The sequence below is a fragment of the Nitrospira defluvii genome, assembly GCF_905220995.1.
Taxonomy (GTDB): Bacteria; Nitrospirota; Nitrospiria; order Nitrospirales; family Nitrospiraceae; genus Nitrospira_A; species Nitrospira_A defluvii_C.
Genome location: NZ_CAJNBJ010000007.1, coordinates 1 through 57,671, shown reverse-complemented (window position 1 = coordinate 57,671; position 57,671 = coordinate 1). Strand labels below are relative to the sequence as shown.

The 57,671-nt window shown below is 59.5% G+C and carries 35 protein-coding genes; 22 read left to right on the top strand and 13 right to left on the bottom strand.

What is annotated here, in order from left to right:
* Window positions 1-563: 563 nt before the first annotated feature.
* From gnd to KJA79_RS23320, 8 genes are all read right to left on the bottom strand, one after another.
* Entirely contained in the window at window positions 564-1,544 is a 981-nt protein-coding gene (gene gnd, locus KJA79_RS10850) for a phosphogluconate dehydrogenase (NAD(+)-dependent, decarboxylating) (RefSeq protein WP_213042067.1), read from the bottom strand.
* 13 nt (window positions 1,545-1,557) lie between these two features.
* A complete protein-coding gene (gene zwf / locus KJA79_RS10845; RefSeq protein ID WP_213042066.1) occupies window positions 1,558-2,943 on the bottom strand; it encodes a glucose-6-phosphate dehydrogenase in 1,386 nt (461 codons plus the stop codon).
* Between the two features lie 100 nt (window positions 2,944-3,043).
* A complete protein-coding gene (locus KJA79_RS10840) occupies window positions 3,044-5,926 on the bottom strand; it encodes a bifunctional transaldolase/phosoglucose isomerase (RefSeq protein ID WP_213042065.1) in 2,883 nt (960 codons plus the stop codon).
* A gap of 56 nt (window positions 5,927-5,982) precedes the next feature.
* On the bottom strand, window positions 5,983-8,046 hold the full coding sequence (gene tkt / locus KJA79_RS10835) for a transketolase (RefSeq protein WP_213042064.1): 2,064 nt from the start codon (window positions 8,044-8,046) through the stop codon (window positions 5,983-5,985).
* A 589-nt stretch (window positions 8,047-8,635) separates the two neighbouring features.
* Window positions 8,636-10,057 (bottom strand): Si-specific NAD(P)(+) transhydrogenase, encoded by a 1,422-nt coding sequence (gene sthA / locus KJA79_RS10830; RefSeq protein WP_213042063.1) that lies wholly within the window; start codon window positions 10,055-10,057, stop codon window positions 8,636-8,638.
* A gap of 185 nt (window positions 10,058-10,242) precedes the next feature.
* Complete coding sequence (locus KJA79_RS10825) at window positions 10,243-10,728, bottom strand: hypothetical protein (RefSeq protein ID WP_213042062.1); 486 nt, start codon at window positions 10,726-10,728, stop codon at window positions 10,243-10,245.
* A 353-nt stretch (window positions 10,729-11,081) separates the two neighbouring features.
* Entirely contained in the window at window positions 11,082-12,566 is a 1,485-nt protein-coding gene (locus tag KJA79_RS10820) for a sigma 54-interacting transcriptional regulator (RefSeq protein ID WP_246507584.1), read from the bottom strand.
* A 1,145-nt stretch (window positions 12,567-13,711) separates the two neighbouring features.
* Window positions 13,712-14,248 (bottom strand): integrase core domain-containing protein, encoded by a 537-nt coding sequence (locus KJA79_RS23320; RefSeq protein ID WP_213042060.1) that lies wholly within the window; start codon window positions 14,246-14,248, stop codon window positions 13,712-13,714.
* Window positions 14,249-14,494: 246 nt separating this feature from the next.
* Here KJA79_RS23320 and KJA79_RS10810 point away from each other — a divergent pair, with 246 nt between their 5' ends.
* The 10 genes from KJA79_RS10810 (at window position 14,495) to KJA79_RS10765 (ending at window position 27,386) form a co-directional block, all read left to right on the top strand.
* Entirely contained in the window at window positions 14,495-14,695 is a 201-nt protein-coding gene (locus KJA79_RS10810; protein WP_213042059.1) for a hypothetical protein, read from the top strand.
* 588 nt (window positions 14,696-15,283) lie between these two features.
* A complete protein-coding gene (locus tag KJA79_RS10805; RefSeq protein ID WP_213042058.1) occupies window positions 15,284-15,658 on the top strand; it encodes a helix-turn-helix transcriptional regulator in 375 nt (124 codons plus the stop codon).
* 542 nt (window positions 15,659-16,200) lie between these two features.
* On the top strand, window positions 16,201-16,575 hold the full coding sequence (locus KJA79_RS10800) for an energy transducer TonB (RefSeq protein WP_213042057.1): 375 nt from the start codon (window positions 16,201-16,203) through the stop codon (window positions 16,573-16,575).
* A gap of 10 nt (window positions 16,576-16,585) precedes the next feature.
* Window positions 16,586-17,113: an RNA polymerase sigma factor gene (locus KJA79_RS10795; protein WP_213042056.1), complete on the top strand. Its 528-nt coding sequence runs from the start codon at window positions 16,586-16,588 to the stop codon at window positions 17,111-17,113.
* Window positions 17,114-17,207: 94 nt separating this feature from the next.
* Window positions 17,208-18,194 (top strand): FecR family protein, encoded by a 987-nt coding sequence (locus tag KJA79_RS10790; RefSeq protein ID WP_213042055.1) that lies wholly within the window; start codon window positions 17,208-17,210, stop codon window positions 18,192-18,194.
* Between the two features lie 185 nt (window positions 18,195-18,379).
* Window positions 18,380-20,956, top strand: a complete 2,577-nt coding sequence (locus tag KJA79_RS10785; RefSeq protein WP_213042054.1) for a TonB-dependent siderophore receptor — start codon at window positions 18,380-18,382, stop codon at window positions 20,954-20,956.
* A 517-nt stretch (window positions 20,957-21,473) separates the two neighbouring features.
* A complete protein-coding gene (locus KJA79_RS10780; protein ID WP_213042053.1) occupies window positions 21,474-22,079 on the top strand; it encodes an RNA polymerase sigma factor in 606 nt (201 codons plus the stop codon).
* Window positions 22,080-22,162: 83 nt separating this feature from the next.
* Complete coding sequence (locus KJA79_RS10775) at window positions 22,163-23,179, top strand: FecR family protein (protein WP_213042052.1); 1,017 nt, start codon at window positions 22,163-22,165, stop codon at window positions 23,177-23,179.
* A gap of 174 nt (window positions 23,180-23,353) precedes the next feature.
* Window positions 23,354-25,933: a TonB-dependent receptor domain-containing protein gene (locus KJA79_RS10770; RefSeq protein ID WP_213042051.1), complete on the top strand. Its 2,580-nt coding sequence runs from the start codon at window positions 23,354-23,356 to the stop codon at window positions 25,931-25,933.
* A 310-nt stretch (window positions 25,934-26,243) separates the two neighbouring features.
* On the top strand, window positions 26,244-27,386 hold the full coding sequence (locus tag KJA79_RS10765; RefSeq protein ID WP_213042050.1) for a PepSY-associated TM helix domain-containing protein: 1,143 nt from the start codon (window positions 26,244-26,246) through the stop codon (window positions 27,384-27,386).
* Here the strand turns inward: KJA79_RS10765 and KJA79_RS10760 are convergent.
* A complete protein-coding gene (locus KJA79_RS10760; RefSeq protein ID WP_213042049.1) occupies window positions 27,383-27,877 on the bottom strand; it encodes a Fur family transcriptional regulator in 495 nt (164 codons plus the stop codon). The genes KJA79_RS10765 and KJA79_RS10760 overlap by 4 nt on opposite strands.
* Before the next feature lie 169 nt (window positions 27,878-28,046).
* Between KJA79_RS10760 and KJA79_RS10755 the strand changes: the two genes are divergently transcribed.
* From KJA79_RS10755 to KJA79_RS10735, 5 genes are all read left to right on the top strand, one after another.
* The gene (locus KJA79_RS10755) at window positions 28,047-28,559 is read left to right on the top strand and encodes an RNA polymerase sigma factor (RefSeq protein WP_213042048.1); all 513 of its coding nucleotides are present in this window, start codon (window positions 28,047-28,049) and stop codon (window positions 28,557-28,559) included.
* 119 nt (window positions 28,560-28,678) lie between these two features.
* Window positions 28,679-29,668 (top strand): FecR family protein, encoded by a 990-nt coding sequence (locus tag KJA79_RS10750; RefSeq protein ID WP_213042047.1) that lies wholly within the window; start codon window positions 28,679-28,681, stop codon window positions 29,666-29,668.
* Window positions 29,669-29,771: 103 nt separating this feature from the next.
* Window positions 29,772-32,270: a TonB-dependent siderophore receptor gene (locus KJA79_RS10745; protein ID WP_213042046.1), complete on the top strand. Its 2,499-nt coding sequence runs from the start codon at window positions 29,772-29,774 to the stop codon at window positions 32,268-32,270.
* A gap of 3 nt (window positions 32,271-32,273) precedes the next feature.
* A complete protein-coding gene (locus KJA79_RS10740) occupies window positions 32,274-32,543 on the top strand; it encodes a hypothetical protein (RefSeq protein ID WP_213042045.1) in 270 nt (89 codons plus the stop codon).
* Between the two features lie 46 nt (window positions 32,544-32,589).
* The gene (locus tag KJA79_RS10735; protein ID WP_213042044.1) at window positions 32,590-32,877 is read left to right on the top strand and encodes a cupin domain-containing protein; all 288 of its coding nucleotides are present in this window, start codon (window positions 32,590-32,592) and stop codon (window positions 32,875-32,877) included.
* Here KJA79_RS10735 and KJA79_RS10730 read toward each other — a convergent pair.
* Window positions 32,847-34,931, bottom strand: a complete 2,085-nt coding sequence (locus tag KJA79_RS10730; RefSeq protein ID WP_213042043.1) for an alpha/beta hydrolase family protein — start codon at window positions 34,929-34,931, stop codon at window positions 32,847-32,849. The two genes, KJA79_RS10735 and KJA79_RS10730, sit on opposite strands and share 31 nt — an antisense overlap.
* 482 nt (window positions 34,932-35,413) lie before the next feature.
* On the opposite strand from KJA79_RS10730, the gene KJA79_RS10725 reads away from it, so the two are divergent.
* The 7 genes from KJA79_RS10725 (at window position 35,414) to KJA79_RS10695 (ending at window position 42,618) form a co-directional block, all read left to right on the top strand.
* Window positions 35,414-35,578 carry a hypothetical protein gene (locus KJA79_RS10725; RefSeq protein WP_213042042.1) on the top strand — a complete coding sequence of 55 codons (165 nt, stop codon included), beginning with the start codon at window positions 35,414-35,416 and terminating at the stop codon, window positions 35,576-35,578.
* 417 nt (window positions 35,579-35,995) lie between these two features.
* Window positions 35,996-36,421 carry a TonB-system energizer ExbB gene (exbB, locus tag KJA79_RS10720; RefSeq protein WP_213042041.1) on the top strand — a complete coding sequence of 142 codons (426 nt, stop codon included), beginning with the start codon at window positions 35,996-35,998 and terminating at the stop codon, window positions 36,419-36,421.
* Complete coding sequence (locus tag KJA79_RS10715) at window positions 36,411-36,785, top strand: ExbD/TolR family protein (protein WP_213042040.1); 375 nt, start codon at window positions 36,411-36,413, stop codon at window positions 36,783-36,785. The genes exbB and KJA79_RS10715 overlap by 11 nt, the downstream gene beginning before the upstream one ends.
* Entirely contained in the window at window positions 36,782-37,840 is a 1,059-nt protein-coding gene (locus tag KJA79_RS10710; protein WP_213042039.1) for an energy transducer TonB, read from the top strand. Before KJA79_RS10715 ends, KJA79_RS10710 begins: the two co-directional genes overlap by 4 nt.
* Before the next feature lie 31 nt (window positions 37,841-37,871).
* A complete protein-coding gene (locus KJA79_RS10705) occupies window positions 37,872-38,330 on the top strand; it encodes a hypothetical protein (RefSeq protein ID WP_213042038.1) in 459 nt (152 codons plus the stop codon).
* A 72-nt stretch (window positions 38,331-38,402) separates the two neighbouring features.
* Window positions 38,403-39,482 carry an efflux RND transporter periplasmic adaptor subunit gene (locus KJA79_RS10700; protein WP_213042037.1) on the top strand — a complete coding sequence of 360 codons (1,080 nt, stop codon included), beginning with the start codon at window positions 38,403-38,405 and terminating at the stop codon, window positions 39,480-39,482.
* A 19-nt stretch (window positions 39,483-39,501) separates the two neighbouring features.
* The gene (locus tag KJA79_RS10695) at window positions 39,502-42,618 is read left to right on the top strand and encodes an efflux RND transporter permease subunit (RefSeq protein WP_213042036.1); all 3,117 of its coding nucleotides are present in this window, start codon (window positions 39,502-39,504) and stop codon (window positions 42,616-42,618) included.
* A gap of 421 nt (window positions 42,619-43,039) precedes the next feature.
* Here KJA79_RS10695 and KJA79_RS10690 read toward each other — a convergent pair whose 3' ends face one another.
* The 3 genes from KJA79_RS10690 to KJA79_RS10680 all read right to left on the bottom strand — a co-directional run.
* Window positions 43,040-47,038 (bottom strand): non-ribosomal peptide synthetase, encoded by a 3,999-nt coding sequence (locus KJA79_RS10690; RefSeq protein ID WP_213042035.1) that lies wholly within the window; start codon window positions 47,036-47,038, stop codon window positions 43,040-43,042.
* A gap of 9 nt (window positions 47,039-47,047) precedes the next feature.
* Window positions 47,048-56,050 carry a non-ribosomal peptide synthetase gene (locus KJA79_RS10685; RefSeq protein ID WP_213042034.1) on the bottom strand — a complete coding sequence of 3,001 codons (9,003 nt, stop codon included), beginning with the start codon at window positions 56,048-56,050 and terminating at the stop codon, window positions 47,048-47,050.
* A partial coding sequence (locus KJA79_RS10680) for a condensation domain-containing protein (RefSeq protein ID WP_246507582.1) occupies window positions 56,040-57,671 on the bottom strand: 1,632 nt, incomplete at its 5' end. The genes KJA79_RS10685 and KJA79_RS10680, both read right to left, overlap by 11 nt.

Sequence of the window (57,671 nt, the reverse complement as noted above, 5' to 3'; positions counted from 1 at the left end):
GATGATGTCGACCGAATTAACTTTCAGTAGGATCTCGTGGCTCTATGGCCTCGCGCATGGCATTGTAACGCAGGAGCAATATTCTTTTCTGGTCGTGGCCGTGATTGCCAGTGCTGTGGCGCATACGGTGATCGCTGGTGGGATGTTTGTTCCGTTGCATCTGGAAGGCTTTCAAGGCATCAGGCTCAGCGTTGTCCCGAATCGATTTGTCTGCTATGACGGCCGGGAGCGGACCGAGATGGAATTTTCCCGGCGTATTTCGAACTCGCCACCACGGACACGTTGCAGACAGTCATGCAGGAGAACGTGCTTCCCGCGATGAACCAGCATATCGGCAAGAAGGTCTATGTCACAAAGCACGGGATCAGCATCATCCCCCGATCGCAGACTGAGAAAAAAAAATCATCTTCTCGACCAACGCGAACACCGCCACACACGAGGAAGATCCGGAACCATGACTGGATAGCCACGTACGAATGACACGCGTTGATTGGCCGCCGTGACATACGCGGCGATCGCCTACGCAGAGAAGCTCCTCACACTTAAGAAGCGCTGAACCATAATCATCGATCGGCCTTCTCGACATGCCCGCCGAATTGGTAGCGCATCGCTGAGAGCACCTTTTCGGCGAAGGTATGGTCTTGACGCGAACGGAACCTAGTATAGAGCGATGCAGAGAGGACTTCTGCGGGGACTCCTTCCTCTACTGCAGCCATTACCGTCCAGCGACCTTCACCAGAATCCTGAACAGAACCAGTAAAATTGGACAGGTCAGGATTTTCCGTCAGTGCGGCGGCGGTCAAGTCGAGCAGCCAGGACCCCACCACACTGCCCCTGCGCCACGCTTCCGCAATGTCCGCAAGGTTCAGGTCATATCGCATATTCTCGGAAAGGCGCTTCGAGTTGGCATGACGAAAGATATCGAACCCTTCGGCATAGGCTTGCATCAAGCCATACTCGATGCCGTTATGAATCATCTTGACGAAGTGCCCTGCTCCGGCAGGCCCGCAGTATAGATACCCCTCTTCTGCCGTTCCATCCATGCGATCCCGTCCCTTGGTCCGTTCAACGTCCCCTCGACCCGGCGCCAGGGTTTTAAAGATTGGATCAAGACGCATCACCACCGACCTGTGGCCTCCGATCATGAGGCAATACCCTCGGTCCAACCCCCACGTTCCTCCGCTCGTTCCAACATCCACATAGTGGAGCCCTCGCGCCCTCAGCGCTTCGGCACGCCGGACATCATCTTTAAAGTACGAATTGCCTCCATCGATGAGGATGTCATCCACCTCCAGCCGTTGCGCGATGGCCTCCACAATGGCTTCGGTCGCGTCTCCTGCCGGCACCATCACCCACACAGCCCGCGGTGGCGTCAATCGGCTGATCAGATCGTCCAGGGAGCCAGTCCCCACGGCGCCTTCAGCGGTCAGTCGATGTATCTGTTCAGGGTCCTTGTCAAATACGACACATTGGTGCCCTCCGCGCATCAACCGCCGCACCATGTTGGCCCCCATTCGCCCCAGTCCGATCATCCCCACTTGCATGAGTTCTCCTCCCCTACTCATGCTCCTTCGGACTCTGCCACCCGCCGAACGGAGCAATCAACGTATTGGACTCACTTGGTCCCCACGTGCCTGGTTCATATTCATAGACCGGTGTCGGTGTGGTGAGGATCTGGTCCACCACACGCCAAGCAGCTTCAACCCCGTCTTGCCGAGCAAAGAGCGAGGCATCACCGATCATGGCGTCGCCGATCAGTCGTTCATAGGCTTCCATCTCATCTCCTCGCTGATGGCTCACGAAGAGTTCCGTTTCACGTCCGATCATTTTTTCACCCGGGACTTTGGCGCGTGCCCCAATCGCAACCGCCACCCGATCGGGGCCAAGCCGGAATCGAACATAATTGCGTGGCTCCCCGACTGCCTCGCCAAACACGTCTTGAGGCGGACGTTTCAAAGTGACAAAGACTTCCGTGGCTGTGACCGGGAGATGCTTTCCGGCACGGATAAAGAACGGAACTCCGGCCCATCTCCAGGAATCGAGCTCGATCTGCAGTGACGCGAATGTTTCCACTTGCGAGTTGGATGCCACTCCGTCTTCGGTGCGATACCCGCGAAACTGGCCGCGAACCAAGGTGTGTTCGGTCAGCGGCCGCATGCGCTTGAAGATCTTGATCCGCTCATCGCGCAAAGCCTCACCGGTTCCGCTGATGGGAGGCTCCATCGCTAAATTGGCCACCAATTGAAGCAGATGGTTTTGGACCACATCGCGAAGCGCCCCAGTTTCCTCGTAAAAACTGCCTCGACCGGACACGCCAAACTGCTCCGCCATCGTGATCTGCACACTTTCCACGTACCCGCGGTTCCAAATCGGCTCGAGGAAGGAATTGGCGAAACGAAAGTACAGCAGATTTTGGATAGATTCCTTCCCTAGGTAATGATCGATGCGAAAGATCGCCGACTCGTCGAACACGCTGTGCAGCGTACGGTTCAGTGCCTGGGCTGAGGCCAGATCCCGCCCAAATGGTTTTTCGACCACCACTCGTGCGCCACGTGCACAGCCCGATTTACCGAGCCCCTCAACCACTGTCCGGAACATACTGGGCGGGATGGCCAGGTAATAGAGCGGCCGTTGAGCACGGCCGAGTTCCCGGCGGAGACGGGTAAAAATCTCATCTGCCCGGTAGTCGCCATCCACAAATCGTATGCGCTCCGCGAGTCTGGCAAAGGCCGCTTCATCGATGCCTCCACCAAATCGTGTCAGGCTCTCGCGGATGCGATCTCGCAGTTCAGCCTCATTCCTATTCGCTTTGGCTACCCCAATGACGGGCACCGTCAGATGCCCCCTCTTGATCATGGCCTGCAAGGCGGGAAAGATCTTCTTGAAGGCCAAATCTCCCGTGGCGCCGAACAACACGAGTGCATCTGCCGATGAGTCAATCATGACGGCCTCCTGGTGACATCACACGCATCCATTCCCCGTGATGGTCTCCGGTCGCAACCTCGCCTTGCGACCATCGAAGAGACGGAGCCCCGGACATCCTTTATGCCGACACCTGCTCCACCACTGATCGCAGCCTTGCCAAGCCCGCATGGACGTCGGTGCCCAGATGCACACGCAACAGTCGCCGGTCTCGTTCCGTCAACACCTGAAAATCTCCGCGTGCCTGCGCAGCTTTCACGACGCCGAACGTGTAGCTCTGCCCAGGTACCCGTAGGTCGACGGCATCCTCGCAGGTGATTTGGAGAAAGAGACCGGTATTCGGCCCTCCTTTATAGGCCTGTCCCGTGGAATGGAGAAATCGCGGGCCAAATCCCACGCAGGTGGCGACGCGTTTGGCGTCCCGCACCCTCAGACGCATGGCCTGGAGCTCCGCCTCGTGACTGGGATCCATCTCCAGGTAAGCCAGCAACGCGAAGTACTCGCCGGTGGCGAGCAAATTCAGATGGGCTGCGAGATACCGCCCAAGAGACAGAGTTGGGCCTGCCGCGGCTTGGAGCATGTGAGCATAGCCTGGATCAGCAAATAGTTTGATCCCGCCCTCTTCGAAAATCGGAGATTCCTCGGGAAGCGCCCCGGTTCGTTCATATTCCGCGGTCAATTCCTTGGTGGCTAACTTGCTCGCCTCGACGTCCGGCTGGTCGAATGGATTAAGGCCCATGATGGCCCCTGCCACTGCTGTGGCAAACTCCCAGCGGAAAAATTCCTGACCCAGGTCATACAGTTCACTCACCGTAATGCGAACAATCGGATGGCCCTCCCGCTCGAGCCGGTTGATGGCTACGTCTTGACTCTTCTCCGGCGCTGCCTGCAATCGGATATAGATGAACACACGATCTGCGCCATAGACCGCGGGATGTCCCACGGGCTCGCGATCAACCGGAATAATGCCCTTGCCCGCCTTGCCGGTCGATTCGGCCAGGAGTTGTTCGAGCCAGGCTCCGAACGAGGCCAGGTCGGGTGAGGACACAATCGTCACCTTATCGCGCCCATGCTTGGCGAGTACTCCGAGGGTCGCACCCAGTATCAAGCCGGGATTCTCTTTAACAGGCACAGAGGGAAAACAGGCTTCCACCATTTCTTCCGCACTCTCGAGCAACTGGGCAATATCAAGACCCATGACCGCAGCTGGCACCATGCCGAAATTCGACAGCGCGGAATACCGTCCTCCGATCGTTGGCACGCCGAAGTAGAGATGCCGAAAATCGTTGGCTTCAGCAATCTGTTGCAATGGGGAACCGGGGTCTGTAATCGCGATGAATTGCCGGACGGCGGCTTTGACCCCGACAAGCCGCTGAACTCGTTCAAAGAAATAGTGCTTGAGAATCATGGGCTCCAGGGTGCTCCCCGATTTGCTCGAAACGATGAAGAGCGTGCTGGCAATCTGGATTCGTTTTTCAATGGTCCGAATCTGGGCCGGATCGGTTGAATCGAGCACATGGAGTTCCGGATAGCCGGCTTGCCTTCCAAACGTCATCCTGAGAACCTCAGGGCAAAGGCTCGACCCACCCATCCCCAACAATAAGATATGGGTGAACCCTCTGCGCCAGGTTTCTCCCGCCAGGTTGGTGAGCAAAGGAACGTGAGCCAGTTGTTGATCCGTAATGTCCAACCACCCGAGCCACCGGTGCTCGTCACCGTCAGTCCAGAGGGATGGGTCATGATTCCACAGGCGTCGGACCCTGTCGGCCTCGTTCCATTCCTTGAGTGAAGACTGGACTTCAGCAGCCATATCTGTCGGGAGCGAATACGAACAGCTGTTGAGTGGCACAGGGTCATTCCCCCTGACGTGCGATTCGACGGCCACAAGCAGGTGGTCGAAGGCGTTGCTGAACGATTGCAGCCCCTCCTCCAAGAGCCGGTCGGTGATGGCGGTCATTGAAAGTCCTGCCCGTTCCGCAGCCAGTAGCACGGCTTTGGCCTCATCAAGGTCCTTTGTCAATCGGCTCGCGGGATGGCCATGATCACGGAAGGCGTCCAGTGTCGCAGGCGGCACCGTGTTGACCGTCTCCGGACCAATCAGTTCTTCGACGTACTGCACGTCGCGATACCGAGGATTTTTGGTGCCCGTACTCGCCCAGAGCAGCCGCTGGGTGGTCGCTCCCAGCCTCGCGAGGGCATCCCAGCGAGAGCCGGAGAAAAGGGCCTGGTACCGTTGATACGCTAACTTGGCATTCGCCACAGCGATCTTTCCTTGGAGGCCTCTGAGCGTCGCGCGTTTCTCTTCGTCCGTCGACTTTTTGAGCAAGACGGAAATTTCGGCATCCGCCGCGGTATCAATGCGACTGATGAAAAAACTGGCCACACTGGCAACACCGCCGAGGTCACCACCCCGCCTCGCCAATTGCTCCAGCCCCGCGAGGTAGGCGTCGGCGACCAACGCGTAGGTTTCCTGCGCGAAGAGAAGAGTGACGTTGACGTTGATGCCCATACCAATCAGTTGTTCGATCGCCGGGATTCCCGCAGGTGTGGCCGGCACTTTGATCATCAGGTTATCCCGCCCAACGGCTTCCCACAGCCGCTTCGCTTCCTGAAGGGTCCCCTGCGTGTCATGAGCCACAAGGGGAGACACCTCCAGGCTCACATAGCCATCACGCCGCTTCGTGCGGGCATACACTGGTTGCAACAGGTCGGCTGCAGACTGAATATCCTCGATCGCTAACCGTTCAAAGCCCGCCTTGGCATCCAGACGTGGCTCCTTCCGGAGCAGACTCAGGGCATCGGCATAGTCCGAACTTCCGGTGATCGCCTTCTCGAAGATCGCAGGGTTTGATGTCACGCCTACCACGCCCTCTTCGAGGATGAGACGCTGCAAGGCTCCGCTTGTGATGAGACTCCGCTGAATATAGTCCAACCAGACTGATTGACCGAATGCCTGAAGCGCACGAACGGGATTCGTAATCCTGACTTGGGTGGCGTACATCATGGCGTCTCCTTCTTTGTTGGTCGCTGGTTGTCCCGATACAGTAATCATCGATGTCCTCAACGCCGGCCGGTGGCCAATCGTTCTTGGACCACGGTGAGAAGACGATCGGGGGTAAATCCGAACTTCTTTTGCAGTGCTTTGAGCGGCGCTGATGCCCCAAAGGTATTCATGCCAATGCTGATCCCGGCCGCCCCGACATAGCGGTCCCAACCGGTGGTCGCAGCCTGCTCGACGGACACTCGCATCGTGACGTCGGGTGGGAGGACTTGATCGCGATAGGCTTGACTCTGCCGTTCAAACAGTTCCCAGGAAGGCATACTCACCACACGAACTTGCACCCCGTCGGCGGTGAGCCGTTCATAGGCCGCGAGGCACAGCGCCACTTCACTCCCCGTCGCCAACAACAGGACTTCCGGGTATCCCCCTGGCGCCTCAGCGAGAACATACGCGCCCTTGTCCAAACTGGCGGCAGAAGCATATTTCGTACGATCCAAAGTCGGGAGCGCCTGCCTGCTCAGGATCAGCGCCGCAGGCTCATGATGCAGCCGCATGATCACACGCCAGGCTTGCACGACTTCATTGGCGTCGGCTGGCCGAATGACGAGCAGTCCCGGAATGGCCCGCAATGCCGCCAACTGCTCGATGGGCTGATGGGTCGGCCCGTCTTCTCCCACGCCGATCGAATCGTGCGTCAACACATGGATGACGGGAAGTTCCATGATGGCACTGAGTCTGATCGCCGGTTTGGCATAATCACTGAAGATCAAGAAGCCGGACCCGAAGGCCCGCACCTTCGAGAGGGACAAGCCATTCAGGATCGAGGCCATGGCATGTTCTCGCACCCCGAAATGCAAGTTTCTTCCTCCATAATTCGTAGGAATAAAATCACCGGCCTCTTCAGCGGTCAGCCGAGTCTTCGTTGAAGGTGCTAGGTCCGCGGAGCCCCCGATCAGCCACGGCACGCGACCTGCTAATGCATTCAAGACCATCGCGGATGCATCCCTTCCCGCCACTCCCTTCGAGTCCGCGGGAAAGCTCGGCAAATCATGGTCCCAACCAGTGGGAAGCTCTCGGTGTTGCATCCGAGACAAGGCATCCGCCAGTTCTGGATAAGTCTGTCTGTAGTCAGCAAATCGCCTCATCCACTGCTCTCGCTCCATTCGTCCTCGTGTGCCCATGAGATGTTGGAAATGCTCCGGGACGCCAGCGGGTACGAGAAATTGTGCATCCTCCGGCCACCCGTAGGAACGTTTCGCCAACCTGACTTCCTCTTCGCCCAACGGCTCTCCGTGTGCCGCGCTGCTGTCCTGCTTATGCGGCGATCCATACGCGATGTGGCTATCGACGATAATCAGGGTCGGTCGATCCTGAGTCTCCCGGAACGTCGTGAGCGCCCGGTCGAGCAGGAGGAGGTCGTTGGCGTTGGCCACTCTCGTCACAGTCCATCCATAGGCAACGAAGCGAGCCGCCACGTCTTCACTAAAGGCCAGGTCTGTGCGCCCTTCGATCGTGATGTGATTGTTGTCGTAGATCCAACAGAGATTAGACAGTTTGAGATGTCCAGCTAACGATGCGGCCTCTCCTGTTACCCCCTCCATCATGCAGCCATCTCCGCAGAGGGCGTAGACGTCGTAGTTGATCATCTGGAACTCGGGACGATTGAAGTACGTTCCCATCCAACGGCCGGCGATGGCCATCCCCACGCTCGTGGCAGCGCCTTGTCCCAGTGGTCCCGTCGTCGTCTCCACGCCGGTGGTCCAGCGATATTCCGGATGACCAGGGCACTTGCTATTCAGCTGTCGGAACTGCTTGATGTCGTCCAAGGTCACCGCCGGCTTCCCCACCCTCTCGTACTGAGGATTGACCGCCTTCACGCCGCAGAGATGCAGCAGCGAGTAGAGCAACATGGAGGCATGGCCGATCGAGAGCACGAACCGGTCACGGTTAGGCCAGATCGGATCCTGAGGGTCAAACCGTAAAAAATGCTGCCACAAGCCGTAGACCACCGGAGCCAAGGCCATCGCCGTGCCTGGATGTCCAGACTGTGCTTGCTGGACCGCATCCATCGAGAGGGTCCTGATAGTGTTGATACACTGTTCATCGATACGTTGGATGGTCATTACACCTCCGATCTGTTCACGTGAGCCTCACGCACGTCGAACGTCTGTGGAGTTCCCATGTGAACGGATTTCGAATACAGGGCCAACATCCTGGCAACGGGTTCAGCCGGTCCCATGCCCGAAGAGGATCGCGTTAACGCAGCCCACCACCGGGCCGTGCCTCACCCCGTTCCGTCTCCCTATCCGACTGGAGCCGTGCAGGACTGCGGCCGCCCTCCGGCCCTAGGGAGCCGGATCCCGGTCCGATGGAGGGAGAAAGGGGAACTGTCGGCCTTCCAAGATCAGGGCTCCGCGGCGGGACATAGGACCTCGACATCCCCTCACGTGCTCCATGATCGAGCCATGCTTCCCACGAACTCCTCGGTGGCCTCGTCACATCCGACGATTCGGAGGGGCCGGTAGGCGGCGTTCGCTCCAATCCACGAGGCTGGTCCTGCGCCATGGCAGGACTAGCGACCAGCGAAACGAGGACGAGTCTGCGTAGCGTGGCGAGATTCATGGCGCTCCTTCTCCTGTGTTTGTATTTCCGCAAACCAGCCCCCAGCACTTGCGAAAAAAACATTGCCGGGCCAGATGCAGCCTCTTATTTCTATCGACACCCCATCAACTTGTTGAACGCGTTTAGCGCCGCGACTTTGTAGCATTCCGCCAATGTCGGGTAATTGAAGACCGACCGCAGGAAGTATGGCAGGCCACCACCCAACTCCAGGACCGCCTGTCCGATATGGATCAGCTCCGTCGCGCCGGTTCCCACGGCATGGATGCCGAGCAACCGCTGGTCCTCGCGATGGAAAAGCAACTTGAGAAACCCGCTGTCATCTCCGAGAATCTGCCCTCGTGCGATTTCTCCATAGCGCGCAATGCCGGTCTCATAGGGCACCTTTTTCTGCGTCAGTTCATGTTCCGGCGGTCCAATCGCCGAGACCTCTGGCATAGAATAGATTCCGATCGGCAGATGTTCGACCATCGGTCCCGGATCCACGCCGAAGGCATAGGAGGCCGCCAGCCGTCCCTGCAGAAACGAGGTCGAAGCCAGGCTCGGGTAGCCGATGACGTCGCCGACGGCAAAGATATGCGGCACCATCGTTCTGAACTGGCGGTCCACCGTCAGCCGCCCACGATCATCGGGTCTGAGTCCCACTGCGTCCAGATTCAGACGGCCAGTGGCTCCTATTCGCCCGACCGAAAAGAGGATTTGATCGGCGACGATCATTTTCCCCGACTCCAGATGAACGACCGCCTGCCGCGGGTTTCCGATCGTCACCTCCAGCCGCTCGACGGCTTCTCCCAGGCGAAACGTCACCCGCTGCCTTCTCATCTGCTGCATGAGTTCATCGACACTCTCACGATCCAAGAACTCTAGGAGCCGGTCGCGCTTATCCACCAGGATCACCTGGATTTGCAGCGCCGCGAACATCGACGCATACTCGACCCCGATAATCCCCCCGCCGACAACGACGAGTTTCTTGGGTAACCTCCGCAACCGCACGAGATCATCACTCGTGAGGATGAGGTCCCCATCCGCCGGCACACCGGGAGGCGCAGCCGGATAGGTGCCCACAGCAATCACGATGTTCTCCGCCGTGACCGTGCGCCGCCCCTCGCTGGACGACACCAAGAGAGTATGCGGATCGACAAACGAGGCCTCTCCTCTGATCATCTGCACCTCGTTTCGGAACAGCTGCTGTTCAATTACTTTCGATTCGTGACGCCCAACCGTCCCCACACGTTGGAGAAGCGCTTCCACCGAAGCATGCTGGCGCATGTTCGCGCCATCGAGGTGAAGCGCCGAAGCTTGGTTAAATCCGCCGCTGCTCTGCGACAGGGACCACACCGTCTCGCGAAGCGTCTTGCTCGGAATCGTCCCCCTATCCAAGCAACCGCCTCCCATTGAGGGGCGCTTCTCCACGACGGCTGCCCGTTTCCCGAGTTTGGCGGCCTGAATCGCGGCCCGTTGACCTGCCGGCCCGCTGCCGATGCACAAGAGATCAAAATCATAGTCTGTCGTCATGATGCCTCACTCCTCTGCCACCGAGCCGCCGAACTGCCTCCTGAGGCTGTACCACTCACTGGAGAATCCCTCCGCTGCTCAGATGTTTTTGTACGCTGACTCATACGCTGTCCATCTGAGCCGCTAGCGCCCCTTGCCGCCAGATCAAGAAGTCGTTCAGCACGACTTCTGATGATGAGAGTGTCCTATTCACGGATAAATGCCCGACCGATATCCGTAGGGTGATAGGCATAGACTCCTTCCCGTAGAGCCGCCAACACCACCGTGAACAATTCCACCGCCAGCTCGGGCCGACCCACGACCTGCGCCACCTCACCACCATGCTGCGCGCAGGCCACCATCATGGCATGGGGGTCGACGGCCAACCGTGATGGCGGCGGCATAACAAGCCCGCGCATCGAAGCAGGTAGAAAGGCGGATGGCCGATTCAGCGTCGCCACCGCATAGGCCATCCGGCTCAATTGCTGTAAATCCGTGCGGATTTCGTCCAGCTCCGCGCTTGATCGACAGTGGAGATAGGTCGTCCAGCCCTCCATAAATTGGGTGTTGCTGAGAAGAGACGCCGATCCCGAGAAGGGCCACGATCCGTGACAGCCGCTTAATCCCATGATGCCCGTGACGAACAGACATCCAACCGTTCCGAGTCCGCCACGCCATCCTGTCGGCCGCATGCTCGCATCTCCCAAACTACGTATTGCCGACAAGAAACATAGCAAACCAAATGCCACTCGTGATCGCAGGGCGCCTCACAAGCAAACACGTGTGATTCCAACGATTTCGTGCATTCCCAGTCCGAAGGGACCAGAGCGTGGCCTCAAGCCACGAATAATCCGTCGCGAAGCTTCACGGAAAATCGCGACTGTTCACGATGTTCTGGGCAAAGAAACAAGTGTTGCCATTCCTTACCGCTTGCATTCCGCAATACGCTGACGCGAATGGGATCGCAAAAGAGAGGATATTGAGCACACAGCACAATTGGTCGAGGGGCCCTCAGCTACTGCAGGTTTTCGACAAGAAACGGCGATTAGGATTGAGGGAGAGAATCCAGAGTAGGGAGCGCTGTAGGTCGTGACAAGTCCATTTTCTTCATTCGACTGCGTAGAGTACTGGGATTCATGCCCAGTCGAGTCGCCGCCCCAAGGGGACCATAAATGCGCCAGCCTGCTTCCTCCAACACACGAAGAATGAGCCCGCGCTCAGCAGCATACAGTGTGAGGGGACGATCAGCGTTCGGGATGGGCCTTGATGAGGAGACGACGAGACGCTCGTCAATCTCGATGAGAGGAGTGGGTGCAAGAATCGCGGCCCGTTCGATAACGTTCTGTAGTTCACGAATATTTCCAGGCCAGTCATACCGAGCCAACCGCGCGGATGCCGTTTCACTGAAGGCCAGGCCAGGGCGATTGAGTTTGGCCTGGCAAATCTGGAGGTAATGCTGAGCCAGAAGGGGGATGTCTTCTTTCCGATCACGCAGCGGAGGGAGTCCAATCGGAAACACCTTCAGGCGATAATAGAGATCGGCTCTGAACCGGCCTTTCTCAACGGCTTCGTCCAAATCCACATTGGTTGCCGCGATGAGCCGCACATCAACACGGACAGAGCGCGCCCCTCCTACTCGATTGACCACGTGATCTTCCAGCACTCGGAGGAGTTTTGCCTGTACATCCAGCGGCATCTCCCCGATTTCATCCAAAAACAGCGTTCCACCGTGAGCGAGCTCGAACCGTCCCTGGTGTCGGTTGACTGCTCCCGTGAACGCCCCTCGTTCATGTCCAAACAACTCGCTGTCCACGAGGCCGCTTGGTAATGCTGCGCAGTTGAGCCGTACGAAAGGTTTCGTGCGCCGCAAACTGCTTTCATGGATGGCGCGGGCCACCAATTCTTTCCCCGTGCCGGTCTCCCCAGTTATTAATACGGTCGTGGATGTGGTCGCGACCGCCTGAATTTGCGCCAGCACCTTGCGGAGAGGTTCGCTTCTGCCGACCAGCATTCCAAAATTGCTACCCTCTTTAATCTCCTGAGTCAGATACGCGTTGTGCTTCGCCAGTTGTCGACTCATCTGGTTCAGCTGCTCGTAGGCTTGAACATTTTCGATGGCCAGGGCAACCTGCGTCGCGATTTGGCGCAAAAACTCTAAGACTTCAACTTCAGGCTCTCCTGACGCCACACTTCCAATATTGAGAGCCCCAAGGCAGCTTCCACGCGCCAATAACGGAAGGTTCACCATTCGACCGAGGCCTTCTTCGGCATACAAACGATCTTCGGAGAACACTTGTTGGTGTTGAAGATCCGGACGCACGTGAATTTCGCGATGTTCATAGACCCATCCCACCGCACTACCCACACGCGGAATGAGAGTGTCTCGTTCCAGCAGACGCTTTGGCACAGCAGTCTCTAGAGCATGAAACCGAAACCCATCGTCCTCTGGTACATAGAGAAGGACTCCGGCCCGTTCCCATGGCACGACATCCTTGATCCGCTCCATGCAGGCTTGCCACAGACTGTCCATCTCGCGCTGTGAGTTCAGGACATTGGACACTTCAAGGAGAGCGTGATACCGACGATGGATCATCATTACCAAGGGGCAAGCACAATGCGGTTAGCTGAGGCAGCAAGAGAAGCAATTTTCCTGCCTACGAGAGGGCCTCCTGACTTTTCAAGAGGAGTGTGTGAATTTACCGCTTCAACCGAACGGCTGCGCTTGATTTGACTGTTCGCTGGAGCTCCTAAAGACGATCGGTCCGCCAGCAGCTTTCTGTAGTGCAAAATCTCAGTGAGCGAATCGTGCAGAATCGCACACAAAGAGGAATTTTAGCCGAGAGGATATCGATATTTGACACAGAGAGTTTTTCACCTCACCGGATCTCTCTTCGACGGCATCCCGAAAACCTCGGCATCGCACTGTTGATGGGGGGACTGAGCCTCGTGGCATTATCTCGAGAGAAGCCCACTGGTTCCGCCTGAATGAAAGGTGAGAATGATTTTACCAATTCGATTGCAATGCCCCGGCCACGGAAAGCGCGTTTGCAGAGATTAGTTGTCCATTTGGTTATCCAACCCGCTCTCAACAACAAATCGAAAGTAATTTCAAATCGTTGCAAGCGAAGAATATGTCCTGAAAAGGCTGGCGTCGACAGTTCGATTCTGTCCTTCGGCACCATACATCATTTAAAATATTAACAAATTTCGCCACGGCAGATATCACTCACTTCACTCTACTTTTCTGTTTTTCGGCCTTTGTCAGTCTGTTTTGCCAGGTTGGTTGTCCAACTGGTTGTCCATAACCAGACTCTTTAAACCAGCACCAGAGCCTCGCCCCCAAGTATTTTCCCCCTTCTCCCCCGCCTAGGCTTGCGAGTGGTGCGGTGCTCCGCAATCATGCTGACTCCGTCTTGCTCGATAAGATTGTCATCAATCCCATCGTTGTTATAGGTGAAATTGCCGATCGGATGCTCGGGCTTGGCCTACATGCAGAAGTCAAAACTGAGCTGAACCAGCGTAACCTCATCATGATTCGCGAGAAGCACACTCACCGAGAGTGGGCAGCCGGTGACGATCCCCTGTTGCCAAGACCTATACGGCTTTTCCCCGACTGGTCAGGGCCATGCCTTCGCTGCGGCCCTTAGCCATGGCAAACGTTGTGTCATTGAGCTCTCACACTCGTTGCTCGCGCCTTCCTCGCTGAACGTATGCACCAACGGGTGCGCATCTCGCACAGAGCTTTGCGTTCGCACCTGACGCTGGTCCCGTTCCCAGAAAGATTTTAACTGGAGCGACCGCTTCCTCTGACCCTCCCCAGAAAACTAGAGCACGGGGACCTGGAAATTCGATGCTCTGACGTTGGTCACCGTAATGAGGCAGTCCCGAACCTGAGCAGACGACGTCTTCGACGATCAGTTGTCCGTGACATTGTGCGACGAACTCGGTCGGGGGCAGGTGCTCAAGCGAGCTGTGATGCCGACGCCGATTATAGTCACACCGCCAGGTTTCGATGATGGCCTGGGCCTCGGCCAGCGACGCGAACTGATGCACGTTCAAGCACTCGTCGCGTAAACAACCGTTAAACGATTCAATGAAGACAGTTTCCACTGTGTTACCCGATCGAATGGAGTCAAGCTGGATGCCTCGCCGACGGGCCCAGGCTTCCCGTACGCGCGATTGGAGTGCTGTCCCCTGATCGACCGGGATCATCCCCACACCCCTAGTGGCATTGATATTCTTCAATGCAGTTGAGATTCGAGCAGCCGTCTTGGGTTATGAATCAGTGGCAAGGAACCCGGCAAAGTCGATGGATACGCAATGAGCTGAATACGCGCTTGACAAAGGCCACAAGATCCACTATTTTGATTTTGAGAATTAGTATCATCATTAACCGAGGCCGATATACTACCCTCTGACCGATAACTGACTCACCGACACAGCCCAAGGAGGTATCACATGCCCTGTGCACACGTTCATGACTCACCGGTGTTGGAAATGTGCGGATGCGGACGATTCTATCTTACGTATGGCCCGGTGACAGTGGCTTTCAAGTATGCAGAATTTGTGAAATTTGCCCGAAACGTGGCGAGGTTGGCAGATACGGCCGTGGAGAAACTTGGAACAAAAGTGCTCGCGGACACACAACAGACACACTGATTCAGAAGGAGACGACGTATGAAAATTCGAGCCTGTCCGCTGTGCCGTCAAGTCATGCTAATTCCCAGCGCTGCAACCATGACTTGTGGGACCTGCGGTTTTCCCATGACAAGGCACACATTGAGCGTCACCTGTCAAAGCGATATGCAGAAGTCAGAAAGAACCACGGATTTCCAACGGCGATAATTAGCCCACAGGGTCGTGAGGCATGCATGAAAAGACCTGCTTGGATGAGAGACGAGCTATCGATTGTGATCAGCCTGTCGGTTTCCCTCGGGATTGTACTCCTTGCAGTCGTGCACGGATGGCTGCGTGTTCCATGATGGCAAGAGTACCTTCGCCGGACTGCGCACCTCTAGGCTGTACCAGTCTAGGCTCACGGAAAAGCAATACGCGGACGCCGGAAACTTCACGGTGCTTCCGTGCCTCTCGGGAACTAGAGCACTTGACAGGGTTCGCACAACTCTGATATTGAGAACCATATTCAACTAAGCTCTCTACGCATTTGCAGTAGAGGCCCGAGGAATTCAATTCCCTGAGCCCACGGTCCATTTTGATCGTGGGCTTTTTTATTTGGGGGGGAGATATATGTTTCAGCAATCACAGGCACAACTCACTGACGACACCATGACTGTGGCAGATCGGCTCCATGCCTTTCTCTCTGGTCGTCTCCGCGAACGTATCACCCTGAAGGAGCTCTCTCGCTTCTTGGGGTATTCTGAAAAATATGCGTCGGATGTGTTTCAGCGCTATATGGGCCGCCCATTTTCGCATCACCTCAAACAACTACGACTCGACAAGGCTACCTCCATGCTCCTGGAAGACGGCCATACGATTGCCGGAATTGCCGAATCCGTCGGCTTCAGCGATTCCTTTGCGTTCAGCCATTTCTTTAAACGAGCGATCGGCTGTTCACCGACTGAGTTTCGCAGACAGCACCTGCGCCAAGCGGATGCCGCATGAGTAGCCATAGCCCCCTCGCATCGATGGGTGCCTGGACCTTTTCCTTAGCGCTTCACGGGATCAGTCTCGGCGCCGCACTGGTGCTCGCCACGGAGTTTTCCGTCATCCCGCGGGAACATCCATTTCGATGGGAGGTCTCGATCGTCAGCGCACCTGCAGACCAAACTGTCACCTCCGACGTTCCCAGCCAGGCGACGGTCTCATCGGTGCCGCCCGTATCCGCGTCCCCTGAAGCATCTCCCCGCCTCGTCATGACGGCAAACCATAGTGCTCGCACAGTGATGGCACCAATTGCAAAGAGGGCCGTCACTTCGGACCAAGGCACGCTTCCGAGCCTTTACGACGAACCTACCGCCTCTCAACTAACTCCGCTCAACGCTGCAGCGCCTGACAAGGCCTCCACAGACCCCGAACAGCCCGTTCAGAACCCTGGCACTGATACGCTGGCAGACCCCTCGCCTTCAGACTTGCCGGTCCCGACCGCAGCGATCGCCGTCCTACCGCCCCCCCCCATCGAAGCCGCCGTTCCCTCAAACCTGGCCATGGAACCCGCCGTACCCGAAACCCTGCGCTTGGTCAACCGACCTGCGCCCCAGGCCCGCGAGGCCATCGTGTCGCGGGCCTTCATGCCTGATTTCGGTTGGCTGGCCCAGATGTTATTTGCAGAAATCGAGCAGGCCAAACGCTATCCGGCGATTGCCAAACGACAGCGCTGGCAAGGTAGCGTGCTGTTGCAGGCGCGCGTACACGACGACGGACGACTGAGCGACATTGCCGTCGTCGAGCCGTCCGGCCATGAAATCTTGGATTTGGATGCCATCGCCCTGCTGGAACGCGCCTCTCCGGTCTCATTGAAATATCCACTCGGTCAACCCTATGTCGTCGTCCACATCCCCATCGGCTATCGCCTGGAATAGGATATTACCCATGCACCACGAACAGACAATCCCGTGCCTGTCGGCCTTCGAACAGCACCATGATGACTTGCTGAGGTTCTTTACTCACAAGCTCGGGTGCCGGGAACTGGCCGCCGATTGCACGCAAGAAACCTATATGCACCTCGTACGCATGCGTCCGACCATCGACGTGCAGAACCCGCGAGCCTTCCTCTTCCGAGTGGCCGCAAACCTCGCCGTCGACAATCTCCGAAAAATCCGTATTCGCCGGGAAGCGTTAAGCGCCGATCCACCACCCGAGAATACCGCCAGCCTTGCGCCTTCGGCAGAGGATGCCTTGGACGCGAAACAGCGACTCGTCCGACTGGAAAGCGCGATCGGGGAACTCTCCCCTAAGTGCCGAAGCGCCCTGTTGATGAATCGTTTAGATGGGAAAACCCACAAGGAGATCGCGGAGGAACTTGGAGTATCGGAAAGTATGGTCGCGAAATATGTCATCCAGGCGCTGAAGCATTGTCGCTCTCGTCTTGATGTGGACGAAGTGTACACACGTTCGTGATTGTTGAAAGCTCGTGACCATCCGTCTTATACAGTAGACGCGCGCTCCACGTTTGGGCACAGTGCCGCCCAGAGAGTGTGCGACGGATGGATGGATGTCCGACGCCATTTCCCCACAATCCGCATCATCGCTCGAAGACGAGGCCCTGGAATGGGTTGTACGCCTTCACACCGGGCATGCCTCCGACCGAGATCGCCGGGCCTGTGAAGCCTGGCAAGCCCTGAGCCCTGCTCACCAACTCGCCTTCCGCAACGCCGAGGCCTTATGGAAAGACATCGGTCATGCAGGCGCGGCACAGCGTTCGCCAGGCCAAGCCACCCGGCCTGCCCGTCTCCATCGTCATCGATGGTGGCCGCGACTCCGACGATGGAGTCTTGTTGCCTGCTTCGTTCTCGCAACAGGGTGGTTCATCTGGGAACCTCTCCTTAATCAATACCGCCTCCAGACTGCCCATCATCGAACGGGAGTCGGGCAGCAAGAACAGATCGTGCTTCAGGACGGCAGTCGCGTCATGTTGAATACTGACACGGCGCTTAACGTGGCATTCTCCCCGGAACGGCGAGAGATTCGCCTCCTCACGGGAGAAGCTGCGTTTACGGTGACACCCGACCGAGGCCGCCCCTTCATGGTTCACAGCGGCGACGTCAGCACGCGCGCCTTGGGCACCCAATTCGTGGTCCACCTGCACCCCCATTCCGTCACCGTGACCGTATCGGAACACGCCGTTCAGGTCTCCACGTCTCTCACTGGCACGCGCACGCCGTTAGTCCTGCACGAAGGCCAGCAGGTTTCCTATTCCGAAGAAGGAGGATGGAGCCCGGCGCAGGAGGTCGATTCGAACCAGATCCTGGCCTGGCAACGCGGCAAGCTGATCGTCGAGGACCAATCCCTTGGAACCGTGGTGGAGGAACTCAATCGATACCGTGCCGGCCGAATCCTGATTCTGAATCCGTCCCTACGCACACTAAACGTCACCGGGGTGTTCGACCTCACCGACCCCGATGCGGCGCTACGGATGATCCAACGGACCCTACGCATTCACGAAACCAGCCTCGGTCCCTACCTGGTGTTGCTGCACTAGACGAACGCTCCCGACGTACTCCGTCTCTTTCCAGGACCGCCTCGTAAGATTTTTCACACAAACCGCATTTTTGTACTGCAAAGTTTTCGGCCCTGTCCGTCTTTACCTATGGAGCGCCGGTCCGCAATCGTCACGCCTCCGTCTAAATTTTTTCTGGCTTCATGGAGACAAGAACAGGGGGAATCATGCAGCTTTCATGGCACATCATCATCGCCGCGGTGTCGGCCGTGTTGCTTCAGTCGGCCGCCGCCCTGGCTGAGGCCGGTAACGACCGGCTGACCACGTATGAGCCACAGGTGTTTCTACTCGCACAAGCCTCGCCGGGCGGCGAGCCCTCGGAGGGGGCGGAGTTCAATATTCCGCCGCAACCGCTTGGTTCGGCCATTACCGCATTTGCCGATCAGGCGAACTATCGTCTGTTGGTTCCCGCGGAGATGGCGGAAGGCAAGACCACGAACGGGGTCTCCGGTCGTCACACACCAGAAGATGCGCTCGCGCTCATGCTTGCCGGGACAGGGCTCAGTTACCGGCTCACCGAGCCCCGCACCATGACGCTCGAACCGGCCTCCGCAGTGCTCCCAGCGGCATCACCACTTGCACAGTCGACTGCACCGGAACCGCGCAATCCGAATACGGAGGTCCCTCGATCAGCGAAGCCTGTGAAAGTGCCAGAAATCGTGGTGAAGGAAGTCGAAGATCGGGGATATACGGTGGACGAGTCCTCGACGGCCACACGCATCCCCGCGCCGATCCATGACACCCCGCGCTCAGTCGAAGTGGTCACCCGGCAAGTCCTGGATGATCAAAAAGTGATTCGTTTCAGCGAAGCCCTCCGAAACGTCAGCGGTGTCTCCCAGTCTAGTACACAGGGCGGTCAAGGCGGCACCTTCATGATCCGCGGGTTTGCATCGGAACTCAACGTGTTCAAGAACGGATTCCGCGACGACAGCAACTTCAGCGCCCGCGCGCAACGCGACATTATCAATATCGAGAGCGTGGAAGTCGTCAAAGGTCCGCCGTCGTACCTCTATGGCCGTTCCGATCCGGGCGGTGTCATCAACCAAGTCACGAAGGCGCCCCTGAAGGATCAATATTATTCCGCGGAAATGATTATCGGAAGTTACGGGTTGTATCGTCCGCAGATCGACATGGGCGGAGCACTCAACGAAAGCAAAACCCTCACCTATCGCTTCAACGGCATGTACGAGTCTGGGGGGAGTTATCGCGACGGCGTCAACACCGAACGCATCTTCCTCGCGCCGACCTTCGGGTGGGAGATGAGTTCACGCACGAACTTACGTTTCGAAGCCGAATATATGTACGACAGAGCCCCGATTGACCGAGGCCTCGTCGCCTTCGGCAACGGAGTCGCCCCAATTCCGGTCTCCAGCTTTCTGGGCGATCCATCCCGCAAACTGGAGACCCATCACGGGAAGGCCACAATCACCCTGTGGCACGACATCAGTAGCCTATTCCGGTGGCGGACCGCCTTCCGAACCGCCGTCACCAGCGGCCGCTACTCAAGCCTTGAATCCAACTTCCTGGTGGGAGCCGAGAGCGACGGCATTTTGAATCTGGCTCGGTACGAGCTTCCGACGACGGTCCAGAGCCACTACTTACAGAACGAACTCCACGGCAATTTCACGACCGGCTCGATCAAACACAAAACGATCATCGGTATCGAACTCGGCCGGGAAAACTCAGCCGCCACGGCCTCGGGAGATTTCGGCGGCGACACGAGCACGCCTGGAGCGTTCAGCTATATCAACATCTTCAATACGAACGATCGGCTGTTTCTGAATCCGACCCTCACGAAATTCAGCGATGCCAGCACACAAAACAACATCCTGGGCGCGTACTTCGGCGACCAGGTCGATTTGCTGGACAACCTGCACATGCACTTTGGCGGCCGGTTCGACCTCTTCGATCAAACCATCACGAATCATCCGGACGATTTCACCGCCACCAGGGGCCAAAACAACCAAACCGATACGGCCTTCAGCCCGTCGGTCGGCATCGCCTATCAACCGGTGAAACCCATCACGCTGTTTGCCAACTACACGGAATCGTTCGCTCCCCAGAGCGCCGGGTCGCGAAGCATCAACGGCACCCTCTTCAACCCCGAACGCGGCAAATCCTATGAAGGCGGTATCAAGTACCAGGCCTTCGGAGGGAAATTACGATCCACGGTCGCCCTGTTCGACATTAAGAAAAAGAATGTGCTGACGGCCGATCCGTTCAACGGGTTTTTCTTCTCCGTTGCGACGGGAGAACAGCGCAGCAAGGGTGTGGAATTCGACATCGCGGGACAGATCCTGCCCGGGTGGGACATCATCGCAAACTATGCCTACATCGACACGCGTGTAACGAAAGATCTGCTCTTCGCTGAAGGCAGCCGTGCTCCGAACAGCGCGCTACATCAGGGCAGCTTGTGGACCACCTACTTCTTCCAGGAAGGCATCGCGCAGGGGTTCGGCGCCGGTATCGGTATGTACGCGCAAGGCAAACGGAACGGGATTTTCCAATGTCAGGATCCCGCCAATTGCCAGGCGCCGTTCGAACTGGCCGGGTATGTCCGGATGGACGCCGCGCTCTACTATCGCAAGCAAGAAGTGTTCAACAAGACCAACCTGCTTGCCGCAATCAATTTCACCAATGTGCTCGACCACCGCTACTTCAGCGGCGCGCAGAACTTCCGCGAGATCGTCTACACCGGCGCGCCGTTTACGGCCATCGGATCACTCAAGTTCGAGTTCCATTGAGCGGGACGAAAGCTTGAGCCTTCTCCGCGAGGCGCGCGCCCGACCACGGGAGCGCGCCTCACACGTTTCAGACGCAGACAGAATTGCGCCTGAAACACGACAGGATCCACCTTTCGGATTCGCTACTGAGTCGCTTGGCTGAGTTGTGCCTTGAGATCGGCGAGGGAAATCACCACCAATTCGCCGCAACGGTGGCACTTCACGACCAACCCCCGCTTTTCGAGGCGAGCCGTGAGTCGGCCGCAGACACACCGTACGTCTTTACCTGGAAGTGACACTGGTGAGGCAGAATTCATACAGATATGGTCCAGCTACGCAGGGCAAGCAGCCACTAAAAGTAAGACGTATGAGATCACCGAAACCGTACCCTCATAGAGCCGAATAAAGCCGGCCGGCAGCATTTCCGGAATTCGAACATTCACCCTATCGCCCTGCATCTGGTAGGGTCAGCCGGCTGCGAATAAAACGGCACTCGAGCGGCATCACGAGCTCACACCAATGCATCGTAAGGCTTCACATGTCTGAGTGGTCGGAACGTCCAGACCTTGGCCCGCTCAGCCTGGCCTGCCCAACCGTGGACGAGAGCGCTCAAACGTCGACCGTCTCGCTTGACACCTTGATCGCGTTTGTCCGGATCGAACAGAATGAGTTGCTGCGCTTTTTTACCTGGAAGGTCAGATGTCCGTCGGCAGCAGCCGATCTGGTGCAGGAACTCTACTTGCGTATCGTCACCCTGACGAACCCTGAGAGCGTCAGAAACCCGCGCAGTTTTCTCTACACCACCGCCAAACACCTGGCCATTGATTACTTGCGAGGACAGGAACGCACTAGCTCACGGTCCACTCCTCTGGACCAAGCCGTGACCCTCCCGACGGATCTACCGGACGCGGAGACCACCCTTGATGCCAAACACCGATTAGCATCGTTACTTCAAGCCATCGACAGCATGCCGCCCAAACGGCGAGCCGTGTTCATCATGTTCAAGTTCGAGCAGAAGAGTTATCTGGACATTGCCCGCGAGCTCAACATTTCCATCAAAACCGTCGAACACCACCTCACAAAAGCCATGAGGTACTGCCGGGCTCGGTTTGAGGCGCAGCACCTATCCACCACCAGTGAATGAACCGCTCTTGAGTCGTCCTCGTAATCAGACTATTCTCAGATACCGCCTCCGCATGTCGCGTGACAGGCGCAGCCGGATGGACCATGCCTCAACCTGACGACATCGAGTCATCCCAACATCTTGCCCCGCAGCGCCCCTGGGAGGAAGCGAATGCATGGCTGCTCCGCATCCATTCCGGAATGATGTCGGAACAGGAGCGACGGGACTTTTCCGCCTGGCGAACTCGTGATCCCGAGCATGAGTCTCAGTTCCGACAGGCTCAGCACTTCTGGCAAGCCTTGGATGGGTTGGCAGACCAGGTCCGTCGAGACCCACCCCCTGCAGCGAACCCACCACCCCACAAGTCGCTCCCGCTGCCTGCTTCAACGCCGCCGAAATTCGATTATCGCCGACGCCCATGGGGAATGGCCCTTGCCGCCAGCCTGCTCCTGGCGACCCTCGGATTCAGCCTGTGGCCCAGCGTCGAATTCTGGCTGGCCGATTACCATACCCGTCCGGGAGAACACACAGCGGTGTCGTTGGCCGATGGATCCGTGGTTCACCTCAATACACGATCGGCATTGTCCGTTTCGCTCTCGCAGAACCGTCGCAGCCTGTCGCTGAAGCAGGGCGAAGCCCTGTTCGAGGTCGCACATGACCCCGCACGCCCCTTCGAGGTGACCGTCGGGGACGGCGTGGTGCAAGCGCTCGGAACGGTGTTTAATATCGATCGCCACGGGCGAGACACCGTCGTCAGCGTCTTGGATGGAACGGTCCGTGTCTTGCGCCGTGACCACTCGATCGACGTGCACGCAGGCTCCCGCATCATCATCGAAGACGGAGGGCGGGTTACTCACCCCGAACCCGTCAACCTCCCCAGCGTCACAGCCTGGCGCCGGCATGAGCTGGTCTTCGACCAGATGCCGCTGCACGAGATCATTGCGGAACTGAACCGGTATCGAACCGATATGGTGCTCATTGTCGACACCAGCCTTCGTACCCAAAAGTTGTCGGGAAGCGTCTCCCTGAACGATCCCGTCCAATCCCTGACCCTGCTGCAACGGGCCGCCCGGTTTCGCACGATCCAGTTGACGCCCTACCTCACGATCCTGGCGCGCTGACCCCTTTTTCCGTGACGAGCCGGCTGCGACCGTCCATTCCACACCACTCGCTCCACGCCTGTTTTGAAAATGATCATAAAAAAGAGTTCCAGAGAGTAGGGAATCGCGCCCTTTCGGATCGTCCTCTGTGTGTCGCAATTCCCTCGCATTTTGTATTCGTAGAAAGGAGAGGTTATGTACGTCATACCCAGGATGATCCTGGTCCTCCTGTGCGCGCTCGGTGTCGGCGCGGGCTTGTGCGGCACGGTTGCCGCCGAGCAGACCGCCTTGCGGGAGGAACCGGTCGAATTCAACATCCCCCCGCAGCCGCTCAGCCAAGCGTTACGCGCATTTCGTGATCAGAGCGGGATTCGATTCATTCACCGAGCGGAATTGATCCAGTCCGAGCAATCCGAAGGTGTCATAGGCCGATACTCATCCAAAGACGCCTTGTCGCTCATGCTCAAGGGAACCGGATTGGCCTACTACACAGCCGATGACGGAACGGTCGTGCTGGAGCGGGCTGCGCCTTCCGGCGCCTCGTCTGCCGCGGCGGCACCGTTGGTCGCCCTCGGCCCCGATGAACCAGTGACGGCGGCAGGCGCGGAAGAAGCGGTCAAGGTGCCGCTGGTCGAAATCATCGGTACGTCCGAAAATGCCCTCGACTACATTCCCGGCTCCGGCCGCGTGATTACCAAAGAGCGTATCGAACAGAACCATCGTCTCACCATCAATGAAGCCCTGCGCGAAGTGCCGGGCGTGCATGTCCGGGATGAAGACGGGTTGGGTATCCGACCGAACATCGGTATCAGAGGGTTGGACCCTACCAGGAGTCGCAAAGTGCACATCATGGAAGACGGGGTGCCGATCATGATGATGCCCTACGCCGATCCCTCATCCTATTACTTTCCCCCGATCTTTCGTTTCGATCGGATCGAGGTTCTGAAAGGAAGCGGGCAGTTGCTCTACGGTCCGCAAACCATCGGGGGCGTGATGAATTTCATCACCCGTATGCCGTCGGCCAAACCGGAGGGAAACTTTCAGTTTTGGGGCGGCAACAACAACTACTTCAACACCCACTTCGACTACGGAGGCACCTGGGGCAAAAGCGGCTACATGGTGGACTACACCCACTATCAGAGCGACACTCCGCGGTTCACCAATGTCAGGGCCAAGGTGGACGACATCACGTTCAAGACGGTCCAAGAGCTGAGCGACCGGACGCAAATCATGGCGAAGTTCAATTACTACCGCGAGGATTCCGGCATCGGCTACCAAGGGTTGACCGAATCTGAATGGGGCTCTCCACGCGGCCAAAACAGGCAGACCCTGTTCAAGAACGATCACTTCGATTTTCGCCGGATGGGCGCGCATGTGGCGGTCAACCACATGTTCACCGCCAACTTGACGTCGACCACCAACTTCTTCGGCCATTACATGTCCCGCGACTGGACGAGGCAGACGACACAGGGAGTCAACGCCGATGGGAGCCTCAACGGCGCTCTGCAGTTCGGCAACGCCATTCCCGCCACCGCCTTCGGGGCTGTCCCCGGCAATGCGCGGTTCACCAATGAACGGGAGTATTGGGTCTACGGGGTCGAATCGCGCTTCAAGTACGATCATTCAATTCTCGGGGTCAACGCGACGGCCGATTTCGGCGCACGCTACATGTACGAGCAGTCGGATCGAAAGCAATTTCGGAATACGGGATCAGGCATAGGCGTCACGTCGAGCTGCTTCTTGGCCGTGGCCGGCGCCACCTGTTTGAACGAAAACAACCTGCGGACGACCAACGCCTATGCGTTGTTCTTCCAGGAACGCCTCATCTTCGGTCAATTTACAATTACCCCCGGCGTGCGCGTCGAGCACATCAACTACGACCAATACGACCGGCTGCAGAACAGCGGCAACGGGGCGTTCGGGAAAGCCAATTTTACCGAAGTGCTGCCGGGAATCGGCGTCACATATGCGCCATTCAAGAACCACACGTTCTTCTTCGGCGCGCATCGCGGCATGTCGCCTCCGCAGGTCTCGGACGCCATCACGGGAACCGGGGCCGTCGTCGATCTGGGACCGGAATTGAGCTGGACCTACGAGTTGGGCACCAGGGGCAACCTGGCCAACTGGGCCGGGTATGAATTCACCCTCTTCCAGATGGACTTCGATAACCAGATCATCTCGCAGTCGGCGGCGGGCGGTACCGGCGCAACCCTGACGAGCGCGGGAGAGACCAGGCACCGCGGCATCGAATTCGCCACCAGCCTCGACCTCTGGGATGCGATGAAGGGACGGGATAAGGACCAGGATGTGACGCTCGATTTGAATTACACCTGGGTGGCTCAGGCCGAGTTCATCGGCACGCGCAACAGCTCGATCACCGGTGGGGCGCTCCTGCCCACGGAAGCGGCGGTCGTGAGTGTGAGCGGCAATCGGCTCCCCTACTCGCCCAAACATCTGCTGACGGCGGGGATCGGGTTTACCAACCGGGCATTCAGCCTCGGCGCGTTCAATGCCAGGCTGGAAGCGCAGTGCATCAGCGATCAGTTCGGAGACGACCGGAACATTGTCGCCCCGACGGCGAACGGACAACGGGGCATGGTCCGGGGATGGTGCATGATGAACGCATCGGTCAACCAGTATGTGAAGAAGATCAACACGACCTTCTTCTTCGTCGCCAAGAACATGCTGGATCAAGCCACCATCATGGATCGAACCCGCGGCATCTATCCTGGCCTCCCGGCGCTCTGGCAAGCCGGCGCCAAGTGGACGTTCTAGGCGAAGCCCCTCTCAGACGACCCCTCGTCCGCCGAAAGGCCGGACGGGGGTGCCCCCCTTCTCCGCCCATCCATCATGCCGGCGTGGTCCGGCAAGGTCGCATCCATGCGGTCAGGTGTGGTTTCCGGCCCGTCGTACGTCTCTTATTGTAGGACCGAAGCAGGTGCTCCGGCTTCGTGCGCCTATACAACATCGTTGAGCACGAGAACCGCGACGAAGGGACGAGATGATCGTACAAGAACTCAATCCGGTCCGTCTCCGTTCGGGGGCGCAGCGGCCTGCCGCTGCACATCCGGCCCCGTCAGCCCGCATGCCCCCACCCCCCCGCCGTTCCTGGAAAAAAATCTGGCTGCGCGTCCACTTATATGTGGGGTTGATAGGAGGAGGGTTGTTTGTCCTGACCAGTCTGACCGGCAGCCTGCTGGTGTTCTACAAAACCATCGATGAATGGCTGAATCCGGAGCAGGTGATCCGAACGGTCGGGACCGATCAACCTCTGAGCGACATCGTCGCGGGAGCCAAGACGGCACACCCGGATTGGTCCCCTCCTGACACCCTCATCTTTCCACTCCACGAGCGCGACACGTTCCATGCCTGGTTCAAGGATCCTGCGTCCGCTCCACCCAAAGTGCGTTGGCATGTCGTCGCCGTCGATCCCTCGACTGCCCGCCCCCTCAGCAACCGGGAATGGGGCAACTTCTTCGTCTCGTTCATCTATGAACTGCATCAGGAGCTGCTCCTGGGAAAACCTGGCGAGATCTTCGTCGGCATCTTGGCCCTATTTCTTCTCCTCTCGATCGGAAGCGGCCTCTATCTCTGGTGGCCGAGTCCGGGGAAGCTCCGTCGTGCCTTGACGTTTCAGACCGACGGGAGCCTCATTCGAAAACACTATGACCTGCATAAGCTCACCGGTCTGGTCGGAGCAATCCTCCTCATGCTACTTGCCCTGACAGGCTTCTATTTGGAGTTTCCCGACGCCGTCACCTCGGTCGTGCAATGGTTCTCACCGGTTCGAGAGACCGGACCTGAAGACCAGCCGCAATCCGAGTGGCAGGCTGGAGTGCCGACGATTCTTCCTGAACAGGCGATCGCGATCGCCCGCGCCACCTTCCCCGATGCTCGACCGATGTGGATGGGCCTGCCGCAGCATGAGCGGGACAGTTATTCGGTCGGGCTGAGACAACCGGAGGAGATCCGTCAGGCAGGAGGGCAGACCGAAGTCTGGATCGATCAATACAGCGGCGCGGTGCTTCGGGCGCAGGACTGGCGGGAGTTCACCGGCGGAGAAACCTTTCTCGCCTGGCTGTTCCCGCTCCATAACGGCGAAGCGTTTGGATTGACCGGCCGCTGGCTCATCCTTGTCGCCGGGCTCACGCCGCTGCCGCTCTATGTGACGGCATTGCGGATGTGGTGGTTGAAACAAGACGCCCATCGGCGTCGCCGGGAAAGTTAGCGCCCCAACGCCTTTACACTGACCGGGCGGCAGTCGGCACAAAGCCCATAGAGCTCCAAATTCTGCGCGGTCAGATGGAATCCATTCACTGACGCGATCTGCTGCCGCAGCCGTTCGATGGTCGGATCCTCGAATTCGACGATGTGTCCGCAGCCCGTACAGATGAGATGATCGTGCGCCCCTTTTGCAAACAGGTTATCGTACTGGGTTTCTTCATTGAAACGACGAGCCTGCGCAAAGCCTTTGTCGCACAACACTCGCATCGTCCGATAGATCGTGTTCAGCGGCGCACGCTGGCCCTGCCGATTGAGCCGGCGATACAACTCGCGAATCGTGATGTGCTCTTCCTGCAGAAAGGCCTGGACGATGCGTTCACGCTGCAGGCTCCAGTTCAGCCGCGTCCGGCCAAAACTTGTCCGGATGCGTTGAATGCCCTCGTCTAACCGTCGTTCCTGGCGGTTGCTTCGAGACAACCGGGTCACTACGTTCATTTGGCGCTTCTCCTGAATGGTCGAGCCCGGTAGACGGGCTGTCTGCACCGCCTCCTCTTAGTAAGACGCACGAGCTAGCGATCTCCATACCCAGACGTATGACTAGGGCCGAACGGGTCTGGAAAATGAGCATTCCCATTCGGACTACGGGGCACCTACTATCCACCGCATGTCGGAATTGACACAGCACGACCTGTCGGCGTTAGTCCGCGATCACGGGCCGGATCTGCAGCAGTTCCTCACCCGGCGCTTGGGCTGCGTCGACACGGCCAAGGATCTCGTGCAAGACACGTTTGTACGCGTGCTGCAGAACAGGTCTAGCGAGGTCCTCGGTAACCCGCGCGCGTTTCTCTTTCGGGTGGCGACGAATCTGCTCATCGATCACCACCGTCGTCAGCAACACCGGGACACCGTCACACTGGATGACCCTGATCGCCCGCTCGATCAGGCGGACCTCAGTCCTTCCATTGAACGGGTCGTGTGGTCGAAGCAGCAGGTGGCACGCCTCCAACAGGCCATTGAGGAACTTCCCCCGAAGTGTCGCCAGGTGTTTCTCCTCATCAAATTTCACCACTTCACCCATGCGGAGGTGGCAGTCAAACTGGGCATTTCCCAGAGTACGGTCGTCAAACATATGATCAAGGCGGTGGATTTTTGTCGGACTCGACTCGACAGGCCGTAACGCAGATGCCGGAGCCACATGGATGTTCAGGCGCCGTGACGCGTCTCCACTATTATGGGGATCCGGTTGAGACGCCAACGTGACAAGGCAGTGGTAGTGGCGCTACCATGACCCACCCGATGGGCACAGCAGAACCCAACAGCGTTGCGTCAGCGGCATCCGCCTGGCTGGTCCGGATTGAAACCGGCACCGTCACGGCCGACGAGCGTCGGCGCTTTGCCGAATGGCTGGCCGCAGACCAGGCCCATCCCGCCGCCTATCGTGAAGCGGAACAATTCTGGCGCTCATTAGATGGCCTAAACCCGGACGATATCCGCGAACTGGATCGATACCTGCCTCCAGAGTCGGACTCCGAGAGGCCCGGAGCAACGCATTCCTGGCGGCGACTCACCGCAATGGCCGCCTGCGTCCTGCTGGTCGCAGGTGCCGGTCTCTGGTTGGCGCTCGTCCTCTGGCCGCTCGGAGACTATCGCACCGCGGTGGGAGAGCAGCGCGCCATTACGCTACCCGACGGCTCAATGGTGCGACTCAACACCGACACCGCACTGTCGATCGCCATGACCGATGGCACACGCCGCCTCACCCTCCACCGCGGGGAAGCCTTCTTCACCGTCGCCCCGGATCGGGCCCGCCCCTTCGAGGTAACGGCCAGTGAGGGCACCATCCGCGCGTTGGGCACCGCATTTAACGTCCGAACGGACGGGGTCCAGACGACGGTCACGGTGTCCGAACATAGTGTGCGCATTCGCGTGGGGCACGAACCGCCCATGGACGTCCAAGCCGGCGAACAGCTTCGCTATCAGCCGAACGGATGGCTTGGATCAGTGGAACAAATCGACCTGAACCGCACCTTGGCGTGGCAACAGCATCGCCTCGTGTTCGAGGATCAACCGTTGCCGGAAGTGCTGGAGGAAGTCGCCCGCTATCGTTCAGGCCGGTTTGTATTCCTGCGAGATCAGTCACTCAACAAGCTGTTGGTCACTGGTTCCTTCGATACCGAGCGACTGGACCGCTTCCTTCCCGCCCTTGAGGAAAGCCTCCCGATCCGCATCGTGACCTTCGCCGACCGCCTCATCCTGCTGTATCGAAGCCGCATCACAAAATCGTAATTTTTTCTTTCCACACTAGACCTTGTTCTGTGTCCGTCCGTCGTAGTCAGTGAGCCGCGCGCCGGCTCACCCATCTCTGGTATCACGACGGAAAGGACGAGATATGTTCGTAACAGTGTTCTTCTGGGGCCTGTTGATGATCTCCGCGGCTCCGAACCTCTGGGCGCAGGACAACCCCGCGCCTGCGTCATCGACGCAGGCATTCGCCATCACGCCGCAGCCGCTCTCTTCCGCCTTGCTGCAATTTTCCGGCATGACGCAAATCGAGTTGCTCTACGACGCGGCCATGACGCGCGACATCGCGACGCAGGGCGTCTCGGGCGAATACGCGCCCGAGGAGGCCCTCCGGATTCTCCTCCGGGACACGGGGCTCTCCCCGCGAACCACGACATCGGGCAGCATCACGCTCGAACGGATGTCCGGCCCTCAATCCCTGTCTTCTACCGGTTCGTCGAGCCTCGCGGCAGCTCCCGAGGCCTCGTCTCGACCGGCCGCACAGCAATCGGTGAAAGTCCCTGAAATCGTCGTGAAGGACATCCATGAGCGAGACGACGATGCGCAGACCTATGTGGCCGAGGAATCCACGACGGCCACCAGGACCGACACGCCGATTCGCGATGTCCCGCAATCCATTCAGGTGATCACACGCAAGGTGATCGAAGAGCAACGCACGTTCCGGTTGCAGGACTCGTTGCAAAACGTGTCGGGCATCAATGCGACGGAATCCGCTGCGTCACTCTACGATTCATTGATCATCCGAGGATTCGACGCCACCTCGCGCAGTTACTTCCGAAACGGCCTACTCGATCCGTTCGCACAATTTACGGCCTCAGACACCTACAATGTTCGCCGGCTGGAAGTGCTGAAGGGGCCGGCCGCTGTCCTATACGGACAGGGAGATCCAGGTGGAGTGATCAACATTGTGACGAACAAGCCGTTGCCGAACGCGGCCTATTCGGCCAATGTGACATTGGGGAATTTCCACTTCTACCGCTCGGAACTCGACGCCACTGGCCCGCTCAACGTCAGCAAGACGGTCCTCTATCGGTTGAACGTGGCGGGGCAAAAGGCCGGCAGTTTCATGGACTACGCCAATCGCGACATGGCCGCGATTGCGCCGAGCATCACGTGGCTCATGAGTTCACGGACCACGCTGACAGTCGAGGCCGATTACTTACGCCGCTGGAGCAACGATCCCTACGGTCTCCCGGCGCAGGGCACGTTCCTGCCGAATCCGAACGGCACGATTCCGCGCAATCGCGCGACCACCCTGGGCGACTTCAGCACGTTCAACCGCACCTCCTATCGTTTCGGCTATGACCTGACACATCAGTTCAATGACAAGTGGTCTCTGCGTAACGCGTTTCGGCATACGATCGCGGAGGACGACCGCAATAATCTCTATGCTGGATTCGGCGGTGTCCTCGAACCGGATTTCCGCACTATCCAGCGCTTCCAGGTCCTGCAGCCCGGCGTCGCCAGGAGGCACGCCAATTCGATGATCACGAACCTGGTCGGTCATTTCCGATTGTTCGACATGGAGCACACGCTCTTGACCGGTGTGGAGTTACGACAGGAGAAAACCGACCAGTCGATCTACACCGTTGCCGAAGCGCCTCCCTTGGACCTCTTCGCTCCCGATTACTCGCTGCCTCCGCTCCCCTTCACGGGGGATCGCGTGAGCTTCAGAGCCGACAACAAGACGGCGGCCGTCTATCTCCAAGATCAAGTCACGATTCTGCCCAATCTGAAATTTATGGGCGGCCTTCGCGTCGATTATGTCCACCAATTTCAACAATCCGTGGGTGCGCCTCAGCAGACCTCGGACAACCACGCGGTCAGCCCGCGACTCGGCCTCGTGTACCAACCGATCGAACCGGTCTCTCTCTATACATCATGGACGAAAGGCTTCCAGCCCAGCTCTGCCGCGGCTTTCAATCCGAACGGCGAGTTGTTCAAGCCGGAACGATCGACGCAGTACGAAGTCGGCGTGAAGACCTTCTTGCTCGACAACCGCGTGTCGGCCACCTTGGCCTGGTTTCACCTGACCCGTGAAAACCTTGTGACGCCGAGTCCCGACCCGGCCCTCGCGCTGCAGGGCTTCTCGGTCCAGACGGGCGAGCAACGCAGCCAAGGCATCGAGTTAGATATCACCGCGCAGCTCTCGCCGGGGTGGAACATCATCACCGGGTATGCCTATACCGACGCCGAGGTGACCAAAGATAACGACACCTCGCTGGTGGCCAAGCGGTTGGCCAACGTGCCCTATAACAAGTTCACCCTGTGGTCGACCTACCACATCCAGGATGGACCGTTAAAAGGCTTCGGCGTCGGCGGAGGACTCTTCGCCTACACGAGCCGCAATGCTTCGATCTTTGGAGACCAAACCGAAATGCCGGGTTACATCCGCGCCGATGCGGCCCTCTACTACAATCATGACCTGCAGAAGGGCAATTGGGTGGGAGCGAAGAGCGCGCATATTGCGCTCAATCTGAGAAACCTCTTGGATCAGCGATACGTCGCCACCTCCTACAACGGGTCCAACACATTTTTCTACGGCGAGCCGCGCACCGTGTTGGCCACCGTTGGCTTGAGGTTCTAAACCATGCCGCGGATCTTGTTGGGAGGGGGACTGCTGCTTGCACTCCTGGCCGGCTGCGCCGAAGGCCGGTGGGTGCAAGCGGGCAAAACCGACGCGCACACGCAGGACGATTGGGAGCAATGCAAGGCGGAGGTGCTCTCGGGGCAGGAACATCAGAAAGACACCATGGCCGGAGGCATCAACTTGAGCGGATGCATGCAGGCGAAAGGTTATCGCTATGTCGACGGTCAGCCGCCGCAACGCTCCAGAGGCGATACCTCAGCATCCCACTGAGCCCTGACGAACGGAGACGCCTATCTCTGCTTATTGACTCGATCTTGTGATTCGGCCAGCATACATCGCGCTCCAGATCGAGTCCGACGCCACCCACATTTTGCCCCCATTCCTCGCCAAAGAGATTCCCATGAAAGGCTATCTCGTTCACATCGAAGACGCGACACGCGACAACCAGCATGACCGCCGGGTACTCTTTACGCCGCAGCACTCCCAACTGGTGTTGATGAACATCAAGCCCGGAGAAGAGATCGGAGAAGAAGTCTATGAATCGGACGCCCCCCTCAGCATGCATGGTCGAGTTTATTCAGACCTTTCCGCCCCATCCAAATGAGTGATCAGAAACCGCTCCATCTCACGGAAGAACGTGACACGGTCGTCTTGACGGCTGAGGTGATGATCGCCGTCCGGCAGTTCGACATAGCGTAGGCGGGTGAAGCCTGCATCTTTCAAGGCCTCGACCATGGCGCGGGATTGTTCCACCGGCACAACCCGATCCTCCGCCCCATGCACGATCAGGAGCGGGGTGCGTATCGTGTCCGCATGGTTGACCGGCGAGGTGGCCTTCAGCCGATCGCGATCGGACCACCAGGCGCCTAACTGCCGCTCCGCTCCCAGCTCATACCCCAGGAACTGCCGTTTGTCCGTCAGCAACGCGCGGAGGTCCGACACTCCCGCAAAGCTCACCGCGCAACGAAAGAGTTCCGGTGTCTTGACGACTCCCATCAATGCCGCGTACCCCCCATAACTTCCACCCACGATACAGATGCGTTCAGGGTCCGCAATGCCCTGCTCGATCGCGTAGCGTGCGGCATCCGTCAGATCATCCTGCATGTCGAGTCCCCAGCGCTTGAATCCCGCTTGTAAAAACTCCCCGCCGTAACCGCTGGACCCCCTGAAGTTCACTTGCAGCACGGCCCAGCCGCGACTCACGAGAAACTGGGTCCAGTAATCGAAATCCAGCACGTCTCTACTGGCCGGACCACCATGGGGAAACAAGACCATGGGCCCATGCTGCCGTTCCTGAGTCGGACGAGTCACGTACCCATGCAAAACCGTGCCGTCTCTGGCCTTGAGAGTGACCGGCATGGGTTTGACCAGTTCCTTCGGGACCAGCTTCGGATACCCATCCACCATCAACGTGAGCCGGTTGAGATCCTCGTCGAACAGATACCATTGAGGCGGTTGCGTCGCATGGCTGGACACGACGATGTGTCGGCGACCATCCCGACTGCTGTCCTGGATGTCATTGATGCGTCCAGGAAGGGCCAGATCAACCCGGGTCTGCAGTTCTTTCGCATCAGGATTCCAATAGAGGCCGGCAGATTCGTCGAAACGACTGTGAACCCCGACGACGCGTTTGAGCCAAGACGAATAGATGAGACCGCCCTCGATGTCGTACGTCGCATGGGATGCGCGGAGTATCGGCGGCAGATGCGGTTCGGATAGGTTGATGCTGTAGACTGCGGTTCTTCCATCGAGAGGTTGTGCCACAAACAGAATGTTGGGATCCTCGTCAAATCCCAGAGGGGTGAGCTCCGGTTCACGCAGCGCATCATACTTCCGCAACGTCTGCCAGCGATCCTGGCCTACCGGTTTCACCAGGATGTGGACGATGGTCCCTTCAACGGCCGTTCCCAACCGCACAACCCCCTGCCGGTCCGCCATCCAATACCGCATCCCATACGTACTCCTTTCGATCAACTCCCGGCTGCCGGTGTACACATCCAATTTGTAGACATCGGGATAGGTGTGGTGGTCGAGATCGAGTGCGATCAGGACGGATCGGTTGTCCCCGGGAAGTTTGCCGATGACCCTATCCTGTAACTGCGGGAGATACTCCCTGGCAAAAAAATTATGGTCGCGACTCGGAGCGATCAGGTTCGTCTTGAGATTCGACCCGTCGCGATTCATGGCGAAGAGGCGTGTCTCCGTCCATCGGAGATTGCTCCACCCATCATCTGCCCCCACGCCCACCAGCAACCGTTCGTCATTGACCCAGTCACACCATCGAATTGAGTACCGCTTGTTGTCGCTCGCCAAGAGTCTTCGAACATCCTTGCCGTCGTAGGTCGTCACCACGAGATAGGTCTTACCCGCGGCAGTATTTTGAATGGAGGCGATATGCTCCCCCGACGGCGACAGCGTCATCCTGCGTACCAGCGGGAGGGACGCAAAGACGTTCAGGGGAATACGACCGGGGACCTCATCCAGCACATCTGCCGGAAGTGGCTCGGGTATCGCTTGTCCAGTCCCCTTGCAGCCGGCGATCAAGGCGACCAGCAGGATCGTCACGAACGTACACAACTGCTTCGACTTCAGTGGCTGATCAAGAAACAGGGTCGCGCGCAGAAACATCATGGCATGAGACCAGGGATCACGCGGCATGGGATCTTCTCCATCGAGCACAGCGCACAGGCACGTGAGGTGAGCGAACCAAAGTCTAAGAAGAGACTTCACAACGGTCAATACAACGATCGATTTCTGCACGCGAGTTCATGCTCTTCCCTTCCGATCGCTAAGACACTTGAACGACTGCCTCGCGACATTTATTCCGCAATGACCGGCTAACGACCTGTGCATCCTGATCCGCATGTGCTGCAGCTTGTAGGACAATGAGTCGTCGCCCTCCCTCAGGCCGCTTCCTGTTGACGATCTCTCGCCTGGATGTGTGGAATTGCCCGATTGATACGTCTACTGCAGTAAGAGCCCATACGCGGCTCCTATCGCCGGCTGCTCGAAGGACCCAAATGCCATGACGATCAAGGTCCGGCGAACCTTGGCTGATCGAGTGGCTGGGGACGGCCATTGACCGAACGATCGCGACGGGGCAATCAGAACGATCTACTTTCACACGAAAGGAAGAGACGATGAATTGTCTGAAATGCAGTGGATACATGATCATCGAGCGCGTGCTGGATTTTTATGCCAAAGAGGCCAAATGGCGCTGCATCAACTGCGGGGCGACCAAGGATACCCTCGCCTCGCTCATGAAGGCCCGCAACACCTCGACTGCATCGAACCCGAGTAGCTGAGCCCCTGGTTCTTCGCTTAGGCCTACTGAAACACAATCTCCGGCAATCGAGCATTCCCTTTACAGCTCCTCAGAAACTATTGTTCTCCTGTCTGGCTTCATGCACTGGGATCCATGCGGAATATGTGGGCCGCGTGAAATCCCGGATTCTCGAAGCGCATGCGATCACGTACCTCCTTTGTCAGCACTGAACCGTGGGTGAAACAGGTGCCAAAGGCATTCATCGATGCATCAGGCGCATTCATCTCAATGAGAGGGCGAGATATTGTCCACAACGCATTGAATATACACATTAAAAATTTTTTCCTCCCAATGTGGTGCAGAATCCAGCATCTCATACGTCATAACTAGATGAACCTGTGTTTCGACTTTCGTCTTGCCACGGGATAAGGGGTTTAACCTTCTAAAGGATTACCAAGTGGACAGCCTTAAGCACGTTGTGGATTACGGGATTATCGGGCTCCTGCTGGCCCTGAGCCTCTGGGCGGTGGCGGTGGCCGCAGAGCGCTGGATCTTCTATCGGCGCATCGACCTCCGGGGATACCGCTCCGAGGAAGAATTCGAGGTGGCGCTCACCAAACGGTTGGTGGTGATCGGCACCGTGGCGGCGAACGCCCCGTACATCGGCCTGTTGGGAACGGTGCTCGGCATCATGCTGACATTCCACACAATGGGGTCGTCCGGCACTATGGCGGTTCAGACCATCATGGTGGGCCTGAGCCTTGCGCTCAAAGCCACCGCGGTCGGCCTGTTGGTGGCGATCCCCTGTGTCGTCCTGAACAATGTGCTGCGTCGCCGAGTCACGGAGTTGATGACCCAGTTTAAGGTCCAACATGGGACGTGATATCGACCAGATCAACGTGATTCCTCTGGTCGACGTGATGTTGGTGTTGTTGGTGATTGTGCTGACCACAGCGACATTCATCACCACCGGCCAGGTACCTGTCCAGCTGGCGAAGGCCAAGGAATCAGGCGACCGCAAGGACGTCCCGCTGGTGATTACCCTCACAGCGGAGGGGTCGCTGTTCATGAACGACCAGCCGGTGCCACCGGACGGACTGCGGATCGTGCTCAATTCACAGTCGCGGGAATCGTCCGTGTTGGTACGCGCCGATCGAGTCACCGTCCTGGACAGATTTGTGTCCGTTGTCGATGAGATCCGCAGCTTAGGCTTTCAACAGGTCAATCTCGAGGTGGTTCGCTCATGAGCCTGGCGCTACCATTAGATTCTTCACAGCGCCAACGGGCCTCGCTCTGTTGGGCCTTCTCCATGTCGATCCACGGCCTGTTCGTCGGCATGGCGGTCTTGTTGCTCACGGAAATGCCGCCGCCGCCCCCACCCGTCTTCAAGTGGGATGTCGCCGTGGTGCAAACGCCGCCGCCTGCGGCGGAACCAGCACCCCCGCCATCAGTCGAGTCGCAACCGCCGCCTACGCCTCAGCCGGTGACGCCGCCCAAGCCCAAGCAGGTGCCGGTCGCCAAGGTGCAGCCCGTCGTCCGGCAGGTACAGGAGGTGCTACAACCGCAACCGATTCAGCAGATCCAACCCGTTCAGCAGGTGCAACCGGTCCTAGAAAGCCTGCCGGTGCAAACCGCACAGACCGTGCAACAGGTCACGACTCAACAGGTCGAAACCGTCGCGCAGACAATTCAGGAAACGGTCAGTCCTACGTCTGAAGTCGTGCAGACGGTCGTGGACACCACCGCGGTCGTTTCGGAAACGGCTCCCGTCATACAACAGTATTCGACACCCCAAGCAGTCGCCTCATCCGCACCGGTGACCAGACAAGTCGAGGCCAGCACGCAGGTCGCGGCGGTGGTCAGCGACGTGCCGGCGGTGGAATCGGCCCCCGCCCCGGTCGAGGCTCCACCGCACATCCGACAGGAGATCGTGCAGCGCCCGGTTCAAACCGTGCAGCAGCGAGTCGTGAAACAGCGGGAGGTTCACACGCGCCCAGGGGAGCGCCCGGACTACGGCTGGCTTTCTCAAGCACTGTGGTCCTCGGTCGATCAACGCAAGCGTTACCCGGCCGAAGCCAAGCGAAACCATTGGGAGGGCCGTGTCATCCTTCGTCTCACGATCGAACAGCGCGGCGCGGCGGTCCATTTGCTCAATTTGTCGTTGGAAGAAAGTTCCGGCCATTCAGTGCTGGATCGCCACACGCTCGACATGGTGCGCAATGCCTTTCCCCTCAAGGTGAAACATGAAATGGCGCAGTCAAAACTTGAACTGGATCTACCCTTTTCGTACCGCATGGAATAATCACCCTCTAGACCACGCAACGGAGATTCTTATGTCATTACGTCGTTCATGCTTGCATTCGCTCTCTCTCGTGACAGCCGCGTCCATCGCCACCCTGAGCTCCTGGGCGGTCGCGCCCACCTTCGCGCAGCAGAACGGAGACAAACCGTTTCATGCTCTCGTGACCGATGCCAAGGACATGCAGACCGACTTGAAAAACGTCGTGTTTTATTGGGAAGAGAAGGTGAGTGAGACATCGTTTATTCCCCATGAATTGAAACACCTCCCGGTAAAGCGCGGCACCGCCACGGTCAACATCAAGTTCAACGGGGTGAAGCACATCGAGGTGACGCCGGGCGCAGACAAGACGCCGCCGTCACTGCACATCACCCTGACCAGCGGCAAGACGGGAGATTTTCCTCTGGCCATCGACGGGAGCTTCAAAGGCGATTCGGACTTCGGCCAGGTCGACCTTCCGGTGCAGGGCGTGAAAAAGCTCGAGTTCAAATAGGCCGGCCCTGTCGCACCTGAAACACGTCTGTCGCCGCCGGTCCGGAGGATCAGGAGCGCCGTCGCACCACTCATGACTCCTCGTCGCACCACCTACCTGTTGCTCTTCGCGTTGACGGCGATCTTCGTCACGTATGCCGTGAAATGGACCGGCTTGACGCCGGTCCCCGCCTCAGGCGTGTCCGGCACTCCCACCACGGGCACGGCCGTCGTGCTGGCGCCGGTGACGATCGATCGCATTCGGCACACCATCAGAGCGGTCGGCACCTTACGCGCCAACGAAAGTATCCTGATTCGTCCGGAGATCGCTGGACGCATCCGCCAGGTCTGGTTCGAAGAAGGCCAGGCCGTGGGAAAAGACCAGCTGCTGATCGATCTGGATGATTCGGAACTTCAGGCGGAACTCGCTCAGGCCGCGGCGCAACTCAAAGTCAGCCGGCTCACCTATGAACGGCTGAAACAACTCGACTTGGATGGGAAACGGTACATCACGAAACAGCAACTCGATGAAGCGGCCGGCGCACTCCAGGTGTCCCAGGCCAACCACGCCCTCTATGTCACCCGGTTGGCCAAAACGAAAATTCGCGCCCCGTTTTCCGGTATGACCGGAATCCGTCGGGTCTCCCCCGGCGACTTCGTCGGCTCGGGTCTCGACATCGTGAACCTGGAAGATCTCGCCCAGCTCAAGATCGACTTCAAGGTCCCGGAAACGCTGTTGCGCCATCTGGCGCCGGGGCAGCCCATCGAGTTGACGACGGATGCCTACCCTGGCGAAACCTTCCATGGCGCCGTGTACGTGATCGATCCCCAAGTCGAGATGACCACCCGATCCGTGCAGGTGCGCGCCCGCATCCCCAATCCGCAGCAGCGTCTCCGGCCCGGCATGTTTGCCCAGGTTCTCCTCACGTACGGCCAGGAGGAACGTGCGTTGTTGATCCCGGAAGAAGCCGTGGTGCCGAAACAGGAGAAGACCTACGTCTACCTGGCGCGGGAGGGCACCGCTCAACAACGGGAAATCACCCTGGGCACACGCACCAGAGGCTTCGTTCAGGTCCTCAACGGACTCACGGAACAGGATACGGTCATCCGCGTCGGGCATCACAAGCTGCAGGAGGGCGATCCCATCATCGCTTTGACGGAGCCCTCCCGCTGACGCCCCACGGCACACATACATGAAATTGTCCGTCCTCTCCATCGAGCGTCCGGTCCTCGCCACCGTTGCGACGCTCTTGCTGATGCTCTTCGGTCTGCTGTCGTACTCACGACTCCCGATCCGTGAGTATCCCGACTTCACCTTCCCCGTGGTTTCCGTGCTGACCGTGTACCAGAGCGCCGACGCCCAACTGGTCGAAACAGACATCACCTCGGTGCTCGAGGATGCGTTGAGCGGCGTCGAGGGACTGCGAACCTTGCGGTCGACCAGTCGAGAGGGCCTCTCCACCATCAGCCTCGAATTTGCCCTCACGCGCAACCTGGATGCCGCCGCCAACGATGTGCGCGACCGCGTGGCCAGAGTGCAATACCTCTTGCCTCAGGGCATCGAACCGCCGCTGGTCATGAAGGAGGACAGCGAATCGGACGGCATCATGTGGCTCGCGGTGATCAGCGACCGCCACAGCGAATTGGACATCACCGACTTCGCCCAACGTCAGCTGAAGGACCGGCTCGCGCCGCTGCCGGGCGTCTCCAGCGTGGTCCTCGACGGGGAACGCCGTTATGCGATGCGGATCTGGCTGGATCCGGATCGGCTCGCCTCCCGGCTCCTGACGGTACAGGACGTCGAGAACGCCCTCCACACACAAAATGTCTCCATGCCGACCGGTCGCATCGAAAGCACCCAACGGGAATTCAGCGTGCGGATGGGGGGCGGGTTGGAGCGCCCGGAGCAGTTCAATCAGTTGATTTTGGCCTATCGTGACGGCTACCCGGTCCGCCTGCAGGACGTGGGGCTCGCCGAAATCGCCGCAGAAGACGAGAGAAAACTGGTGCGCGTCAACGGCAAGCCGGCCATCGGGCTGGGCATCATGAAACAGTCGAAGGCAAATACACTGGAAACCGCTCGGGCCGTCAAACGCACCCTGCCCTCGTTGGAAGCGCTTCTTCCCGAAGGCATGCAACTCGTCACCGCGTTCGACAGCTCGATCTACATTGAGCGATCGCTGCGCGAAGTCTACCAATCCGTCGCGCTCTCCGTGATCCTCGTCGTCCTGGTCGTGTTCCTGTTCCTGCGGAGCGCCCGTGCCACGCTGATTCCCACCGTGGCGATTCCCGGCTCAATCCTAGGCACCTTCGTCCTGATGCAAGCTACCGGCAGTTCGATCAACACGATCACGTTGCTGGGCTTCGTGTTGGCCATCGGACTCGTCGTGGACGACGCGATCGTCGTGGTCGAAAATGTTTACAGGCGCATCGAACAGGGGTTGACGCCCAAGGAAGCCGCCGTCGAAGGGAGCCGGGAAATCGGGTTCGCCGTGATCTCGACCACATTGACGCTCGCGGCAGTCTTCTTTCCGATCATCTTTCTCCCCGGCATTGTCGGCCGGCTGTTTTCGGAGCTCGGCATCGCGGTCGCCGGGTCCGTGCTGCTGTCTGGCTTCATCGCCCTCACCCTCACGCCGGCTATGTGCGCCCGCCTGTTGAGTCGAACCGTCGTGGCCGGCTCGTCGGCAACAGGGTCGGCGTTGGATAGTGCCGCTTGGCTGCAATGGCTCACCGGGCGTTATCGCTCGGCCCTGGAGACGACCTTGACTCGGCCTTCGCTGGTACTGCTCGCGGCCCTTGTCTCCTTGGCTGTGAGCGGCCTGCTCCTCTGGGCCCTCCCGAGCGAACTCGCGCCGCTGGAAGACACGGGCTGGTTCGCCATCCACGTCAACACCCCGGAGGGGTCCACCCTCGACTACACGGACCGTTATACCAAGGACACCGAGACGACGGCCGCGCGCATTCCCGAGATGGATTCCTACTACACCGTCGTCGCGCGGGGCTGGCGCCCCACGCTGGTGACCCGCGCCGTCACCTGGGTCACGCTGAAGGACTGGTCCGATCGCGACCGGTCGCAGCGAAAGATCGTCGACGAGGTAGAACCGGCCCTGTCGGCCATCCCCGGCGCGAGCGTCTTCGCGCTCAACCCTCCGCCCTTCAATCAGGAGGACAGTAAGACGCCGGTCCAACTGGTGGTTCGCGGTCCGACCTATGACGTGCTGGACAAGATCATGACGCAGGTCCGCCATGACACGGTGAACCATCCGGCGTTGGTGAACATCGAGAGCGACCTCGACCTCAACAAGCCCGAGCTGCGAGTCGACATCCGCCGTGACAAAGCGGCAGACCTCGGCATTCCGGTGGAGACCATCGGACGGACCTTGGAGGTGTTCCTCGGTGGACGGAAAGCCTCCATGTTCATGCGTGAAGGGAAGGAATATCCCGTCATCATCCAGATGCGGCCCCAGCATCGCGGCACCAAATCGGACATCGACCGCCTGCACGTTCGCGGGACGCAGGGGGATTTGATCCCTCTCAGCAACCTCGTCTCATTGAGCGAAACCGTCGCCCCCAAACAGCTCAACCACTATCAAAAACTGCGCGCCGCCACGATCAGCGCCGGGGTTGGTCCCGGCTCCACCCTCAGCCATTCGGTGGAGTCATTGGAACAGATCATCCGCACCCATCTCCCCCCCGGTGCCAGCATCAGTTACGCAGGCGAAACCAAAGAGTTCAAGGAGTCGTCCGGCAACCTCCACTTCACTTTTGTGCTGGCCCTGCTGGTCGTCTATCTCATTCTGGCGGCGCAGTTCGAGAGCTTCCGCCATCCGATCACCGTCCTCGTGTCGGTGCCGCCGGCCCTGGCCGGTGCCTTGCTGGCCCTGCTGCTGTTCCGAGGGACGTTGAACATCTACAGCGAAATCGGCTTGATGATCCTGATCGGGCTGGTCACGAAAAACGCCATCCTCATTGTCGAGTTTGCCAATCAACTGCGGCAGGACGGCCGTCCGACCCAGGTGGCCATCGTCGAAGCCGCAGCCCTGCGACTTCGGCCCATCATCATGACGACGATGTCCACCATCCTGGCCGCTCTCCCCTTGGCCTTGGCCGCCGGTGCCGGCGCCGCAGGCCGGTGGCACATCGGCCTCGTCGTCATCAACGGTCTCGTGCTCTCGACGCTCCTCACCCTGTTTCTGGTACCCATGATCTATACGATGTTGACTGAGACCTGGGCGGCTCGACGTGCCGTAACGACCGGACCCGGTCCCGGCACAGTCCTGCCGAGCCCCACGCATTCCGAGGGGTAGGACACAACAGATCCTATTCCAAGAGGCGAGCGCATGAGGAGAGATGATGCGGGATGGCAGCAAAGACGGCCTGCTCAATCCCGTCTGACTCGAGCAGGCACTCTCTATTGAGAGGCGATCGGTTGCGCTCAGCTCCTCGCGGGCTCAATGGCTGCGAGTGCTTCGCCAATGTGCTGATGGGCGTGGATGCTATGGACTGCATCCATATGGTCCCCGTCCACTGTTTCCACCGAGACTGGTCCTGTCGTATGTTCCGACCATACACCGTAACGCGTGAGGATAACGGCGAGCCTAGTTCCACGTCTCTGTACAGTCACCGAATCCGGCCATGAACCAATAGAGTTCTGACCTCAGCTCCCCACATCGGGCTCGACGGTTCGGCTCGATATCCCTTCTCCACGCAGACAAGCCGTTCGATCCTTCAGGGCGCCTCATTGACGCTGTCGGAATACTCGAAAACAGATGCGGCAATTGACAGGCTTTTTAGTATTCGATCGAGCGTGTCATGGACCTGAGGGTCTCCAAGCAGATGCATGTGATCACTGTTCGCAGTATGAATGTCTACACCTCCCGTCGTATAGACAGCCCAATCCACAGGAGCGCCGCCATACCGGTGTAACGTCTCGTCACACCACCAACCCGTGATTGACGCCATGATGGGCGCGCATCGGATCGCTTCCATAACGGCGCGCGTCCCCTGTGTGATCGCACAGCTACGCACGACGACGTCCATGGGGAGATCTTTCGGTACATATCCACGACATGCCGCCCAACGAATGGCATGATTGAGGCGTTGATGTTCCGGCAGTTCCTGTAACTCCTGCTGCAGCCTGTGCAACTCCCCTGCATCCAAGGCGAGGATCTCCCGTTGGTGTTCTTCGGGGAGACACAACAAATACGGACTGAGACTTTCAAGCGCCTCATCATCTTTGGCTCGCATCTGGACATGAGTATCCATGATGCCTAAAAATTCTACGATTCGCCCACATCTTTCCAAAGTCTGAGCAGTCGCAAGGGCAATGACTCCACCTTTTGACCAACCAATCAAATGGAACGCGCCCTCGGGTTGGAATTCAATGAGCATGTCGGCATATTCCTCGGCAAACTCGGTCAACGAGAGGCCCTCGCGCCTTAAATCCCAGAAATCGCTCGTATCAATCCCGAACACGGGCTGCTCGAGAGAAAGTGCAGCCGCCAATGGACGATAGGTCAAGACATGGCTGCCGGAAGGATCAAAACAATACAAAGGGGGACGAGTGCCGGAGGGCCGAATCGGAATCAGCCGTGACGCAGTGGTCGGCCTTTGATGATATCGCTCAATAGCACCTGCGAGTTCAACGATGGTGGGACATTCAAAGATGATCCGTAATGGAAGGTCAGCGTGAAACATCTTTCGAAGTCGTGACATGATTTGAGTCGCGAGCAGAGAATGGCCTCCGAGATCAAAGAAGTTATCAGAACGGCCGGCGCGCGGGCAGCCTAACACCTCCATCCAAATATCGGCCAGCAGGGCTTCCGTCGGCGTTTGGGGGGGACCATACGTCGCGCGTGTATTCCCAGCTTCCGGCGCCGGCAATGACTTCCGGTCGACCTTACCATTCGCTGTCAACGGCAACGCGTCGAGCGACACCACCAGCGCCGGTACCATGTAATCCGGCAGGCGAGCGCGCAGAAAGTCTTGAACCGTTCGGGCATCTGGCGCCAGCCCCCCGGCCACGAGATAGGCAGCCAGGCACGGTTCGGCCTGCTTGTCCTCCCATACGGTAACGACGGCATCCTGAATAGCGGGATGCTCCCGCAGTACCGACTCGATTTCTCCGAGTTCGATCCGGAATCCCCGGAGTTTCACTTGGTGGTCCACTCGGCCTAGAAATTCGATCGAGCCGTCCGGCAGCCACCTGGTTCGATCGCCGGTTCGATAGAGGCGTGATCCTGGTTGAGAGGCATGCGGATTGGGGACGAACCGTTCGGCGGTGCGGTCCGGTTGATTCCAATAGCCACGCGCAACCCCAAGCCCTCCCACATACAGTTCTCCCGCCACGCCGACCGGCACCGGCTGCAATCGCTCGTCGAGGATGTAGGTCTCCATATTGTCGAGAGGGCGACCGATGGGAGCGCTCCGCGCAAGGCGCGGCTCGGCTGAATCGGTCACGGCGGTGGTCGTGGCGCCGACCGTGGTTTCCGTAGGACCATAATGGTTGATGACGCGGCAGGTCGCCTGTTGCCTGACCCGATCGGCCAGATCCCAGGGCAAGGTCTCACCGCCGAAGATGAGATAGGCGCGCGGCCAGACCGCCTCTCCTTCGCTGGTCGCCAACAGAGCCTTGAAATGGGACGGCACGATTTTCAGCACATCGATGGGATGTGTGCTGAGGTATGAGGCAAACGACCGTCCATCGGTTGCGGTTGCATAGTCGATCACATGGAGGCAGCCGCCGGAGGTGAGTGCGGGAAAAATAACCGTGTGGCCCAAATCCGCGCTCAGTGTGGAGACGGTGGCAAACTGCAGCCGTCCGGCCAAGCCCAATCGTCTGGTGACAGCGAACGTATAGTTGGCAAGACTACGATGGGAAACGGCAACCCCTTTCGGCTGGCCGGTCGATCCTGACGTATAGATGACATAGGCGAGTTCGTCCGGCGAGAACGCCAGGTCGAGATCCTCATCCGGTTCGTCTACCACATCCTCAGGAAGATTCAGTATCGCACCATCGAATCGAGGAAGCGGATTTTCCGTGGCTGATCGGGTCAAGAGAATCGTCGCGCCGCTCTGGGCCATCTGCGGAGCCAGTCGCACCGCGGCATGGGCCGGATCGATCGGTACGTAGGCGGCACCGGCTTTCAGGACGCCCAGCATCGCCACGATCATGTCCGCCGAACGATCGATGCAGAGACCGACACGGTCCCCGATGGTCACACCGCGGCGTCTGAGCGCCTGTGCAATCCGATTGGCCTGGCAGTTGAGTGCGTCATAGGACAGGCACTGACTGCCGGCAACCAGGGCCGTGTGCCCGGAATTCTGTTTCGCTTGGGCCTCGATCAGGCTGTGCATCAAAGGCGTGGACTGGCAAGAGTGAGCGGTACGGTTGAGTTCCCGCGTCAGCCTGATCCGTTCCCCTGCCCCGACGATCTCCAACTCATCGATCGCGATGTCGAGCCGATCCGGAAGGCCGCGTAGCAATTCGACGTAGCGATCCGCCAGTACCTCCATCATCTCGCTCGGGATCCGTTCCCGGTCGACGTGCCAGTTCATGGCAAGGCCCGTGGCATCTTCCAAACAAGCCAGGCGCAATTTGAAGGGCTCAGCGCATAGCGACCCCTCCGCCAGCGCGATGAGACCGGCCACCGTCCGGTGAGGCGTAGGGCGACGGCTATACTCAAAGCCGATCGCATCCCTGACCGCCTGCAGTTCTTCGTCCTCCGACCGACCGGCATAATATTGTTGCCAGTCTTCTGCTTGCGCCTGCTGGCGGGACAACAGCGACAGCAGATCTCCAAGCGCCATATTCCCTTCTATCCGGAAAGGAAGCGGAAGCCACCGTTCGAACAGTCCGATCCCCTCGGACAATTCTTCATACGGACGGCCATCGGTTCGCCACCAGCAGGTGACCTCGCGCGACCCGGTCATGCGAGAGAGCAGCGCTGACCAACAGCCATACAACAGTACAGGCAGAGAGACGTGAGCGTCGGCGGCCCGGTCCTGCAACCGCCGGATCGCGGCCGTTGAGAGCGCCCGATGGATCGGCCGCCTCCCGGCATCAGACTCTGTGAGAGAAGGTTCTCGTTCAAACGGCAGGACCACGTGATCAAAACCGGCGCTGCTGCACCGGGACCACCAGGCTCGTCCCTGGACCGCCTCTTCCGCTTCGATCAGCTCATGCTGCCATTCTGAAAACTGTCCATATTGAACCGGGTCGTCCCCTAGATCGCCGAGATCTCCGTCCAGCGCACGGCTCAGTTCGGCCACCATGTTCGACAGCGACTTGGCATCGGCACAGAGACCCGGTATGTCGAGGAGGACCCGCGCATGGGTCTCCGTCCATCGACAGAAGACGGCGCGCACGAGCGGTCCACGTTCCCAATCAGGCGCGTCCCTCCGATGGGCAACCTGCTCCAGCGCTTCTTCGCGTTCGCCGTCCCGGGTGAGATGACGGAGATCGAGCACGTGCCAGTCCACGCCCCCTGCCTCATGGACGACCTGAAACGGCACCTTCATGCCCGGTTGACGGTAAAACGTCGTCCGCAGGCTGTTGTGCCGGGCGATCACCCGTCGAAGCGCCGCCAACACCGCTTCCTCGTCGAATGCGCCGTCCAGCGTGACAACGGCTCGTCCCAGGCTGAGATGCCCCTGCTGCTGCCACAGCCAGAGCCTCTTCTGTTGCGGCGAGAGTCGTAATCCTTCGATCTCGATTTCCTGTTGCATGCCTGCCCCCTACGACGTCATGGAGTGAACGGCGGACTGAGCGATCATGTCGCCCATGGCGACCACGATTTTCCTGGGTCCGACGAAGGGATCTCGGGCATGCGCCACCAGCATATTGTCCAGCATGATAAGGTCCCCCTCCTGCCATGGAAACCGTACCGCTGTCCGCTCGTACAAGGCGCCGATCTCATCGACTACCTCGTCTTCGATCGCTGTGCCGTCACCGTAGTAGACGTTTCGCGGCAGAGAGTCGATACCGAGCATCGACAAGAGGGACTCGCGTACCGCCGGCTCCAAACAGGAGACATGATGTAGCTGGATTTGATTGAAGAACACCGCCTCGCCCGTATCGGAATGCTCGATGATGGCGGGACAGATCTGCTTGGTGCGCAACCCTTCCTTCTCCAACCACTGCCAGACCATGCCGTTCGCGGCGCAGATGGCCTCCACCTCCGCTTTGTCGGTGGTGTGAAAGAAGTCTTGCCAGCTCACATCCACGCCGGGAAGAAAGTTGCGGACATACCTCAGTTGTTTGGCGCGCAACCGTTCCCGCAGATCGGCTCGAAGCCCCTTGAGCATCAGACGCCCGTCCACGATCGGGGTCTGACCGCCTTCCTGCGCGGCCTGGAGGCAGAAGAAGAACTGCTTCTGCGGCCACCGATGCATGTGGGAACTCTCGTTGTGGAAGAGAATAGGCTTGTCCGGCGGATAGGGTGTCGATCCATAGATATGGCGGCCGCTCTTCTCCCGTGGCAGATCGCCATATTCGCCGAACAGATTGGGACAAAAGGCTTGTGCAACGGATTCAAAGTCCTGCACCGTCTTGAGCGCGAACCCGCGGAACAACAATGCGCCCGACTGCAGTAGTTCACGCTGCAATCGGCTGCGATGTTCTCCGACCCATCCCGCCAGATCAACGTCTTCCACCGCCGGAGTATAGATCCAGGGCATCGCATGGCCCTCCAGGAGCGGGCGACCGGTCACCAACGTGCGTTGGGCCAAGGCGATCGGTTTCGGCTTGATCGCCTTGAATCGTTGGAGCCGTTGCTCGGTTCGTTGCTGCTGATCCATGGTCTGCGCCTCCTTTGTCCGTTCATCCTCCCATCCCAACGTGTCGATCCCCCGCTCGGGCGAGAGTCCGATCTGCCGCAACAGTCCCAGTAGACGATCCGTCCATCCGGCTATGGTCTCGAACTCGAACAGGTCGCGGCTGAACTTCCAGAGACCCGCGCAACCGTCCTCCGTTTCCTCCATGAAGAGCCCCACGTCGAATCGTGACACCTCATGTTCGAATTCCAGCGACTCGACATCCACACCGGACAACTGCAGGGACGGAGGCGGCACGTTCTGAAGCACGAACAACACCTGCACCAGCGGATTCCTCCCGAGATCCCGCTGCAACTTGAGCGACTCCACGATTTTTTCGAAGGGCACATCTTGATGCGCATAGGCGCCCAAGGCCGTCTCGCGTACCCGCCCCAAGAGCTGAAGAAAGGAGGGATTCCCGCTGAGATCGGTGCGCAGGGGCAGGAGATTGACGAAGAACCCCACGAGCGATTCGGTCTCGGCACGGTTGCGATTGGCGACATCGGTGCCGACCAGGATGTCGCGCTGTTTGGCCAGTTGAGACAACAAGACGTTGAAGGCAGCCAGCAGCGTCATGAACAAGGTGACGCCTTCCCGCCGGCTGATTCGCCGGAGCGGTTCGAGCAACTCTCCCGGTACGTGGAACGCAATTCGCCCGCCCCGATACGTGTACCGCTCAGGCCGCGAGTGATCGGTCGGAAGCGTCAGCTGCGGCGGCGCCGATCCCAATCGTTGCTTCCAGTACCCGATCTCCCGTTCGAGCACGGGACCCTGGAGCCATTGCCGTTGCCACAAGGCAAAGTCGCGGTACTGGATCGGCAGCGGAGGCAGGAGCGCTGCGGAAGCATCGTTCGACGGGACCTGCTCGCCATCCTGCTCCCGTGCCAACCCGTTGTAGAGGGCCGCGACTTCATGGGTCACCACCGCCAACGACCAGGCGTCTGCCGCAATATGATGCACCGTGACAAGCAGGATGTGCGCGTCGTCGCCCACACGGAGGAGGATCGCGCGGATCGGCAGATCGCGATCCAAGTAGAACGGCCGATGCGCTTGGGAGTCGGCCTGCCGTCGGATGGCGGCCGCACGATCCGATTCCGGCAGGGTCGTGAGGTCTTCGATCGGGATCGAGAAGTGATCGACTTCGAGGATGGCCTGGCGCGGTTCGCCGTCCACCGCAGGGAATGTGGTGCGCAAACTTTCATGGCGACGAATCAGTTCGAGGAAGCTGCGTTCGAGCACCGGATGGTTCAGCGTTCCGCCAAGCCGCAGGGCGAACGGCAGATTGTAGGCGCCGCTTTCGGGATCCATCTGGGTCAGGAACCAGAGCCGCTGCTGCGCAAAGGAGAGCGGCATGTCGTCGGTGGTCGGCGTGCGGACGAGCGGTGGGGCCTGCGCACCGGCTCCTTGTGAGACCGCGTGATCGATGGCCGTCGCGAATGTCTCCACCGTGGGATGATCGAACAACGTACGCAACGGCAGTTCGATCCGAAAGGTGGCGCGCACACGGGACATGACTTGGGTCGCCAACAGCGAATGGCCGCCGAGTTCAAAAAATTGATCCCGTCGCCCGATACGTTCCAGCCCGAGGATGTCGGACCAGATTCCTGCGACGAGATCCTGCGTGGGCGTGACCGCCGGCTCGAAATCGTCGGCCACACGGTCGGCATCCGGTTGGGGCAGCGCCTTGCGGTCGATTTTTCCGTTCGGCGTCAGCGGCAAGGCCGGAAGCACCACAAACGTCGCCGGCACCATATACTCCGGCAGCGTTCGGCGCAGGAACGACCGCAGCCGATCGGCGCTCAACGAAGCCGTTGTCGCCACATAGGCCGCCAACTGCTTGTGTCCCGGTTGCAGATCGGCGACGACGACCACACAGTGCTCCACTCCGGGATGCTGGGCCAGCCGCGCCTCGATCTCGCCCAACTCGATGCGGAATCCCCGGATTTTGACCTGGTGATCCCGTCGCCCCACAAACTCCAAGACCCCGCCGGGCCGGTAGCGCACAAGATCACCGGTCCGGTAGAGCCGGCTGCCCGGCTCGTCCCCAAACGGATCCGGTACAAACACTTCGGCCGTTCGTGCCGGATCGCCAAGATACCCGCGGCCCACGGCCACACCGCCGATACAGAGTTCACCGGCAACCCCGGACGGCATCACCTCCATCCGGCGATCTACGACATATAGCCGTACGCCCGCAATCGGACTGCCGATCGGCATGCTGGTCTCGGATTCTGGGGGCGCTTCACGGATGCAGGCCATGGCCACATCGTCCGAACATTCGGCTGGGCCGTATGCGTTGAGAAGCGGAATCGTCGGATAGCGCGCAAACCACCGGCGGGACAGGGCCGGCGACAGGGCCTCTCCCGTGGGTAGCAACCAGCGTAGGTGTGGCAGCGCGGGCGGGCTTCCATCGAGCAGTCCAGTCAATAACGACGGGACCACCTCCAGCACCGAGACTCGCCGCGTCGAGACCTCCTCCAGTAGCCGTTGCGGATCTCGGACCACCTCATCGGGAATGATCTGCACCCGAGCCCCGCACAGCAGCGGACTCAGAAACTGCCAGACCGAAATATCGAAACATTGCGACGCGGTCTGCGCAACGACGTCCGAGGGACCGAGGTCCAGCGTCGGAATCTTACTGGTCAGGTGGTTCATCATGCCGCGAGTCTCCACCATCGCGCCCTTAGGAGTACCGGTCGATCCCGACGTGAACATGACATAGGCCAGACGCTGTGGGGCCGCCGGCGGCAGCGGGTTGCCGCCTTCGCATGCCTCTGCGAAATCCTCCATCAACACAAGGTTCGGGCCCGCGCCAGCCGGCACCATGGTCGCAACCACCGCAGCCAAGGCCGCGTGGCGGCTCCCGGGGACCAGGGCCTTCACCGGTGCGGTGGAGAGAATCTGGACCAGCCGCTCGGCGGGATGATGAGGATCCAACGGCAGATAGGCGCCACCGGCCTTCAAGACCCCCACGATCATCGATAACAACGCCGGCCCACGGTCATCCAACAGCGCGACGATATGGTCCGCTCCCACGCCCCGTTTGCGCAGCCCCTGGGCAATCCGATTGGCCGCGCGATTGAGTTCCTCGTAGGTCAGGCGCTCGTCACCCTGCTGCACCGCGACGGCCGACGGTGTCCGCTCGACTTGCGCTTCGAACAGCGTGGCAAAGTCCCCTGAGACCGTCTCAGCCTGGTCGCATCGGCTCCAGTCCCTGAGCAGGCGACGGCGCTCGTTTCCCTCGAGCATCGGAAGGTCGCGGATGGCCGCATCGGGGGTCGCCGCGATCGATTCGAGCAATCGCTTGAGATGGTCGAGCATACGCGCCACATCGGCATGCTCGAAGAGGCGCCGGTCGTACGAGAGGCGCACGCCCATCGACTCGCCGGGATATCCGACGACGGTCATGGGATAGTTCGTATGCACCCGGTCCTGATCGTACGAAAGGGACCGATCCTCACGCTCTTCGCCGAGCCGCGCATCTTTGGGCGCGTTCTCGAAGACCAGCAGGCTACGGAACAGCGCCTGCCCCGACGGAACTTCGCTCCACTGCTGGATGCGCACCAACGGCGCATATTCGTACTGTCGGATGCGGTAGTTTTCCGCCAGCAGGTGGCGAAGCCAGGACATCACCGGGAGATCGGGCGAGATGGTGAGACGCAGCGGCAGCGTGTTGATGAAGAGGCCCACAATGTCCTCGACGCCCGGCAGGTCGGTCGGTCGTCCTGCGACGGTCACACCGAACAACACCTCTCGTTCACCGCTATATCGCGACAAGAGAATGGCCCAGGCTCCTTGCAGGAAGGTGTTCGGCGTCACATGATGCTGCTGAGCCAAGGTCCGCAGCCGCTCCGACACGGTCGGCGGCAATTCCATGAACACGTCGCTGACGACGGAACCAATGGACGCGCCCTCGGGATCCAGGTGTTCGATCCCCAGCGGGGTCGGCGTGGTGAAGCCGCTCAACTCCTTCCGCCAGAAACGTTCCGCCGCATCCTGGTCTTGCCGTTGCAGCCAGGCGATGTAGTCACGGTACGGGGCTGGCTTGGGCAAGTTCGGCACCAGACCCTGCACGCAGGCATCGTAGTGGGTGAGGAAGTCCATCATCAGCAGCGAAAAGCACCAGTCGTCGGTGAGGATGTGGTGAAAGCTCCGCACGATCGCGTAGCGATCCGCTCCACGCCGTACGAGACGGATGCGCATGAGCGGAGCCCGGTCGAAATCCAGCCCCTCGTTCAATTCCTGCTCCAGCAGCTCCCGCATCCGAGCTTGCTGCTGATCGTCGTCTATTTCCGACCAATCCACATCCTGAATCACGTCCTCCGCCGGGACCCGTCGATGAACGACCTGGAGCGGAGAGGGCAAGTCCTTCCACATGAAGGAAGTGCGGAGCATCGGGTGTCGATCGATGACGCATTGCCAGGCTCGGCCGAAGGCATCCCGATCCAACCGTCCTTCCCAGGCATAAAACTGCTGCATGAGATAGATGCCGGACCCGGGATTCAATAAGGTATGGAACAGCATGCCTTCCTGCATCGGCGACAAGGGGTAACAATCTTCGATCTCCCCCCAGTCCTCGCGCAGCCCTGCCAACTCCGCCGGCGCCAATCCCGTCAGCGGGAAGACCGGCAGGGTCGGCGCGGCGCCCTCCCGAGTTGCGCTCGCCTGAGTATGATTGGCTTCCACGATCGTGGGCTCTCGGCTGGTGTCTCCCGTGTGAGACTGATCGGCTTCAGCCGGCGCCGTCTGTTTCACCAACGCCACGCTTGCCGCGCTCGCTACGGTTTGATGTTCGAACAATTGCTTGGGCGTGAGTGTCACCCCCCCACGGTTCGCGCGTGCGATGACTTGTAGCGTACGGATCGAGTCGCCACCCAACGCGAAGAAATTGTCATGTACGCCGACCCGATCGACCTGCAACACGGTCTGCCAGATTTCCGCCAGGATCTCCTCGGTCCTGTTCCTGGGGGCCACGTAGCCGGGCAAGGCGGTCGCGTCCTGCCGTCCGGGATCTGGAAGAGCGGCCCGGTCGAGCTTGCCGTTAGGGGTCAAAGGAAAGGCGTCCAGACGCACAACGTGCTGCGGCACCATGTAATCCGGAAGGCGCAGCGCGAGCCTGGTGCGCATGCCGGCCGTATCTAATGTCGAGGCACCCGTCACATAGGCAACGAGCTGTTGGGTGCCGTCGGTTTGCTCGCGCACAATCGCAACCGCATCGGAGACATCGGGCTCACGCCGCAGTTCAGTTTCGACGTCGCCAAGTTCGATACGGAACCCGCGAATCTTCACCTGATAGTCGACGCGCCCCAAAAACTCCATGGTCCCGTCAGGCCGCCGTCTGGCGCGGTCGCCCGTTCGATACAGCCTGGCTCCCGCGCGGCCACTGAAGGGATCGGGAATGAATCGCTCTGCCGTCGCCTCCGGTCGGTTGAGATACCCGCGCGTCACTTGTGGTCCGCCGATATAGAGTTCTCCCGGCACACCGACCGGGACGAGTTGACCGTCGCCGTCAAGGACATAGGCCTGGACGGAGGAGAAGGGACGGCCGATCGGAACGGCCGTCTCGATGTGGTCGGCTGAATCCCCGAGCACGTGAACCGACACGCCGATCGTCGTCTCGGTCGGACCATAGTGGTTGACGATGGTGCAGGCTGGTGCCAACCGGCGAATCTGGCGGACGAAGTCGTACCGCAGCGCTTCGCCCCCGAGGATGAGACACCGGGTGGGCAACACCTGCTCGGGATGGGTTGCATGGAGAAGTCCTCGCAGATGGCTCGGGACGATTTTGAGGACTTCCACCTGGCGCTCATGCATGGCAGCGGCCATCGCGTCCGGATCGAAACCGTCCTCCGTCGGGAACAGATGGAGTGTGCGCCCGGAACAGAGCGCGCCGAAGAGGGCGGTGTTGCCGAGGTCGGCGGCCACAGTCGAGACCGCGGCCATGCTGGTCCCGGCTGCCACAGGCGCGAGTCCGAGGATCGCTTGTACGTATGCCGCAACCTGCCGATGTTCCACCGCCACACCCTTGGGGCTACCGGTGGAGCCCGAGGTATAGATCACATACGCCAGGTTCCTCGGGGAGACACCAGCCGGGAATGGCTCGTCACTGCATGTGGCGATGTCCTCCGCGTGGCGATCCAACAGAATCAGACGCGCGGCGCCATCGTCGACACCCCTCGATTGGTCGCTTCGGGTAATGATCAGGCGCGCCTGGCTGTCGGTGACCATCGTCGCCAGCCGCTCACGGGGATAGGTCGGATCCAGCGGCACATAGGCACAGCCGGCTTTCAATATCGCGAGGAGGCCTACGACCAAATCCAATGAACGATCCAGACACAGGCACACTCGCTCCTCCTGCTTCACCCCCTGCGTACGGAGGTATCGCGCCAACCGGATTGCCCGACGGTCAAGCTCTCGATAGGTCACCCGCTCGGTCTTGGTCACGACCGCAGTCGTTTCTGGTTGTGCCTCCACCTGAGCGGCGATCAGGTCATGGATACAAGCCTCCTCCGGCCAGCCGGATTCGGGCATGTCGTTCCACTCCACGAGCTGCCGTTGCTCCCCCTGCGTCGTCATGGCCATGTTGCCGAGCGACGCATCTGGTGCCTCGACCATCGCGAACAGAAGCCGTTTCAGATGGCCCAGCATGTGTGTGATCGCCGCATGCGCAAAGCGTCGGTGGGCATAACAGACGATGAGGCACAGTTCACGGCCCGGCTCCACCATGAGCGACATCGGATAGTTGTTCCGTCCCTGCGTCAGGGTATACGCACCGCCCGATCGCGCAGCCAACGGCTCGATGACCACGGACGGCGGAGCCCCATCGTCCTCGGGCTCGGGATAACTTTCAAAGACCATGAGGCTCTCGAACAGGGGCGTCCCGTTGGGAACGTCGCTCCACCGTTGGATGTGGCTCAGCGGAGTCCATTCGTATTGTCGCAATGCGGCATTCTGATCCTGCAGGCCGCGCAGCCAATCCGTCAGCTTCTGGTCCGGCCGAATCGCAACACGCACCGGCAGACTGTTGATGAAGAGTCCGACCATTTCGTCCGCACCGGCCAATTCCGGCGTCCGCCCCGACACGGTCGCCCCGAATAACAGGTCTCTCGCGCCGCTGTAGCGATGCAGCAAGAGAGCCCAGGCTCCTTGGAGGACCGTATTGACGGTGACCTTGCTCCGTTTGGCAAAGGCCTGCAGCGCCTCAGTCTGCTCCGATGAGAACCGGAGGATTTGTTCCGCGAACGGCAGGGACTCGGGAGATGACCCCTGCGACGGTGTCTCGATCGGTATCGGCGTGGGCCGATCGAATCCGGCCAACATCCCACGCCAGTAGGTTTCGGCCTGCGCCAGATCCTGGCGATGGACCCAGGAGATGTAGTCGCGGTAGGGCCGGGGCGTTCGAAGCGGAGGATGCTCTCGCTGTGCCAGGGCTTCATACGCCAGCACCACGTCACGGAGCAGGATCGCCATGCTCCACCCATCCAGGAGGATGTGGTGGTGGCTGTTGATCAAGATCCAGTCACGCTCGCCCCTGCGGATCAGATGCAGTCGCATGAGCGGTGGCCGCAGCAAATCGAGGCCGGCGGCGCGATCACGTTCAAGCAGCGACGAGAGCCGCGCTTGGTGCTCCTCCTCCGGAACCCCACGCCAGTCATGCCGCTCGATCGGGAGGCGCACCTGCCGACGGACGACCTGCAACGGCTTCTCCACGCCTTCCCACACGAACGCCGTGCGCAGCACCGCATGGCGCTCCACCGCCGACTGCCAGGCCTGCTCGAACGCGTCGAGACGCAAGTCTCCGGAAAGGCGATAGGCATACTGATAAAAGTACGGATCGTCCGCCGCATCGGCCAAACAGTGAAACAGCAGTCCCTGCTGCAGCGGGGACAGATAGTACATGGCTTCGATCTGTGGTTTATCGCGCATGGCTCCGTTCCATGGTCTCTAGAATGTTGTCGAGGGCATCTTGATCGATCTGTACGTCGGGAAAATCCGACGGGGTATACCCACCTGCGTCCGCCGCGCAACAATGCGCGATCAATTCGCAAAGGCATCGACGGTATGACGCCGCGAGCATCTCGACCGTCGCCCGCATGAATCGCGCACCGCTGTAGGTCCACATCATCGTGAGGCGACCATCCGTCACATCCGCGTTGATCGCGAGCTCGTACGGCATACGGTTCGAAGCACCATGCTCACGCCCGGTGGGTTCAGACGCCAATCCGAACAGACCCTGTTCGGGACCGCCCCGGTCGAGTTGGCCCAGATAGTTGAAGCAGACCTGCGGGGCGGTTTGATGTCGGAGACGTTCGCCCTGCGGCGTATGGGCGAGATACCGCAACAGACCGTATCCCACCCCGCCCGATGGGATGGCACGCACTTGCTCCTTGATGCCTTTCACGATGTCGGCGGTCGAGCCGTCCGGACGTCGCAAGAGAAGCGGAAACATGCTGGTGAACCAGCCGACCGTTCGGGACAAATCGGTGCCCGGAACGACCGACTCCCGGCCGTGGCCTTCGAGGTCCAGCAGGAGGCGATCCTCACCCGTCCACTGGTGAAACGCCTGGACCAAGGCCGTCAACAGGAGATCGTTCACCTGGGTCTTGTAGGCCGCCGGCGCCTGCCGCAACAACGCCTCTGTCTCCTCCCGGCTGAACGAGAGGTGACAGGTCTCCGCGGAAGCCTCGGTTCGTGCTCCCGCCGGGTCATCGAGTGGTATCGACAAGTCCCCGGGCTGGTCCTGCTCGTTCCAGAAAGCCGCCTCCCTCGACAGGGCCCCGGACTTCGCCAGGGCCTGTGCCGCTTCGGTCCACTGTTTGATCGAGGTGGTCTTAGACGGGAAGGCAGTCTGGTGTTCCTCCCCGGCCAGATAGGCCCGCTCAAGGTCTTCCAGCACAATGCGCCACGACACCCCGTCGACGACGAGATGGTGCGCGATCAACAGGAGCCTGCTTGGACGCTCCGGCCCCAGATCGAACAGAATCGCTCGAAACAGCGGACCCCGCTCCAGATGCAGGCTTTGCTGGTACCGTTCGGCCTCGCCGGCGATAGCCTCTGTTGACGCTTCGTCGGACATCTCGCGAAGGTCGATGCACGTGAAGAGTTCTTCGGATGGGACCGCCGCCTCGATCCGCGCCATCGGGCCATTCGAGAGATCGATGCGTATGCGCAGTGCATCGTGCCGCTCCAGCAGCAGGCCAAGCGCCCTCGCCAACCTCGCCCGATCCGGTTGTCCGGAGATCGTCACCATGAGCGATTGATTCCAGTGATGGAGCTCGGACAATTGCTGCTCGAACCACCACAGTTGAGCCGGCGTCATCGGCAGGGGTCCCGACACGAGTCCCTGCTCCGCATGGATCACCGGCGCCGCGACCGACTCCCGAATCACGACCGCCGCAAGCGCTTCGATCGTTTGTTGCTGAAACAGCTGCCGAGGCGTCAATAAGAGGCCGACGTCCTTGGCCTGGGCAATCACCTGGAGCCCGAGAATCGAATCCCCGCCGAGTTCGAAGAAGTTGTCGTGGCGGCCGACCTGCGCGAGACCGAG

What these genes read in the sequence shown, in the direction of transcription:
- gnd (WP_213042067.1), bottom strand. Translation starts at nt 1,544, where the DNA reads ATGCAAGTGGGGATGATCGGACTGGGGCGAATGGGGGCCAACATGGTG.
- zwf (WP_213042066.1), bottom strand. Translation starts at nt 2,943, where the DNA reads ATGATTGACTCATCGGCAGATGCACTCGTGTTGTTCGGCGCCACGGGA.
- KJA79_RS10840 (WP_213042065.1), bottom strand. Translation starts at nt 5,926, where the DNA reads ATGATGTACGCCACCCAAGTCAGGATTACGAATCCCGTTCGTGCGCTT.
- tkt (WP_213042064.1), bottom strand. Translation starts at nt 8,046, where the DNA reads ATGACCATCCAACGTATCGATGAACAGTGTATCAACACTATCAGGACC.
- sthA (WP_213042063.1), bottom strand. Translation starts at nt 10,057, where the DNA reads ATGACGACAGACTATGATTTTGATCTCTTGTGCATCGGCAGCGGGCCG.
- KJA79_RS10825 (WP_213042062.1), bottom strand. Translation starts at nt 10,728, where the DNA reads ATGCGGCCGACAGGATGGCGTGGCGGACTCGGAACGGTTGGATGTCTG.
- KJA79_RS10820 (WP_246507584.1), bottom strand. Translation starts at nt 12,566, where the DNA reads ATGGACAGTCTGTGGCAAGCCTGCATGGAGCGGATCAAGGATGTCGTG.
- KJA79_RS23320 (WP_213042060.1), bottom strand. Translation starts at nt 14,248, where the DNA reads ATGATCCCGGTCGATCAGGGGACAGCACTCCAATCGCGCGTACGGGAA.
- KJA79_RS10810 (WP_213042059.1), top strand. Translation starts at nt 14,495, where the DNA reads ATGCCCTGTGCACACGTTCATGACTCACCGGTGTTGGAAATGTGCGGA.
- KJA79_RS10805 (WP_213042058.1), top strand. Translation starts at nt 15,284, where the DNA reads ATGTTTCAGCAATCACAGGCACAACTCACTGACGACACCATGACTGTG.
- KJA79_RS10800 (WP_213042057.1), top strand. Translation starts at nt 16,201, where the DNA reads ATGGAACCCGCCGTACCCGAAACCCTGCGCTTGGTCAACCGACCTGCG.
- KJA79_RS10795 (WP_213042056.1), top strand. Translation starts at nt 16,586, where the DNA reads ATGCACCACGAACAGACAATCCCGTGCCTGTCGGCCTTCGAACAGCAC.
- KJA79_RS10790 (WP_213042055.1), top strand. Translation starts at nt 17,208, where the DNA reads ATGTCCGACGCCATTTCCCCACAATCCGCATCATCGCTCGAAGACGAG.
- KJA79_RS10785 (WP_213042054.1), top strand. Translation starts at nt 18,380, where the DNA reads ATGCAGCTTTCATGGCACATCATCATCGCCGCGGTGTCGGCCGTGTTG.
- KJA79_RS10780 (WP_213042053.1), top strand. Translation starts at nt 21,474, where the DNA reads ATGTCTGAGTGGTCGGAACGTCCAGACCTTGGCCCGCTCAGCCTGGCC.
- KJA79_RS10775 (WP_213042052.1), top strand. Translation starts at nt 22,163, where the DNA reads ATGCCTCAACCTGACGACATCGAGTCATCCCAACATCTTGCCCCGCAG.
- KJA79_RS10770 (WP_213042051.1), top strand. Translation starts at nt 23,354, where the DNA reads ATGTACGTCATACCCAGGATGATCCTGGTCCTCCTGTGCGCGCTCGGT.
- KJA79_RS10765 (WP_213042050.1), top strand. Translation starts at nt 26,244, where the DNA reads ATGCCCCCACCCCCCCGCCGTTCCTGGAAAAAAATCTGGCTGCGCGTC.
- KJA79_RS10760 (WP_213042049.1), bottom strand. Translation starts at nt 27,877, where the DNA reads ATGAACGTAGTGACCCGGTTGTCTCGAAGCAACCGCCAGGAACGACGG.
- KJA79_RS10755 (WP_213042048.1), top strand. Translation starts at nt 28,047, where the DNA reads ATGTCGGAATTGACACAGCACGACCTGTCGGCGTTAGTCCGCGATCAC.
- KJA79_RS10750 (WP_213042047.1), top strand. Translation starts at nt 28,679, where the DNA reads ATGGGCACAGCAGAACCCAACAGCGTTGCGTCAGCGGCATCCGCCTGG.
- KJA79_RS10745 (WP_213042046.1), top strand. Translation starts at nt 29,772, where the DNA reads ATGTTCGTAACAGTGTTCTTCTGGGGCCTGTTGATGATCTCCGCGGCT.
- KJA79_RS10740 (WP_213042045.1), top strand. Translation starts at nt 32,274, where the DNA reads ATGCCGCGGATCTTGTTGGGAGGGGGACTGCTGCTTGCACTCCTGGCC.
- KJA79_RS10730 (WP_213042043.1), bottom strand. Translation starts at nt 34,931, where the DNA reads ATGCCGCGTGATCCCTGGTCTCATGCCATGATGTTTCTGCGCGCGACC.
- KJA79_RS10725 (WP_213042042.1), top strand. Translation starts at nt 35,414, where the DNA reads ATGAATTGTCTGAAATGCAGTGGATACATGATCATCGAGCGCGTGCTG.
- KJA79_RS10715 (WP_213042040.1), top strand. Translation starts at nt 36,411, where the DNA reads ATGGGACGTGATATCGACCAGATCAACGTGATTCCTCTGGTCGACGTG.
- KJA79_RS10710 (WP_213042039.1), top strand. Translation starts at nt 36,782, where the DNA reads ATGAGCCTGGCGCTACCATTAGATTCTTCACAGCGCCAACGGGCCTCG.
- KJA79_RS10705 (WP_213042038.1), top strand. Translation starts at nt 37,872, where the DNA reads ATGTCATTACGTCGTTCATGCTTGCATTCGCTCTCTCTCGTGACAGCC.
- KJA79_RS10700 (WP_213042037.1), top strand. Translation starts at nt 38,403, where the DNA reads ATGACTCCTCGTCGCACCACCTACCTGTTGCTCTTCGCGTTGACGGCG.
- KJA79_RS10695 (WP_213042036.1), top strand. Translation starts at nt 39,502, where the DNA reads ATGAAATTGTCCGTCCTCTCCATCGAGCGTCCGGTCCTCGCCACCGTT.
- KJA79_RS10690 (WP_213042035.1), bottom strand. Translation starts at nt 47,038, where the DNA reads ATGCAACAGGAAATCGAGATCGAAGGATTACGACTCTCGCCGCAACAG.
- KJA79_RS10685 (WP_213042034.1), bottom strand. Translation starts at nt 56,050, where the DNA reads ATGCGCGATAAACCACAGATCGAAGCCATGTACTATCTGTCCCCGCTG.